Here is a 56,629-nt window from a genome sequence, read left to right on the forward strand (position 1 = left end):
CCGTCCCCGCCGTTGTTCCCCCCGCCGCCCCCACTCCCATTGGCACTCTGGGCTTCAATTCCAGCGGCACCTTGACCAGTCCTGCCGCCGCCCCCCCCTTGCAGTTGGGACAGATCGCCGTTTCCCTGCCCCTCACCAATGGCGCAACCACGCCCCAGAGCATCACACTGGGTTTTGCCACTTCGACTCAGTATGGTTCTCCCTTTGGCGTCAACCAGTTGTCACAAAACGGCTACGCTTCAGGACAGCTGAGTGGATTTACCACCAGTCCCACCGGGATCATTCAGGGTAATTATTCCAACGGACAGTCAAAAAATCTGGGACAGGTCGCGCTTGCTAATTTTGCAGATCCCCAAGGCCTCCAGTCCCTGGGAAATAACCAGTGGCAAGAAAGTTTCAACTCAGGATCCGCCCTGGTGGGCGCACCGGGCAGCGGAAATTTGGGAGCGATTCAATCCGGTGCCGTGGAAGGTTCAAACGTCAATCTCACTTCCGAACTGGTGGACATGATCACGGCTCAACGCAACTATCAAGCCAATGCCCAGACCATCAAGACGGAAGATCAACTCACACAAACCCTGGTCAATCTGAGATAAGCACAGGACATTCGCCATGGACCGTCTCATCTACACTGCCATGACCGGCGCTTCCCATATTCTGGAGCGCCAGGCCACCATTTCAAACAATCTGGCCAACAACAACACGACGGGTTACCGCAGTGCCATCGACAGTTTCCGCGCCATCCCTCTCACGGGAGAAGGATTGCCCACCCGTACCTTCGTCGTCAACGGCTTATCCGGCTATGATCTCACTCCCGCCACGCTCACCCATACCGGCAGGAGCCTCGATGTCGGGATCACCGGCAAGGGCTGGATTGCCGTTCTTTTGCCGGACGGCACGGAGGCTTATACCCGGAACGGAAACCTGCAGGTGTCCACGGACGGAATTCTGCAAACCAATACTGGTTACCCCGTCATCGATGACAATGGCGAATTGGTGGCGCGGGATCAGATCGATATCCCCCCGAACACTCAGGTGACCATCGGACCGGACGGGACCATTTCCACAGTCCCCGGCGGCATTCCGCCCATGCCCAGTACCACCGTGGGCAAGTTGAGACTGGTGGATCCCTCCGAAGACCAGTTATATCGCGGAGAAGACGGACTGTTCCGCACCCGTGACCAAAAGCCGGTTCCACCCAGCACCACCGTCACCCTCACGCCAGAAACCCTGGAAAGCAGCAACGTCAATGCCATTTCCGCCATGGTCGATATTATTTCCATCTCAAAACAATTTGAAATGCACATGCAAATGCTCCAAACCGCGCAATCCAACGACCAACTCGCCACCCAGATCCTGGCCTCACTCCGCTAAGGGAGATACTCAATCATGCAACGTTCTCTATGGATTTCAAAGACCGGACTCGAGGCCCAACAAACCCAGATGGATGTGATTTCCAATAATCTGGCCAACGTGGGAACCAACGGATTCAAAAAATCGCGCGCAGTATTCGAAGACCTGCTCTACCAGACCATCTACCAGCCTGGTGCTCAATCTTCGCAGATCACCATGTACCCTTCCGGCATGCAACTCGGCACCGGGGTGCAACCTCTGGCGGCCGAACGCATCATGACCCAGGGCAATCTCCAGCAAACCGGCAATGCCCTGGATATCGCCGTCAATGGGAACGGCTTCTTTCAGGTCCTGTTACCCAATGGAACCATCGCCTATACCCGGGACGGCTCCTTTCAAACGGACAATCAGGGCAATCTGGTCACTGCCGCAGGCTATCAGGTCCAGCCTGCCGTCACGATTCCCCTCAATTCCACCAGCATCACCATCGGAAGTGATGGAACCGTATCCGTCACCCAGGCCGGGATCGTCAATCCCCTCCAGGTGGGAAGTCTCCAGTTGGCCACCTTCATGAATTCCACTAATCTGCAAAGCATGGGGGGAAACCTGTATCTGGAAACCCAGTCTTCCGGCACGCCCAATTTAAGTGCGCCGGGCTTGAATGGTGCGGGAACCTTGAACCAGGGATATGTGGAAACTTCCAATGTCAGCGTGGTGGAAGAACTGGTCAACATGATAGAAACCCAACGCGCCTACGAAATCAATTCTCAGGCGGTCCAGGCCTCAGGGCAGATGCTGCAAACCTTGGCCACCATGAGATAGGCCATCATGCGCCCCTGTTATCAAAGATGCGTGGTTCTTTTCTTGCTCGTGACCCTGGGTGGCTGCACGGCCACTCCGTCCACCCATATCACTAATCCATTGACAGCGCGTCCCCTTGACTTGTATAAAACCATTCCCCCAGATACGGGCGGAATTTATCAAGTCGGCTATGGCCAGCACCCGCTGTTTGAAGATGTGCGGGCCCGCAATCTGGGCGACACCATTCAGATCCTGCTTCAGGAAAGTTCCAATGCCACGGAAGCCGATGGAAATTCCCTGATCCATGCCGGGTCCATCAGTTCCACTACCCCTGCCATCATCGGGGCAGTGACTGGTCAACACATACTGGACGGAATCACCTCGAACAGTTCCTCCTCCAACAAGTTGACCAACACCAACAACAACAACGGCAATAATTTCCTATCCGGTTCCATCACTGCCACCGTCATCGAGGTACTCCCCAATGGCAACCTGAAGGTCAGTGGAGAGAAATTGGTCTCCGTCAACCAAACCGATCAGTACATCCGAATCTCCGGTGTCATCAACCCGGTTTACGTCCAATACAACAACACCATCCCCTCCACCCAGGTGGCCGATGCCCAAATCGAATACAGAGGAGGAAACACCAACATCGATAATGCTGCGATCAAAAGCATGCTCGGGCATTTTTTCCTGTCCTCCGTACCGTTCTGAGTACGTCATGCGCGCTATCCTGACCTTCTTCCTGATCACCTCCTTGCTGGCATGCTCTCTGGGCGCCGAAGCCCGGCGTATCAAAGACCTCGCCACCATCCAGGGGGTCCGGCATAACCAGTTGATCGGTTATGGGCTGGTGGTCGGTCTGGATGGCACCGGGGACATGACCATCCTGACCCCCTTTACCGTTCAGAGTTTCCTCAACATGCTGACCCGGATGGGGATCAATACCCCTCCCGCCAGTGTTCTCCAGACCATGCTCAAGAATGTGGCGGCGGTGATGGTGACTGCTGACCTGCCGCCTTTTTCCCGTCCTGGACAAACCATCGATGTCACCGTCTCCTCCGTCGGGAATGCCAACAGCCTGCTGGGGGGTACCCTGTTGATGACGCCGCTCAAGGGGGCGGATGGGCAGGTGTACGCCATGGCGCAGGGAAACCTGCTGGTGGGAGGGGTAGGAGGAGGAGCCAAAGGATCCAAGGTTCTGGTCAATCATCAAAGCGTCGGTCTCATTCCCAGCGGAGCCACGGTGGAGCGTCTGGTTAATTCTCCCTTTTCCCAGGGGGACTACATCACGCTCGAATTGAATGAAATGGATTTCACCACCGCCACTCAAATGGCAGATGTCATCAATCAACAACTGGCATTGGGCCAACCCATCGCTGCAGCTCTCGATGGACGAACCCTTCAGGTTCGGGCACCTGGGGGTACGGCCCGAGTTCAGTTCATGTCCCGCCTGGAAAACCTTCAGGTGGATGCAGGAATTCAAGAAGCCAAGGTCATCATCAATGCCCGCAACGGTTCCGTGGTGATGAATCAGAATGTCACATTGGAAGAATGCGCCGTGGCCCACGGTAATCTCACCGTGGTCATCAGCGCGCTCAACCAGGTCAGCCAACCCAATCCGTTATCCAATGGAAGTACCGTGCAAACCGGACAAGCTGCCGTCAACATCAAAGAGGACAAGGGCGCACTCATTTTGCTCAATAAAGGGGTTTCCCTCAATCAGGTCATCCGTGCGCTGAATACCCTGGGTGCCAAACCGGAAGACCTGTTGTCCATCCTTCAATCCATGAAAGCGGCGGGCGCATTGCACGCCGATCTGGAGATCATTTGACATGGCCCACGACTCCCCCCCTCTCTCCGTCGACCCCAACGCCCGCCTGGCCTTTGACAGCCAGGCATTGGGTGCACTGCGTTTGAAAGCGCACCAGGATCCGAACAAATCGCTTCCGCAGGTCGCCAAGCAGTTCGAAACCGTCTTCATGAACATGATGATGAAATCCATGCGCGCCACGGTGCCCCAGGATAGCCTGGGTGACAGTCAACAAACCAAGATGTTCACGGAAATGCTGGACAAACAATTGGCTCAGAATGCGTCCAAGGGACATGGTGGATTGGGATTGGCAGACCTGATCGTTAAACAGTTGTCCCCCCATTCCTCCATTTCACACCCTTCTTCCCCTCTTTCTAAAGTTGTCGTCCCCACGGCCGATAACCTGGTGAAGAAGGGGATTCCCCTCAAACCCTTGGGAGTTCGCCATGACTGATATGATGACCAGCATTGGAATCAGCGCATTGAATGCGGCCCAGGCCGGTTTGCTCACCACCGGAAACAATATTGCCAATGCTTCCACTCCAGGTTATAGCCGCGAGCAAACCATACAGGCGGCCCTGCCCTCGCTGGGCACAGCCAATGGATTCATTGGTCAAGGGGTCAATGTCACCACGGTACAGCGCATCTATAGCAGTTTCATCAATACCCAGTTGCAACAACAGCAATCCACTTCCAGTCAGTTGACGACTTATTACAACCAGATCCAACAAATCAACAACATCATTGCCGATCCTGCGGCCGGGTTGTCTCCTGCGCTGCAAAACTTTTTCAGCGCCGTCAATGGGGTCTCGAACGCACCTGCCTCCATTGCGGCACGTCAAGGTTTGATCAGCAATGCCCAATCATTGACCGGTACCTTTCAAACCCTGAATCAGGTCATGACTGGGTTGGCCACCAGCACCAACCAGCAAATCAGTTCCAGTGTCGTGAATATCAATGCCTATGCCAAACAAATCGCGTCCCTGAACCAGAGCATCCTCACGTCCTCGGCCAGCAGTACATCCCAGCAGCCCAATTCCCTGCTTGACCAGCGCAACCAGTTGATCAGTCAACTGAGTCAGGAGATCAATGCCACCGTACTCAAACAATCCAACGGATCAGACACCGTGTATATTGGCAACGGACAACCCCTGGTGGTCGGCAACCAGGCCATGACGCTGAAAGCCGTTCCCGCTCAGTCCAATCCTGCCCAACTCGATATCGCCTATGTCACACCCAGTGGGAGCACCCTGCGCCTTCCCTCCAACAGTATCCAGGGAGGGAATCTGGGAGGGTTGATGGCCTTTCAGAATCAAAGTCTGGTCCCCACCCAAAGTCAGTTGGGATTGATCGCCACCGGTTTGGGCATGACCATCAATGCCCAGCAGCTCCAGGGTCAGGATCTCAACGGGGCTTTGGGCACCCCCCTGTTTCACATTGCCTCTCCCGTGGTCATTGCCAACCAGGCCAATACGGGGGCCGCCACAGTCAGCGCCACCATCACCCAGGCCAGCGCGTTGACGGGAAGCAATTACACCCTGTCCTATAACGGGAGCCAGTACACCCTGACGCGCCTGTCCGACCAGAGTATCACCACCAGCAGCACGATGCCCATGAACGTTGACGGACTTTCTCTTAATGTGTCAGCCACGCCCAACGCAGGGAACAGTTATCTGATCGAGCCCACCATCAACGGGGCCCAGAATTTGAAGGTCATTCTTACCGATCCCACAAAAATTGCTGCCGCCATTCCTGTTCAGGGCAATGCTTCCTCGACCAATATCGGGACTGGAAGTTTGTCTGCGCCTGCAGTCACCTCGGGCCTCCCCCTCAACCCGAATCTGCAGGACACGGTCACCCTCACCTTCACCAGTCCCACCACCTACAACGTCACGGACAGTACCACAGGAACGACGCTCGCCTCAGGTGCCTCCTATACCCCCGGAGGAACAATCAGTTATAACGGATGGAGTACCACCTTGAACGGGACTCCGCAGACCAACGATGTTTTCACCGTCAGCGCCAATACCGGTGCGAGCACGGACGGCAATAATGCCGTGATCATGGGCGCGCTGCAATCCCAGAATACCTTGCTGGGGGGCACCGCCAATTTCGCCAGTGCCTACGCCCAGTTGGTCAACCAGGTAGGAACGCAAACCAGCCAACTGCAAGTCCAGTCCACTGCTCAAACCAATCTGGTCAATCAGACGACCCAAAATCAGCAGTCCATTTCGGGGGTCAACCTGAATGAAGAAGCCGCCAACCTGATTCAATTTCAACAAGCCTATCAGGCCGCCGGGAAGGCCATTCAAGTGGCCAATACCATGTTTACCACCGTCCTCGGCATGCTCAACTAAAGGAGGTCACCACCATGGTTCGCATCAGTACCGGCACCTTTTACGATAACAGCATCCAGGCCATGAACCAGCAGCAGTCGGCACTGCTCAATACCCAGTTGCAACTGTCTTCCGGTAAACAGATCAACACCCCGGCAGACAATCCTGCCGGAGCCGCCCAGATCATCGATCTGACGCAGGCCGCCGGCATGAATACCCAGTATCAAAACAACATCACGGCGGCCCAGAACCAGATGTCCATGGCCTCCAGTGTCCTGCAAAACATCACCACCCTGGTACAAAACGTCCAATCCACGGTTATCTCGGCCAATAATGCGTCGCTCAACAATTCCAACCGCCAGACTCTGGCCACCACGCTCCAGCAACAACTCACTCAACTGATCGGGCTGGCCAACAGTCAGGACGGAACGGGGAACTATCTGTTTTCAGGCACCAAAGGATCTACCAAACCCTTTATCGTCACCTCCAGCGGGGTACAATATCAAGGCAACAGCGGGCAACAACTGATGCAAGTGGCCAGTGGGCGCAGTATGCCCACCAACGTCAACGGCGCCGACCTGTTCATGAGCATTCCCAATGGGAACGGGTACTTCGTCACCAGCAACTCTGCCAGCAATGCGGGTTCTGGCGCCATCAGTCAAGGCGGTTTGGCCTCCCCACCCCCCACCCCTGCCCAACAGGGCAACCACTACACCCTGACTTTCAGTATCACCGCAGGAGTCACGACCTACACCGTGTCCGGTACCGATGCCAGTGGCGTAGCACTGCCCGCCGCCAGCCTTCCATCGGCCAATCAACCCTACACCAGCGGTCAAACCATCGCCTTCAACGGCATTCAGTTCAACATTCAGGGGCAACCGGCCAACGGAGACAGTTTCAACGTGGCTCCCAGCACCCATGTCCCCATTTTTCAGACGGTACAAAACCTCATCACTCTACTCAACACCCCCTTGCCCGCGGGAAACAGTACCGCATCCAGCAATTTCACCCAACAACTTCAGACCGCCGAAGGAAATCTGAATCAGGGACTCAACGCCATCCTGACCGGCAATGTTGCCTTGGGAACCAACCTCAGCACCCTGACCAACCTGACGGCAACAGAAAACAGTCTGAACATTCAGTACCAGTCGACCATATCCCAAATACAGGATACCAATTACACCTCAACCCTCAGTCTTCTGTCCCAGGAAAAACTCAGTTTGCAAGCCGCCATGCAGTCCTTCACTTCCATCTCCAGTCTGTCATTGTTCAACTATCTGCGCTGATTACATTTGTCCATAGTCAATGCAGCAGTCCAGTGGTCATTCGTAGCCCCATCTCGATACTGGCATGAATCATCCGCTCCGCCAAAACAGGCAAGGCAGGTAGGGAAAAGTCCAGCACGATGAACCCTACCGCCAGGGTCAACGGGAAACCCACCGCAAAAAGATTCAACTGGGGAGCCGCGCGTGTCAATACGCCCAGACCCAGATTGGTAACGAGCAAAGCCGCCAATACGGGCAAGGACAGTCGCAATGCATCCACGAACAATGCCCCCGCCCAGACCAGCCCGATTTGCCACCCCTGAGCATGGAATTGCAAGGCAGGATCCAAAGGAATTTGCTGAAAACTATCTGCCAATGCATCGATGACCAGCAGATGTCCATCCATGGACAGAAAAATCAGCGTAAAAAGAATCGTCAAAAACTGTCCAACCAAGGGTCGAAAAGTTGCATGAGTGGGATCATAGAAACTGGCAAACCCCAACCCCATTTGCAGCCCCATCATATCGCCCGCCATGGTCACCGCCGCAAAAACGATGTTCAAACAAAAACCCAGAATAAGGCCAATCCCTATTTGCTCCAGCAGAAGCATCCCCCCCTCGAGGGTGACCAGGCTCACAGAGGGATGGGTCGGAGGAAGAGCCGGCGCGATGACCAGGGTCAAAGCCAAGCCAAGACCAATCCGCACCTGTACCGGAGCAGGCGATTGTCCGAGCACGGGGGCCGTGGCCAGTACCGACAAAATTCGGGCCAAGGGAAGAAAAAACTGGGCGATCCAGGCATCCCACTGCGTGGAGGTGACCGTCAACAGATCCATGATCAACCCACCATGGCGGGGATTCCTTCATAAAGACGGTGAATGTAGTCCACCATCAAACTGATCATCCAGGGTCCGAGAATGACCAGTACCAACACCAACCCCAACATTTTCGGAATAAAGGACAGGGTCATTTCATTGATCTGGGTAGCAGCTTGAAAAATACTGATGATCAATCCGATGCCCAGCGCCACCAACAGGATGGGGGCCGACACGACCACCGCCAGGGTCAGTGCCTGCTGACCCAGGGTCATGACACTTTCAGGCGTCATCATGGATTGAAACTCTGCACCAGGGAACCGATGAGCAGGTTCCAGCCATCCGCCAGGACGAACAGCATCAACTTGAAAGGCAAAGAAATCACCGATGGTGAGACCATCATCATCCCCATGGACATCAACACACTGGCCACAACCATATCGATGATCAGGAAGGGAATGAAGATGACGAAGCCAATCTGAAAAGCGGTTTTCAACTCGCTTGTCACAAAGGCCGGAACCAACACCTTGAAGGGGACCTGATCCGGTGTTTGCAACGCAGCGCTATTGGATATCTTGACGAACAGCGCCAGGTCACTTTCACGGGTTTGGTGAAGCATGAAGGTTTTCAGGGGAATACTGCCTCGATCCACCGCCTCCTGAAGAGAGATTTTTTCTTCGCTATAGGGGGCCCAAGCCGTGGTATACACTTTATCGTACACCGGGGCCATGACAAAAAATGTCAGAAACAGGGCCAACCCAATCAGAACTTGATTGGGAGGAGAGGTCTGGGTCCCAAGCGCCGAACGCATGAGGGAGAGCACGATGATGATGCGCGTAAACCCCGTCATCATCAACAGCAAGGCTGGCAAGAAACTGAGGGAAGTGAGCAGGATCAGGGTTTGCAGACTGAAAGAGTAGGTTTGCACTCCTCCCGTACCGGGTGTACTGATTACCCCGATACCCGGCAGAGTCGCTCCCCATACCCCTTCCACACACCCCCCCAGTAAAAGCCCCAGGCCCCATTTCACCGAATTTCTCACCCCTCCAACTCCCTGTCCTTTCCACCGGGTCTGGGCAATATGTGCAGGGTCTGGACCTGACCAGGGGCGACGCCCACCACCACCCACGTATCCTGAACTTCCACCACCACTACCCGTTCACGCTGCCCCACGGCCAGGGAACTGACGATACGCAATGACTGCCTGCCTTTCCCTGCGGAGGAAGAGGCCCACTGAAACTTTTTCAAAGCCCAAGCCACCCCCGCCATCAGGGCCAATACCAGCCCCAGACTCAGGACGATCTGTATTCCGGTGGTCCAGGTCAGCACCGTCGGTGGTGCGTAGGTAACGTGTCCACTCCCGGACTCCAGAGCCCAAACCAACTCCGGGCCGACACCCAGCCCCATGACAAAAACAAGAAACTTCATCGATTCAAACGACGCATGCGTTCCGAAGGCGTAATGATGTCCGTCAGACGAATGCCGAATTTCTCATTGACCACCACCACTTCCCCTTGCGCGATCAAAAACCCGTTCACCAACACATCCAGAGGTTCTCCCGCCATACCACTCAATTCCACCACGGATCCTTGAGCCAGCTGCAACAAGTTTTTGATGGGCATCTTGGTACGCCCCAACTCCACGGTAATATTGACCGGAATGTCCATGATCATTTCCAGGTCCTGATGCCCGGACACCGGTGGTTCCTGCCCAAAGGTCTGAAAGACATGGGGTTCTGTCTGAAGGGGCGGAGAGAAAGGGCGCTCCTCGGCCAAGGCATGGGCTTCCGTCAGCGAAGAGGGATCCACCGTGCTGGTGGCCGCCGCCTGTTCCGCCATGGCTGCACCCCAGTCATCTGCGCTAATTTCCTGATCTTCTTCATTCATTGTTTCATTCCTTCTCCGTTGAGCCCCTCCGAAGCAGACAAAAGACGCTCGACTTTCAAGGCATACTGGTTGTTGAAAACGCCATAGTGGCACTCCATGACAGGCACATTGTCCACCTTACCCTGTACCAGTTCATTCATTTTGAGGGGAATCACATCGCCGGGCTTGAGATTCAGGAGTTGTGCCACAGTAACGCGCCCCTCTGCCAATTCCGCCACCAACTCGATCATGGCGGATTGCACCTGAAGCGAGAGCAGTTGCATCCAGCGTCGGTCCAGAGACAGGTGATCTCCCTGCATGGAACTGTAAAGCAGTTCCCGAATGGGTTCGATCATGGAATAAGGCAAACAGATATGTACTCCGCCTCCCCCGCCTCCCCCAAATTCCACATCAAACGTGGTGGCAACCACCACTTCGTTGGGGGTTGCGATGTTGGCAAACTGGGGGTTCATTTCGGAACGAACGAACTGAAATTCCAGGGGGTAAATCCCATCCCAGGACTTGCCATAAGCCAGAAATAAAGCATCCAGCATCTTCTGGATGATGCGGTGTTCCGTCTGGGTAAATTCCCGTCCTTCCACGCGGGTATGAAATCGTCCATCCCCCCCGAACAAATTATCCACCACCAGAAAAATCAAATTAGGATCAAAAACGAAGAGCGCATTTCCCCGTAAAGGCTTGGCTTGAACCAGATTGATATTGGCCGGGACCTGCAGGTTACGTATGAATTCACTGAACTTGAGCACCCGCAACTGCCCCACCGAGACATCCGCTGCACGCCGTACCAAATTGAATAACTCAATTCTGAACAAACGCGTAAAACGTTCATTGATGATCTCCATGGTAGGCATACGCCCACGCACGATTCGTTCCTGCTTTCCCAGATTGTAGAGGCGAGCCCCTTCATGAGATTCCTCTCCGGCTTGGGCAGATTCCTCTCCCCCCTCACCCGTCACACCGCGTAATAGGGAATCGACTTCTTCCTGAGAAAGGAAATCGCTGTTCATGGTCTATTGGATGATGAAATCCGTGAATAAAACATCCACCACGCCATCCCGGCTACCCCCATCTTCGTTGGGTTCGGGCAAAAAATCCTTGACCGATACCGGTTTTTGAGGCGCTGGAACCACGGGATTGACGTCCGCCTGTTGCAAAGCCGCAGATAAACCGCCCGAACTTCCCGAAACAGGGGCAACAGGTGTCTGTGCCACGGGAGCAGCAGGCGGTGAAAGATCGGGGGGAGGGGTTTTCTTGAATCCCAGAATCTTGTTGGTCAAATAGAGAATTTCTGCAGCCAACCGTTTCTTGCCTTGCAGGGTTTGCAATTCCGAAGCCCGTTTACTGGAAAGCAGTTCCAGCAAGCGACTGCGGATCTCCGGCATTTCTTTCTTGATTTTTTCTTCCAGTTCCGGATCGTATGTCTTCAGGGTAATGCCCAGTTGCATCACCTGATCTCCTTGCTCCTGAACCAGATTGACCGTAAATCGATCCAGGGGAACAAACAGGGCGGGAGCCGTAGGTTCGGAGGATTTTTTCTTGTTTTCTTCCGCATGAGCCTTGTTTTTAACCAAAAAGAACCAGGCCGCCCCACCGCCCGCTGCCAGCACCACCAGCACGGCTGCAATGATGAGAATCAGAGTTTTCTTGGACTTGCGAGGAACTTCCTCTACCTCAGCGGATGCTTTTTTATCATCTTTTTTCGTTGACATCTCGTCACTCGTCCCCAAATAAGGTAACCATCACGCAAAGGTATCCACCAACCCAACCCCCTGTCGGATCACTCCCCCCCTTGCGCCCATGGGCACAGAGGATACCTCAAGCGTGCGTTTCGTGGCAGAGAAATTTTCTCGCGCCATCTGTCGCTGCGAAGGAGAACCCTGCGCCCCCTGATCGCTCACGGTCGCTTGCCCAAGAGACAATCCGCTCCCTGCCAACATTTCCCGCAAATGGGGAAGCGCGTGTTGAATTGCCTCACGCACCGCCGCATGAGGCGAACTAAAGAAGGCATCGGCCTGGGCCCCCGACACCTGCACCACGACGCTCATGGGCCCCAGATCCGGGGGATTGAGATGCAATTCGGCACTTTGCTGGGACTGGCCTACCATCCAGGTCACCTTCTGGGAAAATTCCGTTCCCCAACCCATTTGCCCAACGGGAATCATTATGCTCGAAGATGCCGTCTCTGCGCCGACGGTAGCGCCGCTCGAGGACATCAGAAGGCCATTGAGTGCAGAATGTCCCGGTGCCGTATGCGCAGAGGGAGAGGTCAAAGAAACCGCCAAGGAATCAGGGCTCCCCTGACCGCCGGAAGTTCCCACGCCGGAGGATAGGGAAAAAGACCCATTCCCACCCACCGAAAGCGAAAAATTCGGCTCGTTTCCGGAGGTCAAAGACGTTGTTGTTGCCGCATTCTTCTGCACCACCGACCCTTGCCCGGTTCCCCCAGCGGCCCCCGCGGAAGAAGACAGGGCGGCAGCTCCCCCAACGGCTGCCTCCGAAGGCACAGGCGTTTGTTCCGTTTTCGCTGGTGGCATCCACACATGGGGAGGCATCAACGCCGCCACCCCCATTTGTCCTGCCAGAGAACTCTGAGAAGACTTTTTGGTAGTCGGTTGGGATACCACCGTTCCATTGGCCGAAGAAACGTTCGTCCCCAAATTTGCGACCACGGCGGTGGTTGCTCCGCCCTCGATGGCCCCGCCCGCCATTTGAGAGGGATCAAGGGCCTGAAGTTGGCCTTGGATCTGTTGCTTTTTTTCTGCGGAATGCGCAGAAATCGTTTGAACGGCGGGCGTCTGACTTTTGGTCACCCCGGAATTGGCGGTGCCTCCCGACTGAGAACCCTTCGTGGGGGGTGAACGACCCTCAGAAGCATGGGGGGACTGTTCCTCTGGACCATGAACGGAAACTGACGTTCCCGTAACGCTTTGCGGACGTTGAGCCGAGGCCCCATGGTCAGACAAGCGCTGAGACAATAGTGCCGTGAAACTCCCCTCTCCGGTCTGTTGGGCAGTGGAACGGGCAGGCTTGTTGGCTCCGGAAACTGGCGCGTTACGAACCACGGGTACGGGTTGCATCATGACACTCCTTTCACTTGGCTTCCGATAATAGATGCGCGATTTTTTGCCCCACCTGCTCATCCAGTGCTTTTTGTTCGATTCGGGTCGTCCGTTCCTGTTCTTTGGAGCAATGACGTTCGGACAATACCTCCATGGAGCGCACCTGACGATGGGCCTTCTGAACCGTCACCTGCCCCTGGCTCACTTCACTGCCCACTTGCGCCACCACAACCTGCTGCTGCCGGACAGCCTCATCCAACCGTCCCAGAAAGTGCTGGAAATTCATCAGAGTTTCAAAGGCACCGCCCACCTGCATGACCGCCTGGTAACGCCCTTCGTAATCCTCACGAAACCGGATCAACATGTCCAGTTTTTTTTGTTCTTCATTGTGGCGTCGGTTGACCTGACCCAACTTCCTGCTCGCTTGATCGCTCCGTGTTTTGGAGAGCGTTTTCAAGATTTCCAACGGGAAAGGACGAGTCACGATGCAACGCTCCCAAACAGGTTAAGAAATTGTTCATTTCCCGACTCCAGGCCCGCCTGCTCCTGGATCCCTTGTACCAGATAATGTTCCATGTCAGGATACCTCTGTATGGCTTCATCCAGCAAGGGATCCGAACCTGGAACATAGGCACCCACGCTCACCAGATCACGGTTGCGCTGGTAGTGGGCATAGAGTTGCTTGAACCGTTGCACCTGCGTCATCTGGCGCGCAGAAACCAGTTGATTCATCGCCCGACTAATGGAGGCTTCCACATCGATGGCGGGATAATGCCCTTGTTCCGCCAAACGGCGCGACAATACGATATGCCCGTCAAGAATGGCCCGGGCGCTGTCGGCGATGGGGTCCTGTTGGTCATCGCCCTCTGTGAGAACAGTATAAAAGGCAGTGATCGACCCGCCTCCCTCGACTCCATTTCCTGCACGTTCCACCAGTTTGGGCAAACGAGCAAAGACCGAGGGAGGGTAGCCTTTGGTGGCCGGTGGCTCCCCAATCGCCAGGGCAATTTCGCGCTGGGCCATGGCATAGCGCGTCAATGAATCCATGATAAGAAGGACATTCTGCCCCTGATCCCGAAAATATTCCGCAATGGTGGTGGCATAGGCGGCGCCCTGCAATCTCAAAAGCGGACTGGTATCGGCCGGAGCCGCCACGACCACAGCCCTTGCCATCCCTTCCTCGCCCAGAATGTCATCGATGAATTCGCGTACTTCGCGCCCCCGTTCCCCGATCAGGCCCACCACGATCACTTCGGCCTCGGTGAAACGAGCCATCATTCCCAACAAAACACTCTTGCCAACGCCGCTGCCCGCAAACAACCCCATGCGCTGACCCCGGCCAACGGTCAACAATGCATTGATGGCGCGCACACCAACATCCAGAGGCTTGCTGATGGGCGTTCGGTCCAAGGGGTTGATGGGGCGGCTTTGCAACGGAGCAGCCTCCCCCTCCCCTAAAGGACCCAATGCATCCAATGGGCGTCCGGCACCATCCACCACACGGCCCAACAATCTTTCTCCCACAGGCAGATGACGCACCCGGTCACTGAGGCGACGACGGGGAAGCAGACGTTTACCCAAAGGGGTGAACGTGGGCGGAATTTCCGCAGGAACGACGCGCGCTCCGGGAATCAAACCATGCACTTCATTTTCCGGCATGAGAAACAGGCGCTCTCCCGCAAACCCCACTACTTCCGCTTCGATTCGGTGATGGGGCAATTCGATCACGCACGTGCTGCCCACCGGCAGACGTAATCCCACCGCTTCCATCACCAGTCCCGTTGCCTTGACCAACTGTCCGCTCACTTGCAATGGGTTGGTCAAGGCAACGGCATCCCGGGCAGCCGCCAAACTTTCACGCCAACCTTCGTTTCGATCAGAAATCGTCATGGTCCGTTTCCCTCCAACCAATCGAATCCCTGACCCAGGGTGGCCACCACATTCTGCCAGCGGTGCGTCAACGAAGCATCGATCTGACTATGGGCCGTATCCAGCCTGCACCCCCCCCGTTCCAAGGTTGCATCTTCCAGAATTTTCCATCCACTATGAGACAGATGCTCGCCCAAATTCTCCCGTACCAGGACTGCATCGGCCGGATTCAAGGTAAGATGGGCGGCTTGATTGAAATGAGGCAGCATCTGCAAGGCTTCCCGAATCACAGGCAGAATCAATTCGGGACGCACCTGTAACGCCTGACGAACCATCTGACGGGCCACCTCGAGAGACAACGCCAGAAGATCCTCCACCACCTTTTGATCCACCTCATGCAGTTGTTTCGTCAAGGAGTCCAAGGTGGCGGCCAATTGCGCCACCACCTCGGTTACTTTATTCCGCCCTTCTGCGTACCCCGCGTCATAGCCGATTTGATAGCCCTGGCGATGTCCTTCCAGTTCGGCCTGCTGGTGAATGACTTCCAGTTCTGCCGCCGTGGGCAAAACCAGTGGAGAAGGGGCAGACTCGGACAGCGGAGACAAACTGAGGGACGAAGGGCTTACCTTGGAATGCGCCGGGTCAAAACTCGGAAATTCCCAGCGCGTGAATGCGCCCACGGGTATCTGTCCCTTTCCTTCAAACTCAGACAAAAGCGTCATCTCCTTTTCCTCCCAGGGCAATCTGCCCTTCATCGGCCATGCGCCGAATAGTCTTGATGATTTCCTTCTGCTCCGCTTCCACATCGCTGACCCGCACCGGTCCCTTGGCATCCAGATCCTCGCGCATCATTTCAGCTGCACGCTGCGACATATTCTTGAAGATTTTTTCACGCAATTCAGGACTGGCACCCTTGAGCGCCACGATCAACGATTCGGACTGTATTTCGCGCAGGATCAACTGGATACCACGATCATCAATCTCCATTACATTATCGAATACAAACATCTCATCGAGAATCTTCTGGGCCAAATCAGGATCATAGGCGCGCATCGCTTCAATAACCGAGGCTTCCGTCGTTCCCCCCACATAGTTAAGAATTTCGGCCGTTGCCTTGGTTCCCCCCTTGATGCGCTTTTTCGTGGTCGCCGATCCCATCAACAGTTTGGTCAGTACATCATTGAGTTCACGCAATGCCAAGGGCTGCACTCCATCCAGCGTAGCGATACGCAGGATGACATCATTTCGGGTTCGCTCCGTCAACGCATTCAGAACACCCGCGCATTGATCCGGTTCGAGATGGGCCAGAATGGTCGCAATGATCTGCGGGTGTTCATTACTGATCAACTCGGCAATGCTGACGGCATCCATCCATTTCAGGCTTTCAATCCCGCTGGTGTCTCCCCCATGCAAAATCCGCTCGATCAATCCGGCGGCCTTGTCATCCCCCAGTGCCTGATTGAGCATTTTCTTGATGTAATCCGATGAATTACTGCCCACCGACGTTTTTTCTCCTGCCAGTTGATGGAATTCATCAAAGACCGTACTGATCTGTTCCTTGGTCAGAGACTTCATGGATGCCATGGCTGTACTGATTTTCTGGACTTCCTTGGGAGACAACTGCTTCAACACTTCGGCAGCTTCATTTTCTCCCAGGGCCATGAGAAACACCGCGCATTTGTCGACGCCTTCGTCACTCATTCCCGTGCATCCAGTCACGTAACACCGAAGCCACAATCGCCGGTTCCTGCAGGGCAATCGCGCGCGCTTTGGTCAACTTGGCTTCATGTTGAGAAGTTTCGGAAAGCGCCTGTCCATTGGCTCCATACCCGGCACCTTCCAGTGCTTCCTCGCCCTCTCGCTCTCTTCCTTCCTCGAGTACATCCATCACCGAAGCCACCGGTGGTTTGAGCGCCTGATTGAAATTACGCACCGCAGGCCGAATGATCCCCAGCATCAGGTACAACGCCACCCCAAGGATCACCAGGTATTTCAAAGCATTCTTGACCAGAGCCACGTTCTCGGGTTGTTTCCAGAGGGGCATTTCCAGTTCTTTTTCTTTCTGATCGGCAAAGGGACTATTGAAAAGACTGAGCGCATCGCCACGCTTTTCATCAAAACCCACAGCATCCTTGATCAGCAGGGACATCTGGGTTTTTTCCCCCTCACTGAAGGGCCGCACACTCACTTTCCCGGCACTGTCCGTGACCCGGTGATTATTGAGGATGACTGCAACAGACAAACGACGGACCATTCCAACGGGCAGGCGGGTATGGCTGATGGTATGGTCGACGTCATAATTGGTGGTCATTTCCTTGTGCGTATTTTCGGAATTCTGAACCGTTGTTGCGCTGACAGGTCCGGGCGGTTGCCCCAACTTTACGCCGGGGGCCGTGGGATTGGCTCCTGCCACGGGATTGGCCGGATTGGGGGCAGCATTGGGTGCGGTCAAGGGTGCAGTCGCCGGAACCGGCGGTTGGTTGGTCAGGGCGCCGGGAACCCCACCCACGGCGGGTGCATTGATATTGCTGGACTCCGCGGTTTGCTGGCTGACCACGGCAGCTTGATTGGGCGGCTGATTGGGTTTATAGGCCTCGGTGGTTTGTTCAGACTGGGTAAAATCCACATCGGCGGTTACCTGGGCATGCACATTGGCCAAACCCACCAAAGGTGACAGAATATCCTCAATACGCTTGATATCGTCCTGCTCGATCTGGTGCACATATTTCAACTGCTCCGCATCCAGAGCCGAATTTTCTCCAGAAGGGGGGGCACTTAACAGATTGCCACTTTGATCCACCACCGTCACATTGTGCGGTGTCAGCTTGGGGACGCTGCTGGATACCAGATGGACGATGGCGTTCACCTGTCCGGAATCCAACGCTCGGCCCGGATATAAAGCCAGCACCACAGAAGCCGTGGGGAGTTCCTGCTCGCGCACAAAAACCGTTGGCTTGGGAATGGCCAGATGGATGCGTGCCGCTTGCACCGCCGAAAGAGATTGCACCGAACGGGCCAACTCCCCTTCCAGAGCCCGTTTGTAATTGACCTGCTCCAGAAATTCGCTGGTTCCGAATTTTTCGTTCTCCATCAACTCGAAGCCAACGGTACCCCCCTTGGGTAAACCTTGCCCCGCCAAATGCAGCCTCACTTCATGAACCTGGTCGGCGGGAACCATCAAGGCTCCGCCTCCCTCGGCGAACTTGTAGGGCACATTCATCTGTTGCAACGAATCGACAATGGCCCCCCCGTCCCGATCCGAGAGATTGCTGTAGAGAACCCGATAGTCTGGTGTGGCTCCCCACAGCCAAAGACCCGTAATCAAAGCCACCAAAGCCGCCAGGGCTACCCCCAGACCCATTTTCTGGCCCGCCGTCAAACGCCCCCACGCTTGATTGAAAAGCGAAGGAGGCGGTGCGTTTTCTACCAGTTCAGCCATGGTGGTCCAGGGAAATACGGAGTGGTCAACCCGTTCATTATGCGTTCTTTCCGTCCCCTCCGTCCGTCAAACAGAGAGGAAAACCCCAAGGTATTTCATTGATCAAATCCACCGGGACAAACCTACACTGTCCTCAGGATGGGAGAGGAGACCAGATCATGAATGTTTCGGCGGTTGACGGCCTGTTGGCGCAGATGCAGGCGGCAGCCACGGCAGCACAGGGGGGCTCCCGCCCGCTCTCCCGTTCCAGTCCCTCTGCCACAGGTGCGGATTTTTCCACTCTTCTCAAACATTCCGTGGATCAAATCGCCCAATCTCAATCACAGGCGGACTCCCTGACTCAGAAATTCACCTCAGGAAGTTCCAATGTCAGTTTGAGCGATGCCATGATGGCCATGCAAAAAGCCACCATCACCCTTCAAACCGGAATTCAGATCCGTAACAAGGTCGTCACGGCCTATACGGATATCATGAACATGCAAGTCTGATCAGGGCAGTTGTTCTCGCTGCCGGCGGGTGATGTAGCGTTGCAGTTGCATGGCCATGCGGGAGGACAGAGTGATGAAGCGACATCCGATTACAGTCAATTCTTCGCCAGAGGGCATGCGTGTCAGCGCAGAATGACGCACTTGAATGTCAAAAACGATCTCGCTTCCATCTTCAAGAGTCAAACGACAGTCCTGCACCTGGTCAGCGGGTTTGAGCGATGCATTCTCCACCCTTTCACTGTACAAGGCCACTCCACCTTCACTGATATCCCGTACCGTAAAACGCAAGGGTTCCTGTCCAACTTTCGCTTCCACCTGGCATTTCAACAACCCCGGAGGAAGATACAGCCGAAAAAAATCCCGTCGCTGAAGCCGGGTCAGGTACTCGGGATAGGGTAAATAAAATTGATTCGAATCCTCTCGTCGTTGCAGTTCAAGTTGTTTCACCGGAAACTGAATTTTGGCTTGCAGGTGCGCACTCACAAAGAATTTTTCCGAACTGGCCTCGATGCGTTGATTGACCTCGGTGTCGCCTGTTGCATCAAGCCAGAATCCGTCGGTCTCCAAATCCAGAATGACCGTGACGATCACTCCTCCTTCATGGGCTCCGTAGTACAAAGCCACTCTTTCTCCGTGTCGGGCAATGTCGCGCAGGATGCCGCGCACGGCCATGGGCGCATCGATTCGAAAGGCGTGTTCCTCATCCGGCGTAAAAGATTCTATGGTCAGGGCAACATCAGGATTGATCATACCAGGGTGTTCTCACTGTGAATGGGTTGTTTACCTTCCAGACGATACAACCAAGCCAGCAATTCGGCAACTGCCAAATAAAGTTGAGGCGGAATATGACTGTCCAATTCCACCTGCATGAGCAAACCCACCAACTCTGTGGACTCGTGTACGAAGACGCCATGCTCCCGAGCTTTTTCGATGATGGCTTGAGCCAGAAGCCCCCGCCCTTTGGCAACCACCTTGGGTGCGGCGCTACTGTTTTGCCCCAGGTAGGCCAAAGCCACGGCCACCTGCTGGGGCGGTGGATTCCCTGTACTCACTCTCCCACCCCCGGCGAAGAGGCAGAAGTCACAACGGATAAATTCGTGACATTGAGCCCACTGGCCTGCATGGATTTCACCAAATCCGATCCATGTTGGGTCAAAGTGGCACGGGTCGATGCAGAGACGGTCCCCAAGCGCACCGTCACTCCTCGAGAATCCAGGGTCAGATGGGCTGACACAGCACCCAGCACCGGCAAACCCAGATGGACTTCCGTATGCCAGGTGGAGGCGGTCTGATCCTGCGCCGAGGGTGAGGAAGACTCCGGCCAAATCTGCCATTTCAAGGCCTGTTGGGGGGTCAGCATTCCTTGCCAGAGTACCCGCCCCGACTCCAGAATACCCAACTGTTGCTGGACCAACGCCTGCAGATGCGCCGGCACTCCGGGGGTGGCCGCAGAGGAAGATGCCGCTCCTGCAAGACCAATTGCGCTCATCGATCCAAGACTGTCCGGTGGTTGCCGGACCAACGCCTGCAGAGGTGCCGGTACTCCGGAGGTGAGCGCAGAAGAAGGTGTTGCTCCTGCAGTGCCATTTCCGCTCATCGACCCAAGACTGCCCGGCAGAAGCGCAGCCTGTGGCTGATTTTGGGGTTCGGCGCGCAACTGCGCGGTGCTTTGTTGCCCACCCACCCATTGTCCTTGGTGGGATTCATAAAACAAACCGCTGGCGGTGAGTGCCTGCTGAAGTGAGTGGGCCAAGGCCACGGAATCCAGTGCGCCGGAAGAGGTCACCAGGGGGGTACGGGACAAGAGTCCCTGAACCGGGTCTTGTGGTGCCTGCATCAGGTCAGACAACATGCGCGCGGTGGTTCCCAGTTGCGTCGTGGTTCCCGCCTCCGGATTCGAGGGGGTATTCACCACCCCAAAGGTCAGGCGGGGTTGCAAGGTCAATACTTGAAGGGTAACGCCTGTACCCGCAGGCAATGACGTCGGCAAAGGCAACTGGACCACTTGCGTGTTCACACGTACTGAATAGAGACCCGATGAAATCTCCGCCAGAAGGACCCCTTGCACCTGTTGCCCCAATTGCAGCGTACTGGTCAAGGCGGCCTGAGAAGCGGGAGGCGCAGGGGGTGCCCCGGAGGGCAAAGGATCGCGGTTCAGCGCATAAGCCTGCAGTGCGCTCAAGAGGTCAGTGGGCAGCACGATTCCACCTCATCCCCTCAACGGGAGGGCGTATAGGCTTGGCGCACCTTTCTTTCCTGGCGCGTATTACGCAAGGCCCATTGTAACTTTTCCATCCACGGCTGAGTGTTCTGGCGAATACTGGCATCATCTGCCAGAATCTTCAGGATCAGCGCTTTCTTGCGCGCGCGCTCAGACTCCTCCAGGGAACTTCTGGCATCGGCCTGGCGCATGATCTGCACCCGTTCCTGACATTTCTTTTCCAGCGCCACCAACTGATCCCACTGGCCGGAAGCCGCAGCTTCGCGCATCAACCCCATCAACGAAGACAGGGCTTCATAATTCTGAACGGCGGCTGGGAAAGTGAGATCCATGAGGCATTATACCTTTTTTAGATTTGTTGATAGGCATTCAGGGCCTGACGAACCCCGGCAGATACCCCCTCGTTACCACGGGCATTCAGCGTCACCACCTTCTCCCGCGCAGCAGCAGAAGGATGCGGCGCTGTCTCGGTTTCTCCCGGACGAATGGCCTCCCATCCTCCCCTCAGTTCGATCAGAAGTCTGGAGACCTCATCCAGCATGGCCACCTCGTTTCTCAGATTGGCTTCGAGCAGGCGCGCACTCATGTATGCGTACAACGCACTCAGATTTTGCACCAATTCCCCCCCCACCGACAGGTTCAAACTGGCCATCAAACCTTCTTCAATAATGGAAATGGCTTGGGAAATGGATTTTCCCTTGGCACCCACCTCGTTGTTCATCAGATGATTTCGGGCCGCCGCGATGGATAGCAAAGCTCCTTGATAGAGTAACAATACGAGTTTATGCGCATCTGCCGAATGGACACTGGAATCGATCCCCACTTCTTCATACTTGTTGAGTTTCGACAACATACTCATGCTGATTTCTCCTAGCGAAGTTGGGCCAACTGGGTGGACAGATAACTACTGGTTTGACTCATGGTGCCGAGCATGACATTCAAGGCCGTGTATTGGGCGGTCAAGGACTGTTGAATACTGGTGAGACGACCCTGCCAGTTAGTAATCTGGCTCCCGATATTGCTGATGCTACTATTGAGTCCACTGATCTCGGCGGCAATCGGTCCACTGATGGGATCCAGCAGAGAGGTTGCAAGATTGCTCAGACTGACCGCATAGCCTTGCGAAAATGAAACTGTCCCGCGACTGCCCGTACTGCCCCCATTGATGGTCAGGGACAACCCTGAACTGTTTCCCGCCGTGGAGGTCAACAACTGGCCTGACCCGGTTGCCGTTGCTCCATTGATACTGCCCGCCACATCCAGTCCATTAGTTTGGACGGGAGTGCTGCCCAATAGTCCGGAACTGCCATTCCCACCGGTCACCGCCACGGCGGAAGCAGACCCATACACACTACTGGTCAGATTCAAGTCACCGCTGGCATTGACAGTGACGCCCACGGTGACTCCTGCCGCAGACAATGCCGAGTTGCCATTGATGGAGGACTGCAACTGAGCGGCCAGGACGCTGGCACTGGTGTAGGTTCCTGCCGGAACGGTGACCCCCACGGCGGTCCCGTCCACGTTCAAATTAAGCGTATCGTTGGACCCTGCCGTAATGGTCAGGTTGGGGGCAGCCGAACCGGTCAATTGGCCCTGGGTGGCCACCTGGGTGACATTGACGGCGTAGGTCCCAGGCTGCGTACTGGAACTAGACCCCGTATATTGAACCAGACTGTCGGTGGCCTTGCCCACCGTACTGAACAAACTGGTGATATCCGAAGGTTGCTTGGCGATGGCCGCATTCAATTGACTGCTGTTCACCGCCATGGATCCGTCTTGCTGAAAAGTTACACCGATTTCCGCCAAGGTCGAATAAACCGACGTAGTGCCTGAAATGGGCGTATTGAGAATGCTGCGGATCTGATTCTGAATATTATTGACCATGGGGTCTCCGAACAGCGGCCCCGCCGTCTTGCTGGTGCTATCGTAACTGGCTACCCCCTGAATCGCTGTGTTCAGGGCATTGTAAGCAGTAACCAGTTGGTTGACCGCGCTCGACACCGCCCCCGTATTCTGAGCCACCGAAACCGTGGCAGGGGTAGATGTAATCCCGCTCAGGTTGAAGGTGATCCCTTGAACCGCATTACTCACGGTATTGGTGCTTTGCGAAACAGGAATTCCATTGACGGTCATCTGGGCATTCAGCGCTGCGCTCGATTGGGTCAAATCCTGGGTCCCCGCCGGATTTTCGCTCAGGAGCGAAGTCAGGGTGGCATCACCAGAAACCCCGATCTGCATGCTGTTGCTCGACCCCGTGGGCCCGGTCAGCACCAAGCGATAGGGCGTGCTGCTGCCATCATTGACGATGGTGGCATTTATCCCGATATTGGCAGCATTGATGGCAGCCGCAATTCCAGACAAGGAATTGTTGCTGCTGTTGATGGTCACGGTTTTGCTACCACTTCCACTGGGCGTAAAGGTCGCTCCGGTGTAGGTTCCACCGCTCAGGGTCCCGCCGCTGATGGCACCGAAGTTGAAGGTCAGGGTGGTGGATGCCCCACTGCCGATGGGCGCCGTCTCGCTGGTCTGCCCTGCCGCCACCAAACTTTGTGCCTGTGCCAACTGCGAAACCGAAACACTATAATTCCCCGGAGTTGCGGTGGAAGACGCCGTGGCACTGACGGCACTGGAACTGGAGGTCGTCGAATAATTCTGGTACTGCCCGAGGGTCGTCAGGCTCTGAATCGCCGTCTGAAAAGAGGAAACCGCGCCTTGAACCGTATTCAGCGCCGTGATCGTGGACTGAAATCCCGATTGCTCATTCTGCAGCTGAGTCACCGGTTGGCTTTCCACCTGCATCAACTGACCGACGATGCTCGCCACATCGATGGAACTGGAGGTCATCGAACCGCTGGGAATCAATCCCGAAGTAGAAGAAATTGCCATGATACCTCCCCGAGGTCAGGCCTTCTGGTTCAACAATGTCCCTTTCTGGGGCAGGGCATCGATGGCCTGAGCAATGGCCATCGCCTGGCGGGAAGGGATTTGGGCAATTACTGCGCCTGTTTTAGCTTCCACCACTTTGACCACCGGTTCATGGGTGGTTTTATCCACACTGAAGGTCAAACCACGGTTGAGAAAGGACGATTGATTGAGGGTTTGAACAGCCCCGTTCACCTGCGCAGAATTCGCTGTCCGGTTTGGAGTCGCAGGCATGCTGGTCACTGCAGCCGCCCCTGCCGTGACAGGGGCTGAATTCTCCGAAACAGCAGGAATTGCACTCGCACCCACGGGTATTCCTGTTGAATTGACCGCTTGGATAACCATGATTGAACCTCACTCTATAAGGAGGACGAAAAGTCGGACCGAGAAGGTTTCCCCTGTCCGACTTTCATCCTACCGTGTGGCCCTGCTTACTTCAACAGGGTCAGTACCGCATTGGGCATGGCATTGGCTTGCGCCAGCATGGCCGTGCCCGCTTGTTGCAGAATCTGGGTACGGGTCAGCGTCGCCGTAGTGGCTGCAAAGTCGGTACTCTGGATCTGGCTTTGCGCCGCCGTCAGATTCTGCGTACTGGTGGCCAGATTACTCACCACCGAGGTCAGCCGGTTCTGGATGGCCCCCAGCAGCCCCTGAGTCTGCAACACCGTGTTGATTGCGCTGTCGATGGTGGTAATAGCCTGCTGCGCGCTGGTTTGGGTACTGACATTCATGGTCGCGATACTGGTGGGTGTGTTGGTGGCGGCGGTGGTCCCTGAGGCAAGCCCGGCATTGGCCACGCTAGCGCCACCGATCACGATCCCACCGGAACCGGTACTATTCAGGGACAGCGTGCCATCAGTAGTGCCTGAGGCTAAGCCTGTACCTGTTGTCGTACCCGAAACGACGATATCGCGCCCATCCGCTGCCGTCAAGGTCACCGCACCGGTGGTGGCATTGGCTGTGGCGGTCACCCCGGTCTGGGCGGAGATCAGGTTGATGGCCGCCGCCGTATTCGCCCCCTCCCCCATCGTATTCCCCCCTGCGGCAATTGCCCCCACGTTCACCCCATTAATGCTAAAAGCGCCGGCAGCTATCGCAGTGGTTCCTATCGTACCCGAAGCCCCCGTGACACTGGTGGCATTGGCCGTGGCGGTCACCCCGGAACTGCCGGAGATCGCATTGATGGCATTGGCGATGGAATAGGCGCTGTCAGCGGTTTGTCCTGGAGCTGTCCCCGCCACAGAAGCCCCCACTTGAAACCCGTTGAGCGTGAGATCCCCGGCAACCAAGGCTGAAGTGGTCGCCCCTCCGTTGACGGAGGCCTGCAAAGTCCCCGCACTTCCCAAATTACTGGTCTGCATGCTGGTGATACCGGACAACTGGATGACGGAATTGGCGGTGTTGTTGGCCCCTACCTGAAAATTCTGGGCGGTAAAGGTGCCGCTGAGCAAACTCACTCCGTTGAACTGTGTAGACATGGCCACGCGCTGGATTTCTGCCGAGAGTTGCTGGACTTCAGAATTCATGGAGGCGCGGTTGGAACTGGAATAAGTGGAGTTGGCGGATTGCACGGCCAGACTGCGCATGGTCTGCAGGTTATTGATGATGGACTGCATGGCGCCACTGGCGGTTTGAGCCAGAGAGATGGCATCATTGGCGTTACGGGTGGCCTGGGCATACCCGCCCAACTGGCTGCCCATGACGGTGGCAATGGCGTAGCCAGCGGCATTGTCCTTGGCACTGTTGATGGACAAACCGGAGGACAGTTGCTGAATGGCAGTGGCCATTTGGGTCTGGGAGTTGCTCAGGTTTTGCTGCGCCATCATCGAGGTGATGTTGGTATTGAGGTAGATAGCCATGATAAAGCTCCTTATTGGTTGATCCTGGCGCAGGCCTGACTGCCTTGCTCCTGACTCGGTGACCGGTCGAAATGACTGGTCCTTTGATCCAGTTATCGGACAACCCCAGAGAAACTTTAGGAAGATTTCATGATTCCGCCTTGACAACGCGGTTTTTCCCCGCTGCCTTGGCCTGATACATGGCCTGATCAGCGCGCCCAATGGCTTCTTCGGCGGTTTCATTCAGACCCCGTATGGCCACGCCGGCACTGAAAGTGATGATGATTTCTTCCCCGTCGTAGACAAACAACTTCTGGGCCAGCAAACGTTGCAGACGTTGCAGGATATCCGTCGCTTCATTGATATGGGTGGCTGGAAGGACCACCAGAAACTCCTCTCCCCCATAACGAGCCACCGCATCCGTGGGACGCAGGGCGGTCTTGATGGTTTCGGACACATGCATCAGCGCCAGATCTCCGGCCTTATGACCCAGAAGATCGTTGAAAAGTTTGAAATTATCAATATCCAGCAAACTGATGCAAAGCGGCGATTGCGTGCGGTTGGAACGGGTAATCTCCCGCTGCAGTACGTCCTCCATCCCCCGGCGGTTGAGCGCACCGGTCAACTGATCTTCGCGCACCAGTTCACTGACCTGTTCCAGTTCCTGCTCCAGCAGACGAATTTTTTCCTGGGCTTCCACCGCCTGACGGCGCGCCACCATCAGTTCTTCGTGGGAGCGCAGGGTACTGGCCTGAATGACGCGGGTGTCCTGCATCAGGTCTTCCAGAATATGTCCCAGTTCGGTGAGATTGTCAGCCAGTCCAATCTTGAGATTGTAGCCCTCGATCTTGGCCTGATAATCCCCCGTGCTTTCGGTCATTTCCCCCATGCGATCGATAAAACTGGTCATCAAGATCTTGAGGGTGTCCTTGGCATCCGCCAGACTCTGCTTGAGTGAACTCTGTTTGACCAGGGCCTCGCGCAAATTCTTTTCCGCATCGGCAATACTGCACTTGTCGAGGGGTTGTTCCATGATATCGCGCAAGATGGAAATTTGTCCGTGCAACCACTTGTCGTCTGCCACCAATTCCCCGACATTTTCCACCAGCAGTCGCAAGAGACTGAGCAGGCCTTCCTGGATCTTGACCTTGTCCCCCCCCCGCAATTCCATTTTGACCCAGAAATGGCGCAATTTCTTGGCGACATCCGTGACCTGATCCCCATTAACCGCCGCCCTGATCTGCGTCACCAGGATATTGATTTCTTCGCCCAATTCGGGTTGAAGCAATTTATTGCTTTCCAGCGTCTGAGCCAACAAATCACGCAAATGCGCCATGACCACCGGATCAATGGCCGTATCCATGCCACTCGCCACAGCCTGCACCGGACCACTGGACACAACCGGGGAAACAGGGGGGTTGTTTTCGATGGATTCGGGGGCTTCCCCTGAAGAAACCACTCCGCTCCCCCAGGATCGCATCAGCCCCTGCAGTTTTTCATAGAGAAGTTCAGAATCATTGCCGAAGCGCGCTAATACGGTATTTACCCCTTCTTTCTTGCGGGAAAGGGTCATTCCCTTATGGGGCAAATCGATTTGTCGTAACAATTCACGAATCAATCCGCCCCAGGCCAGAGAAGGACGTACCTCTGCGGGTTCCGCAACAGGGCCGGAGGGAGGCACAACGGGCCGAAAGATTTCTTTGCCGCTGATTTCAGCGTAAAGACGGGCGTAATTCTCCGGAGTGGGAGACAGTTTTCGCGCCACCAGGGCTTTCAGGGTTTTACCCGCCAATTCGGCGGGGGTGGGTTCGGAGGCCATGATGTATTCTTGGGGGGGACACGTTTTTAGCAGCAAAGAGAGATTGTACTCCTGCTCAGTGCAGCCCGAAAAGGGTTTTGAATCCAACATAAACATTTCCTCCACAGAATTGCCCGTACCCGAGAACCCCGATGAGGCCCACGATTCCCGAGATAACCCAAAGGATACGGTTTCTGCGTTGCACCTGACGCAGCCTCGTTTCCATTCCCAGCACCCGTTGGGCCCATTGAACCTCGTTGATCTCAGCCGTGATGGTGGTGTGCAACCGTGCTTCCAGGGTTTGCTTCTCCCTGGCCCGGTTCAGAAGTTCCTGTTCTGCTTCGATGCGTTGTTCCGTTTCATCCAGAGCACTCTGCTCCTGTTTCTGGCGCGCCCGGATCTGAAGCATCAGAATAGATTCCTCCTCCTGTCTCGCCCGCGCCATACTCATGGCCTCCCGTGCTGCGCGCAAACGCTCCGTGGCCAAAATCGTGGCCCGTTCTTCTTCTAAAATCCGCGCATTATCGGCCTCGATGGCACGCAGGGCAATTTCCATTCGCCCTTCGATGGCTTCAATGGCCCGTCGTTCTGCCTGCTGTCGTTCTCCCTCCAGTCGCTTCAAATCCTCGTTGCGCGACTGTACCAACTGATCCACGGGAACCGCCCGCAAAACGGCTTCTGCACGCAGTTTGGCCTGTTCTTCCAGAAAAGCATGGGTTTCTGCCTCCACTTGAGATCGGGCTGCTCGTATGGTCGCCAACCCCTCTTCCAGGTCTGGTGACGCTTCATCCTGAAGCCAATGCCGCTGAAGTGCCATGCTCATGATCATCCCCCCTTTTATTTTTCTTGCTTACTTTCGACCCACCTGTAAAAACCCCGCCTCTGACAATTCTTTTGCCAACGCAGCATAATCTGCCGCTCCCCCACTATGGGGGGCATAACGAAATACATCCTGACTGACGGAAGGACTGGTGGCCAATGCGACGTTTTCTGCAATTCTGGTTTTACAGACAGTCTCTCCATAGCGTTCACGCAACTGGCGATCCACCTCAAATGCCAATTTGCGGCGCGGATTGAATCGGGTTACCACGATTCGTCGCGGGTAGATCCGTTTGAGACGTTTTTCCAGCACGTCTAGAGCGGTAGCAAGCCGAAAGACTCCCTGCAGTGACAAATAGTCGGCGGCCACCGGGATCAGGACGTAATCCGCCGCCAACAACGCATTCAAGGTCAACACCCCCAGATTGGGACAACAATCCATCAGAATGGGTGAACGTTCACGCACCACGGCATTCATGCCTTTACTCAAAAGCGCGGCTGCCTTGGGGTCCCCCCCCCTGAGCGCATCGATCTTGGAAAGATCCGGGGAAGCAGGAATCAAGTCCCAGCCTGAGCGCGTCCTTTCGAGCAAATGCAGGAGGGGCGTTTGGTGTTGGAAAAACGCAGCCATCCCTGCTCCCGGTGAAGCCACCACCCCACTGGCCAAACTGAGGTGGCCTTGAGGATCGAGATCGAGCAACAACGGATTCGCTCCATCGCGCACCCAGGCAGCCGCCAGGTTGAGGCAAGTCGTGGTTTTTCCTACTCCTCCCTTCTGATTGAATACCGCAATGACACTCATGCCGCTCCCTTCTCGCTTCTGAAAACCCAATCCTCTGCATCACTCTGCATCACTGTAGTATGCAACTTGCCAGTCCACTCCGAAGGGGCGAAATGAAGCAGTTTTTCCGCTCAATCCGTTGAAAAGTTGTGTAGAATCCATAAAAAGTTGGTTCGGGCATCAGAATTCGCCTAAAGTTTTGCTCTGGGTTGCCGATAACCCAGCCATGAACAGTCTTATTGGGAGACTCCCGTGAAAATAGACAAACCCGTCAAATCTGCCCCCCCCACCCCGATCCAGGGCGGTTCAGGTCGAACTTCTTCTGCTTCAGCCCCGTCTTCCTCATCAGCGCAGGGAGCGCGTACAACCGGTGAAGCAAGCACCGCCGCTTCAGGAGCGGCATCCGGGACCACCGTTCATATCGGCGGAACCGCCACTCAATTGAAGGCAACCATTGCCGCAACCTCCAGCGTCGACCTCAGCAAAGTTGCAGCGGTACGCCAGGCCATCAGTGAAGGACGCTTTCAGGTTAACGCCCACGCCGTGGCCTCGGGCCTCATTGCTTCGGTCAAGAGTTTGATTCAAGCAAGCGGACACTGAGGCATTGATGTCAAGTTCTTCCATCTCGGTTTGGGAAGCGGCTCTGGATGAAGAAATTTCAGCACTGACACAATTTCAGGTACTTTTGGACGAAGAACAGGGATTGTTGATGTCCGGGGAAACCCTTCCACTCATTCCCCTTGCCGAAAAGAAAAGCCGGCTTGCCCAAAGGTTGATCGACCTGACCACCTATCGCCGTGAGTTGGGGAACCCGCCTGTGGGTCACAGTTCAGATCGCTTGAACGACCTCCTGACCAAAACCCAAAAAGCCGAAACAACCAATCGAACCAATGGGGAATTGATTCAGATTCGCCTGCGTCACAACCAGCAAGCCCTGAAAATTCTTCAGCAAGCCGCCCAGAAAGCCACACTTTACGGCCCAGACGGCCAAACTTTGGCGCCCACCCCAGGATCGGGGCGGCCCTTGGCTTCAGGTTGATCACTTTTCCCAATAGTCGCTCTGTTCCACGGGTTTGAGCGTAGGTGTCAAGACAGTGACGGTGACGCGACGATTGCGGGCCCGATCCTCTGGAGAATCATTGGGCACGAGGGGATCGTTCTCCGCATCCCCTGCGGCAGTCAAACGCTGACTGACCACGCCATCATTGATGAAGAAACGCACGACCCGGCTGGCACGGGCAGTGGACAGTTCCCAATTGGAAGGATAACGGGCGGTACTGATGGGAATGTTATCCGTATGTCCCTTGACCTCCACCGCCAGCCCCGTGGTATTCAACACCTTGGCCACCTCGTCCAGAGGGGGGTAGGCATTGGCCTGCAGATCCGCATCCCCTTCCTGAAACAGCACTTGCGCATTCAAGTCGATGACAATGCCCCGTCCGGTTTGCAGAACCCGCACCATACCTTGTTTTACCAAGGGCGCCAACACGCTATCCAGTTGATGAAGCATGGCGCGGATACTGTCCTGCTGGCGGCGCTGAAGTTCGACAAATCTTGAATTCCGTTCATCGATCAATGACTTGATCACCGAGTCCTGCTCAATGACCAACCCCCCGGATGACCCTTGGCGAACACTTTCCTTGAATGCCGAATTGATGGCACTGTGGAAACGCGCATATTTCGACTCGTTCACCGCAGAAATGGCGTACATCACCACAAAGAAGGCAAAAAGCAACGTAATGAAATCCGAATAGGACACCAGCCAGCGGTGATCGCTATGATCCCGTTCGGCGCGACGGGAATGTCGCGCCAAATCAGGATAGATATCCCTCGAGTTTACCTTGGACAAAATGTGGATTCTCTCCGCTCGAAATCAACAACAAACCATCCACCACCATTTCGTAGGTGGCGATTTGCTGCTGAACCAGAAATTTCAGTTTATTGGCCACGGGGAAAAAAAGCAGGTTGGCAAAGCCCACCCCGTAGATCGTGGAGACAAAGGCCACCGCAATCCCTGAACCCAACTGGGCAGGGTCCCCCAACCGTTCCATGACTTGCACCAACCCCAACACTGCGCCCAGCATGCCGATGGTGGGCGCATAACCGGCCGCCTGTTCCCACATCCGCGCAGCGGGCCAACTCAGGCGTTCGTACCCCTGAATATCCACCTGCAGGGCCGCATGGATATGCCGCGCATCCAACCCATCCACCACCATCTGCAACCCCTTGCTGATCAGTGGGTCGGTTTGCCGCGCCACATGGGGTTCCAGCGCCAACAACCCATCTCGCCGCGCAATTTTGCTCCATTCCACCACCTGGCTGTGCAGTTCTACCGTATGAAACAGGGGTTTCCACCAAACCCAAGGCAGCATCCGCATCCCCAAAGAAAAAACATTCCAGGGGGTTTGCAGAAGAATTGCCCCCAGCGTCCCGCCCATCACGATCACAAACGCAGTCAACTGAAACAGGCTGGACAGGGCCCCCCCCTCCAGGGATTGGCCGACCAGCACCGCCATCACCCCAAAAATAAGCCCGAAAACACTCAGAATATCCATGCTCAGTGATGGCTCTTGAGACGGCTGCGCAGACGTGTTACTGCCTGGGTATGAATCTGACTGACGCGCGACTCACTAACCCCCAGCACTTCGCCAATTTCCTTCAAGTTCATCTCCTGTTCGTAATGCAACCCCATCATCAACCGTTCACGTTCCGGCAATTCTTCGATGGCCTCCACCAGAGCCATCTGAAAACGTTGATTCCCCAGTAAAGCCATGGGTTCGAGATCATGTCCAAACTCATGGCGATCGAAGAAAGATTCTTCCCCGTCCTGTTCGCGAAAATCTTCGTAGTACAGTAACTGCGCGCCCCGCGCTTCAAACAACAATGCCTGATATTCGATCAGACTCATCTCCAGTTCACGGGCCACCTCGGATTCACTGGGAGTCTTGCCTTGCCGTTGCTGAAGGCGGCTGATGGCCTGTTCCACACGTTTGGTATCACGCCGCAAATTACGCGGCATCCAGTCCGACTGGCGCAACTCGTCCAGCATGGCCCCCCGAATCCGTTGTCCGGCATAGGTCTCGAACTGCGCACCACGCAATTCGTCGTAACGCGTCGAAGCTTCCAGCAGACCCATCATTCCCGCCTGAATCAGGTCATCCACCTCCACGCTTCCAGGCAACCGGGTCATCAGATGGTGGGCAATCCGCTTGACCAGAGGCGCAAAGGTTTTCAGACAATCTTCCTTGTCTTCCAGACCTGCGGATGTGTACATCCTCACCTCCCTCTCCAGGCCACCCGCGTGTACCTCTCCCCCCATGAAAATCCGTCACTTTCATTCCCTTGAGCGGTGTTCTGGATTCGCACCGCCGGGTTCCAGGACAATATCTGAGCCCTGAGACGCATCAAGGATTGGGACAGGGATACCGAGGGCAACCCTCCCATCGTGTTAAAACGCCATTGTGTGTCATGAGTGGGTCTTTGGGCAAGGGGCAGGAAACCAAAATCACGATATTCCAGTCCGGCGGACTGGACCAGGGCGCGACAGCGTCCTTGCCATTCGAGCACTCGATCCCCATTCGTCGCCCGGTTGATGACTCCCCCCACCGCCGTGGGCGAATGACGCAACAATTGCCCCAGGTGTTTTTGACAGGCCGACCATGAATCAGCTTCATCCACCACCCATAGAACAGAAGCACGGATGTTTTCGTGAGGTCCCCGGATTCGTTGGGCCAGTTCCAGTGAGGCACCGTCCACCAGCACATGGGTACGCTGGTGTGCCAAGGCAACCAACCCCGACCAGGGCACGGCTGCAGGCGTTGCCTTGACCCGCCCCAAGTTGAGATAATCCACCTGCGGACCAATCGACACCAGGGCTCGAACCCAGTCGAGATGCCCCGCCAAAACCTGTCGTGCATCGTAGCGCAAGCGGAGGTTAAGGATCCGACCCAGATGACGGGGTCCCAGATGTTCATCCAGCACCAACATGGACGAAGCGTGATCGCCAATACACGCCAATCCTGCCACCACCAAAGAAGCGCCCGCCCCCGGACGACTGCCCAGAACAGTGAGAATTCGACAGTGCAGAGGTGAAATCAGGCGGCGCAGTCCGCTGGCCTGGTCGCGCGCTCCGTGGTCAGGCATGGCTCATGCCCCCATTCTCCAGGGAAAATTCCAAGGGTAACGTAATGTTATATCCCACCATTTCAAGGCTATTGAAGGTTGCCTGCAAAAGGGCCATGAGATTCGCCTCGCGCAGGTCTTCCGGAACCCGCTGTCCATTGGCAACATAGCACAGCGGCAGGCGATGGCGAATCGCCACATCCAGTACCCCTCCCATGGCCAATGCTTCATCCAGTTTGGTGGGGATACACCCCAGCACATTGGGCGTACGGTAGACCCGAACCACATCTTCCAGAGTATGCAGGTTACAGGTTGCATTGAGTAACAACAAGCGTCGCACGCCCAAGGTATCCAGTTGATCGTTCTGTTCCTGAACACGGCCATCCCGCTGCCCCATGCCCATGGTATCCACCAGTACCAGATGTTTGTCACGCAATCCATTCAACGTTGTTTTGAGATCCGCCCCATCCTTGACCGTATGCACCGGAACCCCAAGAATGCGTCCGTAGACGCGCAATTGTTCATGGGCCCCCACGCGATAACTGTCCGTGGTCACGAGCCCCACCCGATTTGCCCCGTAACGGACCACGGCCCGAGCCGCCAATTTGGCGATGGTGGTGGTCTTTCCCACCCCCGTCGGGCCCACCAAAGCAAAAACCCCACCCCCCCCCACGATCACCTCATCGCCACGCAAGGAGCGTAAATTTCGCTCCAATACCTGCGTCACCCAACTCAGTCCGGCCTGTTCAGGCATCTGGTCGAGAATTTGCTCGGTCAAAGCCGAACTGAACCCCATCCGCACCATGCTGCGCTGAATCTTGCCTTTTTTGGTGGCGTGAACAGTGGGCGTTGCCATGGAAACCAGTTTGCCCTGTAAATCCGACTGCAACCGTCGGATCTCCTTCACCAATTGAGAGACATTCTCTTTTTCATCATTTTTTCCTCCTTGCTCCAATTGGGCAAGGGCAGCGGGCGCGGCGGCCACGATTTCCACATGATCGCCCACCCGTCGGTTGGACAGAATGACGGCATCCTCTCCCATTTCCACCCGTACCTGACGTAACGCATCCCGCGCGGTCAGAGCCCTGATGGTTCTTGTTTGTGCATTCATACTCGTCCTCCTACCAAAGATGTCACTTTCACGGTTCTAAACCCCGGTACTTCATCCTGAGCAACCACTTTCAATTGGGGTAAAGTCCGCTTGAGAAAGCGCGCCAACAAATCACGCAATTGCCCCGGCACCAACAGGACCGTCGGAAATCCCATCATTTCCTGGCGTTCCGCCGCCAGTCGCGTCTCCCGTAACAGCGTATCCGCCAGACCCGGTTCGATGGCTTGCTGTAACCCCCCGGCTTGCATGGCCTGAGCCAGGAGATGTTCCAGTTCCTTGTCCATGGCAATCACCTGTAATTCCTGAGAGGCGGGGTAGAGTTGTTGAATGATTGCCGGGCCCAGAGCCACTCTCACCTGAGCCGTGAGGTAAATGGGGTCTTGGGACATAGGCACATATTTGGAAAGTGTTTCCAGGATGCTGCGCATATCGCGAATGGGCACTCCTTCATCCAGCAGATTCTGAAGAACTTTTTGCAATACGGCATGGGAAAGGACCTTGGGAATCAACTCCTCGGTCAATTTGGGAGCCGACTTAGCCACATGTTCCAGCAACTGGTGCAATTCCTGTATCCCTAACAGGGAAGCCGCCTGAAGGTGAATGAGGTGGCTCAGATGAGTGGCCACCACCGTACTGACATCCACCACCGTGTAACCCAGCGCTTGAGCGTGATCCTTGAGGGCTGCTTCCACCCAGATGGCAGGCAACCCGAAGGCAGGGTCCTGGGTGGGCGTTCCCTGCAATGTCCCCGTAACCTGCCCGGGGTTGATGGCCAGAAATTGCCCCGGCAATGCTTCTCCACTTCCGATTTCAGCACCTTTCAGGGTAATCCGATAGGCATTGGGGCGTAATTCCAGGTTATCGCGAATATGAATGGCGGGGGGCAAAAACCCCACTTCCTGAGCAAACTTGCGCCGCAACCCCTTGATCCGCCGTAACAGATCTCCATCCCGTTCCTTATCCACCAAGGAAATCAAACGGTAGCCAACTTCCAGACCCAATACATCGATGGGGGTCACATCCTCCCAGGTGGCTTCCGGTGCCTCCAGGGAAACCGGAGTCGGAGCCGGCGGCAAGGCAGCCTGTACCGCCTCAAGACGCTGGCGTTTCCACAGCGTGGTGCCCCACCCGCCCAGAATGGCAGCAAAAAGCAGAAAAGCAAAGTGCGGCATGCCCGGCACCAACCCCAGGGCTCCCACGATAAGTCCGGTCAGCATGAGGACCAGAGGCTGGGTGAAGACCTGCCCCATCAGTTGCTGACCGATGTTTTCATCGGTGGATACGCGGCTGACCACCACACCGGCTGCAGTGGATATCACCAGCGAGGGGATCTGCGCCACCAGTCCATCGCCAATGGTCAGCAAGGTATAGTTCTTGGCAGCTGTAGCCACATCCAGATTATGCTGCAGGACCCCGACAATGAACCCACCAATGATATTGATGAGCAAAATCATGATACCCGCCACAGCATCCCCACGCACAAACTTGCTGGCCCCATCCATGGACCCATAAAAATCTGCTTCCTGGGAAATGGTAAGGCGACGCTTACGGGCTTCTTCCTCGCCGATCAATCCCGCATTGAGATCGGCGTCGATGGCCATTTGTTTGCCGGGCATGGCATCCAGGGTAAAACGGGCACCTACTTCTGCGATTCGGCCGGCTCCCTTGGTGATCACGACAAAGTTGATCACCACCAGGATCAGAAAAACCACAATCCCCACCGCAAAATTCCCCCCCACCAAAAAGTGCCCAAAGGACTCGATGACCTTCCCTGCAGCATCGGGCCCGGTATGCCCCTCCAGCAAAACAATCCGTGTGGAGGCCACATTCAGGGACAGGCGCAGCAGGGTGGTCATCAGCAACACCGTCGGAAAAGCGGAAAATTCCAGAGGTTTCAGCGTATTCATGCTAACCAGCAACACCATGATCGAAACAGCGATGTTGAAGGTAAAAAAGATATCCAGCAAAAAAGCGGGCAAGGGCAACACCATCATGCTCAATACCAGAATGATGAGGACGGGACCTGCCAATCCCTTGCTGCCCGCGCCTTTAAACAACCCCTGAACCGTCATCAATGCATTATTCATGAGGGACTCACCCGGCTTTCAGGATCAAGTTCCACGGGAACCGGAAGATTCTGAGGAGGGGGAGGAACCTCTCCCCCTTCCTTGCGCTGCCGTTGTAACTGGTAGGCATAGGCCAGTATCTCGGCAACTGCAAGATAGAGCGCTTCAGGAACGGGGTGCTCCATCTCGGTATGGGCATACAAGGCTCGTGCCAACGCAGGTGCCTCCACCACGGGGATGCGATGCGTGGCAGCCGCCGCACGTATGCGTTCTGCCACCAGATGAACCCCTTTTGCCACCACGATGGGCGCACGCATGACGCCCTCCTGATAGCGCAGAGCCACCGCATAGTGGGTAGGATTAGTCACCACCACATCCGCACTCGGGATCTGGCTCATCATGCGCCGACGGGCCCTTTCACGCTGCAGATTCCGGATCTTGCTCTTGATCTGGGGATCCCCTTCGGTCTCCTTGGACTCTTGTCGAATCTCTTCCTTGGTCATACGAAGTTTACGATTGTGCTCCCACAATTGAAAGGGCACATCCACCGCTGCCACCAGCATCATTCCTGCCAACATGGCCAAAAAGGATTGGCCCACCAAGGTCCCCATCTGAAGGGTGGCGGAAGGAATGGATAACGCGGGAAGCATCAGGGTCTGGTCCAGATAGTGCCACACAGCCCAGATCCCTGCCCCACCCACCACCACTGCCTTGGCAATGCTTTTAACCAATTCCACTCCCCCCTGGGCAGAAAACATGCGCCCAATACCAGCCAGAGGGTCCAGGCGGGAAAAGTTTGGTTGCAACGGTTTGAAACTGAATAACCATCCATTCAGCAGCAGGGGAGAGAAAATTGCCGTGATCAGAAGCAAACCCAAAAAGGGCAAAAACACTTCCACGGTTTCCAGTGACAACCGTGAAAACCGCTCCATCATGCGAACGGGATCCGTGGCCACCCCCGCATCGAAACTCAAACCCTGGCGTACCAACTTCAGCAAGGATTGACGCATGTGTTCGCCCATGAACCACAATCCCCCTCCTCCTGCCAACAACGCCATGAAAGTGGACAGTTCGCGGGAACGGGCAACCTGACCTTCCTCCCGTGCCTGATCGAGGCGTCGTTGCGAAGGTTGTTCGGTTTTTTCGAGGTCGCTCTCGCTGTCCATGGAAACTCTCTGAAATTAGAAGGGCCTATTCAACGCACCATTATCCAGAGGGGAAGTTACTCTCAAAGGCAGGAACAACCGGGGATTTACCCTGTCATTTCTCCAGACGGTGCAAAAGCGAGACACTTTCCCTCTTGAAAAAAATTTTTATTTTTTTTCAAAAAAACCCTAAAGTTTTCCAAAAGCCTGCCGATAACCTATTCATGGACGATGCAGAACATCGCAATCCGTTGAAAATATTTGATTTTTTATTTTACCCGCTTTTTTGCTCCTGACAGCAAAGCGGGCGTCTTTGTCGCCCATAGGTTTTATTCCTACGGCAAATTCATCAAATTGCTGATTTATTCTCCTTTTCGCGCTCGGCACAATGGGTCCCATCGTGACCCGTGGTCACCGGTGCACCCCAACCTAAGGAGAAGTTCCATGAACCCTACCCAATTACATGAAGAAATCAAGGACACCAACCTTTCCTATCTGATGCTGGCCCAGAATATGATCAACCAGGATATGGCTGCTGCGCTCTTCCGGTTGGGAATCAACGCAGAAATGGCGGATTTGATCGCCAGTTTGACGCCTGCCCAGTTGATTAAAATGGCTGCTTCGAATATGCTGGTGTGTCGCTTGCGTTTCGATGAGAATCTGCTCCTCAATATGATCACCGACCACACTAAAGACCGTCTCATGGCTCTGCCCCATGCAGCCATCCTCATGGCCGGCCAACCGGCTGAACAACTGGTCTTTTGATCTCTTGACCGCTCCGCGCAGCATCGTTGCCGAAGCCCAGGAAGTACAATGGGCCATCGAATTGATCGAGTTGGGCGCTCGCCTTCAGTTGCTGCAGGAAGAAACCCATCTGAGCCGCGAGCGGCTGTTACGACTGTATCGGGAAGTTGCCGGACACTCTCCTTCCAAGGGCATGCTGCCCTATTCCACCGATTGGTTCATCACCTGGCAGCCGAATATCCACGCCTCCCTGTTTCTTGGAATTTACCGCTACCTCGAAAAGAATATCGAACTCCCCTCTCTTGAATTGCTCATCAAGAGTTATCGGCTCTATCTCGAGCAAAATGTCATCAGCAAGGAAGAAAACGTTCTCAGCATCACCCGCGCCTGGTTTCTACTTCGTTTCTGCGCTGCCGGCATGTTGACAACGGCTCCCTGCATCCGTTGCAACGGGGAGTTCGTGGTCCATACCCACGATCTGACCGCTGATTTTATCTGCGGCATCTGCGCCCCTCCTTCCCGCGCAGGGAAAACCAAAAAACTCCTCCCAAAACCGGTTTCTTCCGAACCTTCCCTGTAAAGTTCAAAAAAATTAGTGGAAAATCCCGCAGACAGGATGCGCTCGCGCTCAATTCATGGTTGAATGGCGCCTTGTAACCCTCCAAGAATTTATAACGTATCTGGAGCCTTTCCATGTTTGTCATCATCGGCTATGTCGTCGTTCTGGGTGCCGTGTTCGGAGGTTTTGCCATGGGGGGGGGGCATTTGGGCGCCCTCTTCCAACCCATTGAATTGCTCATGATCGGGGGAGGCGCCCTCGGTGCGTTTTTTGTGGGCAATACGGGAAAGGCGGTCAAAGCCACGTCCAAAGCCCTTCCCTCCGTATTCAAAGGGGCAAAATACAGCAAAGAAACCTACATGGAGTTGATGGCCCTGCTCTATGAGATCCTGGGAAAAATCCGCAAGGAAGGGCTGATGGCCGTGGAGGGTGATGTGGAAAACCCCGAGCAAAGCGCCCTGTTTTCCAAGTATCCGAAAATCCTGGGCGATCACCACGTGATTGAATTCACCACAGATTATCTGCGCATCATGGTCAGCGGAAACCTGAATGCCATGGAGATCGAAAATTTGATGGATGTGGAAATCGAAACCCATCACCATGAGGCGCTGGTACCTGCCCACGTCATCTCCAAACTCGGTGATGGGTTACCCGCTTTCGGGATCGTGGCCGCCGTGATGGGCGTGGTGCATACCATGGAATCCGTGGGAGCCCCTCCTGCCGAGTTGGGCATGCTCATTGCACATGCACTGGTGGGAACCTTTCTGGGGATCCTGCTGGCCTATGGGTTTGTGGGACCTCTGGGGGGCCTGCTGGAACAAAAGGCCGAAGAATCCACCAAGATGTTTCAAACCATCAAGGTGACCTTGCTGGCCAGTCTCAACGGTTATGCCCCCGCCATGGCGGTGGAATTCGGACGCAAAGTACTCAATTCTCCTGAGCGTCCGGGTTTTACCGAGTTGGAAACCCACGTCAAACAGAAACGCTGATCCTGAGGAACCGGGTCGATGACCGCCGAAGATAAACGCCCCATTGTCGTCAAACGCATCAAGAAGGTTGCGGGAGGCGGCCACCATGGGGGAGCCTGGAAAATCGCCTATGCGGATTTTGTAACGGCCATGATGGCGTTCTTCCTTCTGATGTGGTTACTGGGTTCCACCACCAAGGGAGATTTGCAGGGGATCCAGGATTACTTCAAAACCCCCCTGAAAGTTGCCCTTGCCGGAGGCTCAAGCAGCGGGGACAGTTCCAGCATTGTGACGGGCGGAGGGAAAGACCTGACCCGGAGTGAAGGACAGGTCAAGCGAGGCGACCATCCCTCCACGAAAAAAATCATCACTGTCAAAGCCACCGATGCTGACTTCAAACGCAAGGAGCAAGCCGAGGAACTGGCCAAACTCAAGGAATTGAAAACCAGAATCGAAGGGGTCATCGCCCACAATCCCAATCTGGAGAAATTCAAGAACCAGATCCTTCTGGACATCACCAGCGAGGGATTACGCATTCAAATCGTGGACCGCCAGAACCGCCCCATGTTCCGTGTGGGGAGCGCCCAACTGGAACCTTACACCCGCGATATCCTCCGGGAAATCGGTAAAAGTCTCAATGATGTCCCCAATTTCATCAGTTTGTCCGGTCATACGGACGCGCGTCCCTATTCGGTGGACATGAAGGGAGCCAAGGGCGGATACAACAATTGGGATCTCTCTGCCGACCGGGCCAACGCATCCCGCCGTGAACTGATTGCGGGGGGCATGGATCCCGACAAGGTCCTGCGTGTCGTCGGACTGGCATCGGCCGTCTTACTAAATAAAGACGATCCCAATGACCCGACCAATCGGCGCATCAGCATCATCGTCATGAACAAACGGGCGGAGGATACGGCACGCCATGACGGAGGAGTCATCCAGGTAGAAAATGGCGTTCCTCCGGCACCGCCAGTCGTTCCCCCTTCTCCGGCAGTGCCGGCCCCCTCCATTCCTGTCAGCCCGGCACGCTGATTAAAGTTTTCTGCAAAGAAGTCGTTATCCCTTATCATGAGGCACAACCCTGCTCAAAGACAGTGAACCAAGGATGATCCATGTCTGAACTACTTTCCAAAATCGATGCCCGAACCAAGTTGGCGGGAAACAATAAGCTGGAAATTCTGATGTTCACGTTGGGGATCAATCCCCGAACCGAACGCCGCGAAACTTATGGCATCAATGTCTTCAAGGTACGCGAGGTACTGCGTACCCCACCCATCACCCGCGCCCCGGAAATGCCCGAGACAGTGGAAGGAATGGTCAGTTTGCGTGGCCGGCTGATCCCCGTCATCGGTTTGGCCAAGTACATCGGCATTCCGCTCGAAACCATTCCGGACATCATGATCATCACGGAATACAATGGCCACACCCAAGGGTTTCTGGTGGAATCGGTGGATACCATTCTGCGTCTCGACTGGTCGGCCATGCGGGTTCCCCCGGAAATGGTGAATACCCCATTGGGGGGTCTGGTCACCGCCGTCACAGAACTGCCAGACGGACGACTGGTCATGATGCTGGATGTGGAACGGGTACTGGCTGAAACCGCGCAGCTGGGTGAAGACGAATCCATCTACCGCAATGTACAACCCCTCGGTTTGAACAATCATCGTGTGTTCTATGCCGATGATTCCTCCGTTGCCCGCAAACAGATTGCCCGTACCCTGGAAGCCATGGGAGTAAAGGGCATCTCGGCAGTCAATGGTCGTCAAGCCTGGGACGAGTTGCGCCACATGGCTGACCAGGCAGAAAGTTCCCACACGCCTCTGAAGGATTTGCTTCACCTCATTCTGACCGATGTGGAAATGCCCGAAATGGATGGCTACATGCTGACACGCAAGATCAAGGAAGATAAGCGCTTCACTGGCATCCCGGTTCTCATGCATTCCTCCTTGTCCGGCAGTTCCAACCAGCAACTGGGCAAAACCGTGGGGGTGGACGAATATATTTCAAAATTTGAACCCAATCGTTTGGCGAGCACCCTGACTCGCCTGCTGAAAGGCGCGGAGGCCCCATGACTTTTCAGAATCAGCCCCAAACATTTTCTCCGCTGGGGGATGAACTACTGGATACCGTAGATGCGCGGACCAATCTGGCAGGATCCAATAAAATGGAGATCCTGCTGTTTTCCCTGGGTACAGAAGAAAAGTTTGGCATCAATGTGTTCAAGGTGCGCGAAGTCACCCACGCCATGAAGGTCACCCGTACGCCCAACATGCCCGCAGGCGTTTCTGGCATCGTCAGTCTGCGCGGACATATCATCCCCGTTCTGGATCTGGTCAGTTTCATGAAGTTGGAAAATGCTCGTGCGCACGAGCGCAGCACCATGCTGGTCACCGAATACAGTCGTCACACGCTGGGGTTTTTGGTCGCCAACGTGGACCGCATCATCCGCGTCGACTGGAGTACCGTCCGCGCACCAGAAAATGATTTCTCCGGCAGCGGCGACAACCTCATCAATGCCATTACCGAACTCCCCACGGGAGAACTGATCTCCATCGTGGACGTGGAACAGGTACTGGCCTCTGCTTTTGGGGAAAATGTAGTGGGAAATGTCCCTAAAATAGAAAGTGGCCATGAAAAGTGCGTCTTTTTTGCGGATGATTCATCTGTTGCACGCAAGACAATAGCGGAATTGCTGGATAAAATGGGAGTCAAACATTTGCGTGCCAATAACGGACGGGAAGCGTGGGAGCGCTTATGTGGCTTGGCGGACAGTGCTTCCCATGGGAAATACCCCTTGCGCAATCAGATCCAGGTAATTCTGGTGGATGCGGAAATGCCTGAAATGGACGGGTATGTGTTGACGCAACATGTGAAAGCGGACAAACGCTTTGACGAAATCCCCGTTGTCATGCATTCATCGCTTTCGTCACAAGCCAATCGAGCCATGGGAAGCCGGGTCGGAGTAGACTATTACGTTGCAAAGTTTGACACGGCCATGCTGTCGGAAACCTTGCGTCCCTTGCTGAGTTGAATGATGGAGAATAAGCGTGGTTGATGCGAACCTGAAATTTCTGGTGGTGGACGATTTTTCCACCATGCGACGAATCGTACGCAATCTTTTGAAAGAATTGGGCTTTACAAATGTGATCGAGGCAGAAGATGGGGTAGATGCCCTCAACAAGTTGCGCGCCGGAGATATCGAATTTGTGGTGTCGGACTGGAATATGCCCAATATGACAGGGATCGAATTGTTGCGTGCCATCCGCAAGGACCCTTCCCTCAAACATCTGCCTGTACTCATGGTCACGGCTGAAGCCAAAAAGGAAAATATCATAGAAGCTGCCCAGGCAGGTGCCAGTGGCTATATCGTCAAGCCTTTCACCGCGGCCACAATGGATGAAAAGTTGAAGAAAATCTTTCAGAACATGAAGAAGTGAGAATGCCATGAGCATCCAAGACAACGATGACCTGGAATCCCTTTTCGACAGCATCGTCGCTGCCCAAAACGGCATGAATGGGGAAACCAAAGAAGATGAGAACGGTTGCCCTACCTGTGACAATACCGAAAAAGTGTTCAATGAAATTGGTCAGTTGACCCGGACGCTCCATGACAGTTTGCGCGAATTAGGATTGGATAAAAGTTTGGAAACCGTGGCCTCAGCCATTCCCGATGCGCGCGATCGTCTCGGCTATGTGGCTGCCATGACCCAACAGGCGGCAGAACGAGTGCTCAATGCCACAGATGCTGCCCAACCCATCGTAGAGAAAATACAGTTGGATTGCAACCAATTGGCCAATGAATGGCAGTCACTTTTCGAGGGTAAGGTATCGGTGGAACAATTCAAGGCTCTGGTCACCCGAACCCATGCTCAACTGTTTGAAATTCCAAAACAAACCAAGGCAATCCAAACCTTTCTCATGGAAATCGTCATGGCTCAGGACTTTCAGGACTTGACGGGTCAGGTCATCAAAAAAACCCTGGAAGTCACTCAAAACATGGAAAAACAACTCATCGCCCTACTGGTGGAGAATGCCCCTGCCATGTCCCGTGTGGATGAAGGATTACTCAATGGCCCCGTTGTGGGAACGACATCCGGACGCAGTGACGTGGTCACGAGTCAGGATCAGGTAGACGAATTGCTGGAAAGCCTGGGATTTTGACATCATGAGCGACTTTTCCGGAATGGAAGAACTGCTGCAAGATTTTCTTCAGGAATCTTCAGAACTGCTGGACGATGTGGACAGCAAACTCCTGATGCTTGAACGGTCCCCTAACAACCACGGTTTGCTTAACGATATCTTCCGAGGATTTCATACCATCAAGGGGGGTGCAGGTTTTCTCAATGCCACGGAATTGGTCACGCTGTGCCACCTGACGGAAAACCTTTTCGATCGCCTGCGTAACGATCAACTCACCCTTGATGCCAGCATCATGGATGCCATCCTGTCCGCCACCAGCGAAGTGCGTCACATGTTTGGCGCACTCTCTCAAAATACCCAGCCGTCCTCGGCACCGCTTTCCATCACCCAGGCGCTGGAAGCCATTCTGGAAGGGAAAAATTTAGCGAAGGCCTCACCACCACCTGCCGCCCCATCCGCAGCCCCACCCGGCCCAGACTGGAATGCCTTGTTTGCGGCTCTGACTGCCTCCGGAACTTCCCCGGAACCGTCCTCACCCATGGTTCACCCGGCTCAGGACAAACCCACCGTAAACGTTCTTCCTGCTCCGAACATCGACCCGCCCCTCGATGCTCCTCAGGAAATCAAAAGTTACGGACGACGCGCCACCGACTCCCTCACCAGTGCCAGCCCCAGTGGACGAAGGGAGGCAGAGAACGTCAAGGAAAACACCATCCGGGTCGATACGGAACGCCTGGATCAAGTACTCAATTTATCCGGAGAAATCGGTCTGACCAAAAACCGTTTAAATCAACTGCGCTCCGATATTCTATTGGGCAAACAGGATCCCAACACCCTGCGCGCACTTGATGAAGCCGTCAATCAGTTGGATATGCTGGTGGTCAGTTTGCAAAATTCGGTCATGAAAACACGCATGCAACCCATCGGCCGCTTGTTCAAAAAATTTCCCCGTTTGGCGCGGGATCTGGCACGGCAGTTGAACAAGGAAGTGGAATTGGTTTTAGTCGGGGAAGAAACAGAAATTGACAAAACCATGATCGAAGACTTGAATGATCCACTGGTTCACTTGATTCGTAATGCGGTGGATCATGGCGTGGAATTACCCACTGAACGCACCAGTTCAGGCAAGCCCGCCAAAAGTCTCATCCACCTGCAAGCACGTCAGATTGGCGACCACATCAATATCGTCATCGCTGATGATGGCAAGGGTATGGACCCCGAAGCCATTCGTGCCAAGGCCATTTCCAAGGGCCTGATCAGCCCGGAAGTCGCCAGCAGTCTGGATGAAACTCAGTGCCTGGAACTCATATTCCTGCCTGGATTCTCCACTAAAGATCAGATTTCCAGTGTTTCCGGACGAGGGGTGGGGATGGATGTGGTCAAAACCAACATCAAGAAATTGAATGGCAATGTCACCATTCGTTCTGAGGTAGGCAAGGGATCGGAACTGACTATTTCTCTACCACTGACCCTGGCCATTCTGCCCGTTCTCATGGTACGCATCGGTACCCAGTCCTTTGCCGTTCCGTTGTCTCTGGTACGCGAAATCATTGCCCTTGAACACAACCAAATCCAGCATGTAGGTGGAAAGAGCACCTTGGTCGTGCGGGGAGAAATCCTGCCCATGGTGTCCCTGGCTCAACTCCTCCATTGGGAAGAATCAAACCAGGCCCATACAGGTGTTCTGATGCAGGTGGATAATCAAAGTTTCATTCTGTCGGTGGATGGATTTGATGGTCACGATGATGTCGTCATCAAATCCCTTGATACCTTCCGCCCCAACGGAGTGGCGGGCGTAACCATGTCCAGCGATGGAGAAATCGTGTTGATCCTCGACATCAAGGAACTTTTTGGTTTGACGGGGGGGATAGTTTCCCACTGAGGCGTTCTCGTAGCGCCACACAGGGGTCCACACGGGGCTGCAAGGGGACCTCGAAAGTATCATCGTATACGCCCACCAGTTTGGGATCGTGCATCTGTTCGGGTTCCAGTACCGCCACGCTCACCACCCGTGCACCCGGATCCAGTTGCTGCAACCACTGCGGAACCGCCGTATCCTTGCGCAGATGCCCGTTCCCCGCCAGCAAGATCACGGGCTTGCCCGTTTGATGGTGCCAGGCCACCAGGCTTTCGGCCATGCTGCGATCACGGGCCAGTTGCGCGGCCACCATGCCGGGCAACAGAGTTTCCGGCAACAAGTGGCAATGTCCTTCACGTATTTCAGCGGTTAAAATTTCCTGCTGGTGGGCACTCCAGTGCAAGGGTACGGAAGGCAGAGGATCCTTGCCTGTCATGAGTTTCATCAGGGACTGACGATCCAGGTTGGTCGCTCCCAGCGGCCAGTGTTGATTTACCGCCAGAGCCAGGGCAGGGGCATAAAAATCCCAGTGCCAGCCCTTGAAGTCAAATCCTCCGGCTTCTGCCATAGAACGCAGTGCCGGATCACTCTGGACCACGGGCCCCTGAACTTTGTCGTCGGCCTCCGTGAGTGCGGCTTGGCGCGCACGATTCAACTGTTCCATGGCCAGAACGAAATCCCCGTGCTTGGCCAGAGATTCCAGCCAATGCTGTCGCAGTGCATGCCCGGCCTGATTGTCATGCACCTCGCCCAGCAGCAGGTAATCCGCCACTCCGACGGAATCCGGCAGTTCAGAGGACTTTTCCGCAGTGAATACCTCGTCACAATGAAAGCCAACGGGAGTCTGGTTCAGCGTCAACAAACAAAGGCGGCGTGTCTGACCCTGTACATTCTTTTCTGTCAGACGCCATTGCCCCTCCTCCGTCCGTTCCATGAGCAAATAGCCATAATGCTGGTCGTTGTAGGACTGTGCCACCCGCACCCCCGGTGCCACTTCGTTGTGGCCAGGCACCCAACCCGGGAAAGGGGGTTCAAGCATGGATCCACCGAAACCGGCAATCAAACCAAGGGTTGAGATTCCCTCGAACCGGGATAATTCAAAGGTATGAATATGCCCCTGCACCACCAATTGAACCCCAGGGGGGGTCCAGTCGGGATAATGATGTTCGGCCAAAGCCTCACTGAGTTGATAATTAGCCGGTTCGTACCCCACCAAAGGCAAGTAACCATACCCCAGAACCGGATGGTGAAGCGTGAGCCAGTTCTGGGTTGAACGTGCCGTCAATCGGGCAACCTGAGCAAATTGACGGAAGTAGGTTTCCACTGCAGCATTGCCTGAGCGTGGTTTCTTTTCTGAAACGGCGGTGGAGTCCATCACGACCCACTGCAATCCATCCCCCAACAAAACCCCATAGGGAGGATCCGGTGCTTCCTTGGTTCCGCCTGACACAGAACAGGAATGAAGGGGATCATAGGGAAAAGGGTCAAGATAACGGAACCATCCTTGTCCCGCCCGGGCACAGGTCTCATGATTGCCCCGCACCACCACCCAAGGGGCGGCTTCCAGCAAGGGAGCCATGGGTTCGAAAAAATCGGCCTGCCACACATCTTCCCCATAACCATGGGGCGTCCCGGCACAGCCACTGGCCAAACAGGGACTTTCGCGATAAGCATAGTCGCCCACGTGCAATACCAGATCAGGATGTTCCGCCGCCGCACTGTGCGCCACCTGAGCCAGCGGCCATTGAAGAGGGTCATTGCAAGACTGGTAAAAACCGGGCCATTTGATCCGACACCCCGTATCCCCCAATACCACGATCTTGCGCGGAGAATGATTCAGTGCGGGTAAAATCCGCCCCTGCCACTGCACGGAGGCTGCCGCCGGTATGTGGGTGACCTCGCAAACGCGCTCGGGGAAGATCGATCCCGGATGATCGTCACGGGGCTCCAAACGGGGGCCGACACGCAAATCCATGAGACGGGGCCGTCCATCCACCACGAGCGTTGGGCAGGTGGCGGCGGTGGTCAGGATCCGGATGGTACTCTGTCCTTCCGGTCCCAACTCACGAAAAATCCGGTCCACCGATACCGCCCCTTCTTCCGCTGCCCACCCCAACCCAGGGCAAACCAAAAGAAAAACTCCCGCCCAAAAATACGGTCCCATCCCGCCGCACTTTCCAGCCCCATCCCAATTCACGCGCCGCCTCCCAAAAACAGTTGATACGCAGGATTACGGGTTTCATCCACCCAAGGGTAACCCAGGATATTCAGGAAGTTCTGAAAAGCTTCCTGATCCGAGGGAGGAACCTGCAACCCCACCAATACCCTCCCGTAGTCGGCACCATGATTACGGTAGTGAAAGAGGCTGATATTCCAGTGAGCACTCAGGCGGTCAAGAAAGCAGGCCAAGGCGCCGGGACGTTCGGGAAACTCGAAGCGGTACAGTATTTCATGCTCGGCCTGGGGGGCATGACCACCCACCAAATGACGAATATGAAGTTTGGCCATTTCGTTATGAGTCAGGTCAAGGGTGCGAATACCCTGGGCTTGCAAACGATTCAGCAATTCCGGCAACTCATCGGGCTGAGCCAAAGAAACCCCCACAAATACATGGGCCTGCTGATGATCCGCATAGCGATAGTTGAATTCCGTCACCGCCCTTGATCCCAACAAAGTGCAGAACTGACGAAAACTACCGGGACGTTCGGGAATAGTGGCAGCAAACAAGGCTTCCCGTTGTTCACCCAACTCGGCCCGTTCCGCCACAAAACGTAGCCGATCAAAATTAAGATTGGCACCACTGGCAATGGCCACCACGGATTTGCCCTGCCATCCCGCCCGTTGCACAACCTGCTTGAGTCCAGCCACTGCCAAGGCTCCCGCGGGTTCAAGTACAGCGCGGGTATCGTCAAAGACATCCTTGACTGCGGCACAAAGTGCATCCGTATTCACTGTCACCACTTCATCCACATACTTCTGGCACAAACGAAAAGTTTCCTGTCCCACCTGGCGAACCGCCACCCCATCGGCAAATAATCCTACCTGATCCAGCATTACCCGTCGACCTGCCGCCAAAGACTGACGCATGGCATCGGAATCCTGGGGTTGTACTCCGATGATACGAATCTCGGGACGCAGTTGCTTGACCAGAGTTGCCACCCCCGCAATCAACCCTCCTCCTCCAATGGGGACAAAAATCGCCTCCAGTGGCGCTGAATGCTGGCGCAGGATTTCCTGTCCGATGGTACCCTGTCCGGCAATGACCTCGGGGTCATCATAGGGATGCACAAAAGTCAGTCCTTCCTTTTCCACCAGAGTCAGTGCGTGTTCGTAAGCCTCCGAGTAAGATACCCCTTCCAGTACCACCTCGCCTCCCAGGGCCTGCACCGCTTCCACCTTGATCCGCGGTGCAGTGACGGGCATGACGATGAGGGCGCGCACGCCCATGCGCTGCGCAGCCAGAGCCACGCCCTGGGCATGATTTCCGGCACTGGCGGCAATTACCCCCCGCGCCAATATCTCCGGCGCAAGACTGGCCATCTTGTTGTAGGCCCCACGCAATTTGAAGGAAAACACTGGCTGCAGATCTTCGCGCTTGAGCCAAAGCACATTGCCCAACCGGGCGGAGAGACGCGGCAAACGCTGCAAAGGGCTTTCCGTGGCCACGTCATACACTCGACTGGCGCGCAGGATGCGTTCCAGATAACGATCCGTCATGAAATTTTCCTCACTCAATACCCGAAGATTAACAAACTTTACGGCACTCCCCCACTCTAACCGGGAATAAAATGGAGAAACACGGTTGAGTCTGTCACAAGTTGCAGTTATGCTGGGGGTTTTCAGGGAGTATTCATGAATCAGGACGAACTCAAGAAAGCGGCTGCCCAGGCCGCCCTCGACCACCTTCCCGACGATGCGGTCATCGGTGTGGGCACCGGTTCCACCGTCAATTTCTTCATCGATGCCTTGGCCGCACGCAAGCATCGCATCGCAGGGGCAGTCTCCAGTTCAGAAGCATCCACGGCACGCCTCAAGGCAGCCGGCATTCAGGTTTTCGACCTCAACAGCGTCAACGATCTCCCCGTCTATGTGGACGGAGCTGACGAAATCACTGCAGGTCTGGCCATGATCAAAGGCGGAGGGGGTGCGCTCACGCGGGAAAAAATCGTGGCCGCCGTCGCCAGAAAATTCGTCTGTATTGCGGATGAGAAGAAGCAGGTAGCACTTCTGGGCAAATTTCCTCTCCCCCTTGAAGTGATTCCCATGGCACGCAGTTATGTGGCGCGCGAAGTGGTCCGTCTGGGCGGACAGCCGATCCTGCGCGAGGGATTTACCACCGATAATGGCAATATCATCCTGGACATTCACAATCTGCAGATCCTCGATCCTGTGGAAATGGAAACACGGCTGTCTGCCCTCACCGGAGTCGTGATGTGCGGCCTCTTTGCACGCCGCCCGGCGGATGTACTGATTTTGGCCACGACCTCGGGAATCCGCACTTCAACACGTTAATTTTGCGGAGGTTTACCTTGCATCAAGAACACATTGCCAAACAGTTTGATGTAGAACTCGAGAATGTCCGCGCCAAAGTCCTGCGCATGGGCGGTTTGATCGAAGAACAGATTGAATCGGCGGTCAATGCATTACAGGACGGCAATGTCTCCCTGGCCCGCCAGGTCATTGAAACTGACCGTCGGATCAATGGACTGGAGGTGAGCATCGATGAAGACTGTACCCACATCATCGCCCGACGGCAGCCTGCAGCGGGCGACCTGCGCCTGATTCTGGCCATCATCAAAACCATCACCGATCTGGAACGCATCGGTGATGAGGCAAAAAAAATGGCGCGTATGGCCATCCTGCTCCATGACAGCGACCGTCTACTCCAACCTCATCTCCCCGTGGATCTTCGTCATGCGGCTCATTTGGCTGTGCAGATGCTGGGACATTCTCTCGATGCTTTTGCCCGTCTGGATGCCACCACCGCTGCCCAGGTATTGCGCGATGACCGCGACGTGGATGAGTCCTTCCGGGGCATTCTGCGTCAACTCATTACCTTCATGATGGAGGATCCACGGACCATTTCCAATGCCATCGATATCCTGTTTGCAGCCAAAGCCGTGGAACGTATTGGAGATCATGCCAAAAATATGGCGGAATACGTGATCTATCTGGTTAAGGGCAAGGACGTGCGTCACACCTCCATGGAGGAGGTGGAACGCACCGTCATCAGCGATTACTGAGGAGGGGGCACATAGCCGGAGGCCTGCTCTGCCCCTTCCCCGAAAAAATGAGCTTCCATTTGCTGGGCCAGATACTTGCGGGCTTCCGGATCGGCTAGATTGAGACGATTTTCATTGATCAGCATGGTCTGATGACCCAGCCACTGTTGCCATGCTTCTTCCGAAACCTCTTGATAGATTCGTGCCCCCAAGGCCCCTGGGTAGGGCGGTAAATCCAATCCCTTGGCTTCTTTTTTCAACTTGATGCACTGCACGGTTCGGCTCATGATTTACCTTCCTGATCGAATGAAAAGAGCATGATACCGGAAACCCGTTCAACCCAGAGGCTTGACGAATACTTTGGAACGGCGCCGGTAGTTGTACATCTGCTGCCGCTGAGGCGGGAGGTCATGCACGCCGGTTTCCACAAAGCCCCGTTCCGCAAACCATTGCCCGGCCCGTGCGCTCAGCAGAAAGAGGTGCTTCACGCCCAGAGCACGAGCCCGTTCTGCCACATGGCTCAGCAATACGTCACCCCGTCCCTGACTGCGAAACTCGGGCATCACTGCAAGACAAGCCAGTTCTGCACATTCTTCCTCGGGGTAAGGGTACAGCGCCACACAACCGATCACCCGCCCATCGTGCAACAATACCGTGAAACGGTCGATTTCGGTTTCCAGCAATACTCGATCGCGCTTGACCAGAGCACCTTCCGCCTCCAGCGGTTCGATCACACTCAGCAGTCCCGGCACGTCTTCCAATGTCGCAGAACGCAACACATCCTTGATGTCCGGTGTGACCAGAGTCCCGATCCCCTGCGACGTGAACAGTTCCAGCAATAGTGCACCATCCCGGTGACGATCCAGCAGATGGACGCGCGCCACGCCCTGACGACATGCCCGCACCGCGCAGGGCAGGTAATACCCCACATCCTCGCCCTGCGTACCGGGATGCCGAAGAATTTCTTCGGCTTGTTGGGCCGACAACGTCCCGATCAACTCGCCGGAGCCATTGACCACCCCGGCGGCATCTGTCAAAAAAATCAGTTTGGCGGCCTTCAGAGCCACTGCGGCGGCGGTAGCCACTTCTTCCACGGTCAAGTTGTAAATCTCGCCCGTTGGGGAATAGCCCAGAGGAGGCAGCAACACAAACTCTTCGTCCTCCAGACGGCGCTGAATCCCCAGCGCATCGATCTTGCGTACGCGACCGGTATACTGAAAATCCACCCCCTCCACCACGCCCACCGGACGAGCCGTGACAAAATTTCCCGTGGCCACCCGCAGGGCAGCGCCTGCCATGGGGGATTCGGCCACACCCACCGAAAGCAAGGCACTGATTTCCACACTCAGCGTCCCGGAAGCCTCGATCAGACACTCCAGCGCCACGGCATCGGTAACCCGAATACCTTCCACATAATGGGGCACATGACCCCGTTGCGAGAGTCGTCCTTCCGTCTGTGGACGGGCTCCATATACCAACACCAGGCGTACGCCCAAACTATGAAGAAGGTTGAGGTCATGGGTAAGTGCCACGAATTTACCATCGCTGACCACCTCCCCACCAAAAGCCACCACGAAAGTATGACCCCGAAACCCATGGATATAGGGGGCAGCAGCCCGAAACCAGGCCACGAAGTCCTGACTGTTCTTCATCGATAATCCCCTAGTTGCCCAAGCGTGATTCTATCAACGCGCTTCCTCGACGGAAAGGCACCGCCCGTACTGCAGAGGCGCACCGATCCCATACTTTCCTTGGTCAGATCACAACGTCCAGTCCTCGTAACGGGACTGAAGAGTTGCCAGTACGGCCAATGCAGCGGTTTCCGTACGCAGGATGCGGGGGCCAATGCGCCCATCCACGAACCCTGCCTGATGGGCCTGGCCTATTTCTGCCGCACTCAATCCCCCCTCAGGCCCCACCAGCAGAATCACGGTTCCATCCGACAAGGCAGGATCCGCCCTCCTCCCTGGCTGTCCCTCCGGATTCAGCAGGAGGCGAAGCCCCAGTGCGGGAAGTTTGGCCCAACAGTCATGCAGCGCTCCAAAAAAGCGCAGTTCTGGCACCCGATTGCGCCCACATTGAGCACACGCCGAAAGGATGACCTTGTGCCAATGTTCAAGACGCCGTGCCTCGCGCTCTCCCTTCAGGCGAATCACGCTACGTTCCGTCGGGGCCACCCACAGGGCAGTGGCCCCCAACTCCACGGCTTTCTGAAAGATCCAGTCCATTTTTTCAGTGGCACAGAGTCCCTGAATCAAAATCGTCTGGAGGGGTGACTCCCGTTCCACAGAGTCGAAAACTCCCGCTGTCACCTCCACGCGGGGACCTTCAATGGTCAGGATCCGGGTACGGAACTCTCCCCCCTGACCATCGAACAGTATCAATTCCTCTCCCTCTTCCCTTCGAAGTACCCGCACCGCATGGTGTGCCACTTCACGGGGCAACGCTCCTCCTTGCATCAAAAGGATACGGTCAGGACAATAGAAACGCGGGAGGCTCATCCTCCAGGACCCCTTTGATCAAGACAAAACACGGTCATGCTATCATGCCCCGTTCACCCACCACCGGCAGCATATGCGGTGCCTGCTCCAGCAAAAACGCCTTGAAAGCCCGCGCCACCGGGGACAGGCGTTTGTCCCGATGATGAACCAGATTCCAGTCGCGGATAATGGGCAATCCAACCACCGGTAATATTTTGAGTCGTTTGGTTTCCAGTTCCAACGTAACCGAATGTTCGGATAAAAAGGCAATCCCCATGCCAGCAATCGTGGCCTGCTTGATGGTTTCGTTGCTACTCATCTCCATGCGCGGATGTATTTCAACTCCATGGGCCAGCAGGAATCTCTCCAGCAACTGACGCGTACCCGACCCTTTCTCGCGCAGTAAAAAATCTTCCCCGGCCAGGTCCGCCACTTCCACGGTTTTTTCCGCAGCCAAGGGGTGCGTGGGTGGAGCCACGATAATATGGGCATTGCGGGCAAAGGGCTCCATCACCACGCCCATCTCTTGCGGCGGCTGTCCCATGATGACCAGATCCACTTCGTTATGGTGCAACTGCCGAACGATTCCCGCCCGATTCGATACCGACAATTTCAATTGGACCGCCGGATACAAGACACAGAAGCGAGACAGAAGCGTAGGGGCAAAATATTTGGCCGTGCTGATGATGGCAATGTCGAGACGACCACTGATTCCCTCGCGCAAACTTTCCAGGGCTTCCCGGGCATCCTTCAGTTGACGCGCAATCACCCGCGCATGCTGGTAGAGTTCTTCTCCCGCATGGGTCAGAAAAATTCGCTTGCCCATCTGTTCAAACAGAGGCATCCCCACAAAATCTTCCAACTGTTTGATTTGCATGGATACCGCAGGCTGAGTCAAATGTAACTCTTCGCTCGCCCGTGAAAAACTGAGCAATCTGGCCACCGCCTCGAAGATTTGTAATTGCCGAAAGGTAAAATGCATGCCCGCCCCTGATGACAAACCCATCATAAAGCCTTCATAATATCAGTGCAATTTATCTATAATAGGGGGAAAGAATCACCGTATTCCCCCACCATTGTCAACCCTGAGGAGAAATCACATGGCTGTTCGCGTCGGTATCAACGGTTATGGTCGCATCGGTCGCAATGTATTGCGTGCCCTGTACGAGACCGGTAACAAGCAAGGCATTCAGATCGTAGCGATCAACGATTTGGGCAATTCTGAAACCAATGCTCATCTGACCCGCTTTGATACCGCCCACGGTCGGTTCAATGGAGAAATCTCGGTGGAAGGCAACGCCATGGTCATCAATGGCGATCGCATCCCGGTTTTTTCTCAACGCAACCCCGCTGAAATTCCCTGGGGTAGCGTGGGCGTGGATGTGGTTCTGGAATGCACCGGTTTGTTTACTTCCAAGGAAAAGGCTTCGGCCCACCTGAAAGGCGGCGCCAAAAAAGTCGTCATTTCCGCACCAGGCGGGAACGATGTGGATGCCACCGTAGTATATGGGGTCAATCATCATGTTCTGCGTTCCGACATGACCGTCATTTCCAATGCTTCCTGTACCACCAACTGTTTGGCCCCCCTGGTAAAACCGCTGCATGAAAAAATCGGCGTGGTCAAAGGCTTGATGACGACCGTTCATTCCTACACCAACGACCAGGTGCTGACCGATGTGTACCATTCCGACCTGCGTCGGGCCCGTTCCGCCACCATGTCCATGATTCCCACCAAAACCGGGGCGGCAGCGGCCGTGGGTCTGGTTCTGCCCGAATTGAACGGAAAACTGGATGGTTTTGCCGTCCGAGTCCCCACCATCAATGTCTCGTTGGTGGACCTGACGTTTGAAGCCGCACGGGCCACCACCGTGGAAGAAATCAACAGCATCATGAAGGAAGCTGCGGGTTCAGCCGCCTTGAAGGGCATCCTGAACTACAACGAAGGACCCCTGGTTTCCGTGGATTTCAACCACGATTCTGCTTCCAGTACCTTTGATGCCACCCTCACCAAAGTTTCCGGCGGAACCTTGGTCAAGGTTCTGTCCTGGTATGACAACGAATGGGGCTTCAGCAACCGTATGCTGGACGTCACCGCTGCCTGGATGGCAGCATCCTGACTTGTCCATGTTTGATGCATCAGCCCTGTTTCCCTGAAATTTTGGGCTGATTTTTTGAATTTTTTGAATCACCACAGGAAATTGTCATGAGTATCCTTCGCATGCAGGACATGGATCTTGCCAAAAAACGTGTATTGGTGCGCGTTGATCTCAACGTACCCCTCAAGGAAGGCCGTATCTCTGATGACACGCGCATCCGTGCCAGTCTGCCCGGGATCCAACACGCCTTGAAGGCAGGAGCACGCCTCATGTTGATGTCCCACTTGGGCCGTCCCGCAGAAGGCTCTTTTGATGAAGCCCATTCCCTGGCGCCTGTGGCTCAGCGCCTGTCCGAACTTCTGAGGCAACCGGTGCCTCTGGTCCGGCACTGGCTCGATCACCCCCTGAATGTCGAACCGGGTCAGGTGGTCCTGCTGGAAAATGTGCGCTTCAACGTGGGCGAAAAAAAGGACGATGACACGCTGTCCAAAAAAATGGCCGCCTTGTGCGATGTATTCGTGATGGATGCCTTCGGTACCGCTCACCGCGCCGAAGCTTCCACCCATGGCGTGGCCAAATTCGCTCCGATCGCGTGTGCCGGCCCTCTGCTGGCAGC

General features: G+C 55.3%; 62 protein-coding genes (1 of these 62 cut by a window edge). 24 read left to right on the forward strand and 38 right to left on the reverse strand.

The window, feature by feature from the left end; translation table 11 throughout:
* The 8 genes from IV91_RS0102650 to flgL all read left to right on the forward strand — a co-directional run.
* The coding region (locus IV91_RS0102650) for a flagellar hook-basal body complex protein (RefSeq protein ID WP_031595796.1) at positions 1-596 on the forward strand (596 nt) is incomplete at its 5' end.
* Between the two features lie 16 nt (positions 597-612).
* Positions 613-1,374, forward strand: coding sequence for a flagellar basal body rod protein FlgF (locus IV91_RS0102655; RefSeq protein WP_031595797.1), 762 nt, complete (start codon positions 613-615; stop codon positions 1,372-1,374).
* A gap of 15 nt (positions 1,375-1,389) precedes the next feature.
* Positions 1,390-2,175: a flagellar basal-body rod protein FlgG gene (flgG, locus tag IV91_RS0102660; protein WP_031595798.1), complete on the forward strand. Its 786-nt coding sequence runs from the start codon at positions 1,390-1,392 to the stop codon at positions 2,173-2,175.
* Positions 2,176-2,181: 6 nt separating this feature from the next.
* Entirely contained in the window at positions 2,182-2,868 is a 687-nt protein-coding gene (locus IV91_RS0102665) for a flagellar basal body L-ring protein FlgH (protein ID WP_031595799.1), read from the forward strand.
* Between the two features lie 7 nt (positions 2,869-2,875).
* Positions 2,876-3,988 carry a flagellar basal body P-ring protein FlgI gene (locus IV91_RS0102670; protein WP_031595800.1) on the forward strand — a complete coding sequence of 371 codons (1,113 nt, stop codon included), beginning with the start codon at positions 2,876-2,878 and terminating at the stop codon, positions 3,986-3,988.
* Between the two features lies 1 nt (position 3,989).
* Positions 3,990-4,421: a rod-binding protein gene (locus IV91_RS0102675; protein WP_031595801.1), complete on the forward strand. Its 432-nt coding sequence runs from the start codon at positions 3,990-3,992 to the stop codon at positions 4,419-4,421.
* On the forward strand, positions 4,414-6,324 hold the full coding sequence (gene flgK / locus IV91_RS0102680; protein ID WP_031595802.1) for a flagellar hook-associated protein FlgK: 1,911 nt from the start codon (positions 4,414-4,416) through the stop codon (positions 6,322-6,324). The genes IV91_RS0102675 and flgK overlap by 8 nt, the downstream gene beginning before the upstream one ends.
* 14 nt (positions 6,325-6,338) lie before the next feature.
* Positions 6,339-7,589, forward strand: coding sequence for a flagellar hook-associated protein FlgL (gene flgL / locus IV91_RS0102685; protein WP_031595803.1), 1,251 nt, complete (start codon positions 6,339-6,341; stop codon positions 7,587-7,589).
* A gap of 16 nt (positions 7,590-7,605) precedes the next feature.
* Here flgL and fliR read toward each other — a convergent pair whose 3' ends face one another.
* The 13 genes from fliR to fliF are packed head-to-tail and all read right to left on the reverse strand — an operon-like array spanning position 7,606 to position 18,635.
* The gene (fliR, locus tag IV91_RS0102690; RefSeq protein WP_200874307.1) at positions 7,606-8,403 is read right to left on the reverse strand and encodes a flagellar biosynthetic protein FliR; all 798 of its coding nucleotides are present in this window, start codon (positions 8,401-8,403) and stop codon (positions 7,606-7,608) included.
* A gap of 2 nt (positions 8,404-8,405) precedes the next feature.
* Positions 8,406-8,675 carry a flagellar biosynthesis protein FliQ gene (gene fliQ, locus IV91_RS0102695; protein WP_031595806.1) on the reverse strand — a complete coding sequence of 90 codons (270 nt, stop codon included), beginning with the start codon at positions 8,673-8,675 and terminating at the stop codon, positions 8,406-8,408.
* On the reverse strand, positions 8,675-9,388 hold the full coding sequence (fliP, locus tag IV91_RS0102700; protein WP_411463740.1) for a flagellar type III secretion system pore protein FliP: 714 nt from the start codon (positions 9,386-9,388) through the stop codon (positions 8,675-8,677). The genes fliQ and fliP overlap by 1 nt, the downstream gene beginning before the upstream one ends.
* Before the next feature lie 32 nt (positions 9,389-9,420).
* On the reverse strand, positions 9,421-9,810 hold the full coding sequence (fliO, locus tag IV91_RS15595; RefSeq protein ID WP_051861911.1) for a flagellar biosynthetic protein FliO: 390 nt from the start codon (positions 9,808-9,810) through the stop codon (positions 9,421-9,423).
* Positions 9,807-10,268, reverse strand: coding sequence for a flagellar motor switch protein FliN (fliN, locus tag IV91_RS19640; RefSeq protein ID WP_031595809.1), 462 nt, complete (start codon positions 10,266-10,268; stop codon positions 9,807-9,809). Before fliN ends, fliO begins: the two co-directional genes overlap by 4 nt.
* Positions 10,265-11,275 carry a flagellar motor switch protein FliM gene (fliM, locus tag IV91_RS0102715; RefSeq protein ID WP_031595810.1) on the reverse strand — a complete coding sequence of 337 codons (1,011 nt, stop codon included), beginning with the start codon at positions 11,273-11,275 and terminating at the stop codon, positions 10,265-10,267. The genes fliN and fliM overlap by 4 nt, the downstream gene beginning before the upstream one ends.
* A 3-nt stretch (positions 11,276-11,278) precedes the next feature.
* On the reverse strand, positions 11,279-11,977 hold the full coding sequence (gene fliL, locus IV91_RS16615; protein ID WP_051861913.1) for a flagellar basal body-associated protein FliL: 699 nt from the start codon (positions 11,975-11,977) through the stop codon (positions 11,279-11,281).
* A gap of 30 nt (positions 11,978-12,007) precedes the next feature.
* The gene (locus tag IV91_RS0102725; protein WP_160171516.1) at positions 12,008-13,348 is read right to left on the reverse strand and encodes a flagellar hook-length control protein FliK; all 1,341 of its coding nucleotides are present in this window, start codon (positions 13,346-13,348) and stop codon (positions 12,008-12,010) included.
* Between the two features lie 10 nt (positions 13,349-13,358).
* Positions 13,359-13,811 (reverse strand): flagellar export protein FliJ, encoded by a 453-nt coding sequence (gene fliJ / locus IV91_RS0102730; RefSeq protein ID WP_031595813.1) that lies wholly within the window; start codon positions 13,809-13,811, stop codon positions 13,359-13,361.
* Positions 13,808-15,217: a flagellar protein export ATPase FliI gene (gene fliI, locus IV91_RS0102735; protein ID WP_035417027.1), complete on the reverse strand. Its 1,410-nt coding sequence runs from the start codon at positions 15,215-15,217 to the stop codon at positions 13,808-13,810. Before fliI ends, fliJ begins: the two co-directional genes overlap by 4 nt.
* Positions 15,214-15,918, reverse strand: a complete 705-nt coding sequence (locus IV91_RS0102740; RefSeq protein WP_051861914.1) for a flagellar assembly protein FliH — start codon at positions 15,916-15,918, stop codon at positions 15,214-15,216. Before IV91_RS0102740 ends, fliI begins: the two co-directional genes overlap by 4 nt.
* Positions 15,902-16,897: a flagellar motor switch protein FliG gene (gene fliG, locus IV91_RS0102745; protein ID WP_031595817.1), complete on the reverse strand. Its 996-nt coding sequence runs from the start codon at positions 16,895-16,897 to the stop codon at positions 15,902-15,904. The genes IV91_RS0102740 and fliG overlap by 17 nt, the downstream gene beginning before the upstream one ends.
* Positions 16,890-18,635: a flagellar basal-body MS-ring/collar protein FliF gene (gene fliF / locus IV91_RS0102750; protein WP_031595818.1), complete on the reverse strand. Its 1,746-nt coding sequence runs from the start codon at positions 18,633-18,635 to the stop codon at positions 16,890-16,892. The genes fliG and fliF overlap by 8 nt, the downstream gene beginning before the upstream one ends.
* Before the next feature lie 158 nt (positions 18,636-18,793).
* Between fliF and fliE the strand changes: the two genes are divergently transcribed.
* Complete coding sequence (gene fliE, locus IV91_RS0102755; protein WP_031595820.1) at positions 18,794-19,123, forward strand: flagellar hook-basal body complex protein FliE; 330 nt, start codon at positions 18,794-18,796, stop codon at positions 19,121-19,123.
* Here the strand turns inward: fliE and IV91_RS0102760 are convergent, their stop codons facing one another.
* The 11 genes from IV91_RS0102760 to IV91_RS0102810 form a co-directional block, all read right to left on the reverse strand.
* Positions 19,124-19,873, reverse strand: coding sequence for a flagellar brake protein (locus tag IV91_RS0102760; protein ID WP_031595822.1), 750 nt, complete (start codon positions 19,871-19,873; stop codon positions 19,124-19,126).
* A complete protein-coding gene (locus IV91_RS0102765; RefSeq protein WP_031595823.1) occupies positions 19,870-20,175 on the reverse strand; it encodes an EscU/YscU/HrcU family type III secretion system export apparatus switch protein in 306 nt (101 codons plus the stop codon). The genes IV91_RS0102760 and IV91_RS0102765 overlap by 4 nt, the downstream gene beginning before the upstream one ends.
* The gene (gene fliK / locus IV91_RS0102770; RefSeq protein WP_031595825.1) at positions 20,172-21,323 is read right to left on the reverse strand and encodes a flagellar hook-length control protein FliK; all 1,152 of its coding nucleotides are present in this window, start codon (positions 21,321-21,323) and stop codon (positions 20,172-20,174) included. The genes IV91_RS0102765 and fliK overlap by 4 nt, the downstream gene beginning before the upstream one ends.
* A 17-nt stretch (positions 21,324-21,340) precedes the next feature.
* Positions 21,341-21,676, reverse strand: coding sequence for a flagellar protein FliT (locus tag IV91_RS0102775; RefSeq protein ID WP_031595826.1), 336 nt, complete (start codon positions 21,674-21,676; stop codon positions 21,341-21,343).
* 17 nt (positions 21,677-21,693) lie between these two features.
* Entirely contained in the window at positions 21,694-22,203 is a 510-nt protein-coding gene (gene fliS / locus IV91_RS0102780) for a flagellar export chaperone FliS (RefSeq protein ID WP_084189873.1), read from the reverse strand.
* An 11-nt stretch (positions 22,204-22,214) separates the two neighbouring features.
* Complete coding sequence (gene fliD, locus IV91_RS0102785; RefSeq protein ID WP_031595830.1) at positions 22,215-24,230, reverse strand: flagellar filament capping protein FliD; 2,016 nt, start codon at positions 24,228-24,230, stop codon at positions 22,215-22,217.
* A 15-nt stretch (positions 24,231-24,245) separates the two neighbouring features.
* The gene (locus tag IV91_RS16620; RefSeq protein ID WP_051861919.1) at positions 24,246-24,575 is read right to left on the reverse strand and encodes a flagellar protein FlaG; all 330 of its coding nucleotides are present in this window, start codon (positions 24,573-24,575) and stop codon (positions 24,246-24,248) included.
* A 122-nt stretch (positions 24,576-24,697) separates the two neighbouring features.
* Positions 24,698-26,125, reverse strand: a complete 1,428-nt coding sequence (locus IV91_RS0102795) for a flagellin N-terminal helical domain-containing protein (RefSeq protein WP_031595833.1) — start codon at positions 26,123-26,125, stop codon at positions 24,698-24,700.
* 127 nt (positions 26,126-26,252) lie between these two features.
* Positions 26,253-27,923, reverse strand: coding sequence for a GGDEF domain-containing protein (locus IV91_RS0102800; protein ID WP_031595834.1), 1,671 nt, complete (start codon positions 27,921-27,923; stop codon positions 26,253-26,255).
* Positions 27,924-27,978: 55 nt separating this feature from the next.
* On the reverse strand, positions 27,979-28,725 hold the full coding sequence (locus IV91_RS0102805; RefSeq protein WP_150112356.1) for a hypothetical protein: 747 nt from the start codon (positions 28,723-28,725) through the stop codon (positions 27,979-27,981).
* 27 nt (positions 28,726-28,752) lie between these two features.
* The gene (locus tag IV91_RS0102810) at positions 28,753-29,523 is read right to left on the reverse strand and encodes a ParA family protein (RefSeq protein ID WP_031595837.1); all 771 of its coding nucleotides are present in this window, start codon (positions 29,521-29,523) and stop codon (positions 28,753-28,755) included.
* Between the two features lie 231 nt (positions 29,524-29,754).
* On the opposite strand from IV91_RS0102810, the gene flgM reads away from it, so the two are divergent.
* Both flgM and IV91_RS16625 read left to right on the forward strand, forming a co-directional pair.
* On the forward strand, positions 29,755-30,102 hold the full coding sequence (gene flgM / locus IV91_RS15600) for a flagellar biosynthesis anti-sigma factor FlgM (RefSeq protein WP_035417028.1): 348 nt from the start codon (positions 29,755-29,757) through the stop codon (positions 30,100-30,102).
* Between the two features lie 7 nt (positions 30,103-30,109).
* Positions 30,110-30,541, forward strand: a complete 432-nt coding sequence (locus IV91_RS16625) for a flagella synthesis protein FlgN (protein ID WP_031595841.1) — start codon at positions 30,110-30,112, stop codon at positions 30,539-30,541.
* Here IV91_RS16625 and IV91_RS0102825 read toward each other — a convergent pair whose 3' ends face one another.
* The 8 genes from IV91_RS0102825 to IV91_RS18340 all read right to left on the reverse strand — a co-directional run bounded on the left by IV91_RS0102825 (position 30,542) and on the right by IV91_RS18340 (position 38,345).
* Positions 30,542-31,315, reverse strand: coding sequence for an OmpA family protein (locus IV91_RS0102825; RefSeq protein WP_035417030.1), 774 nt, complete (start codon positions 31,313-31,315; stop codon positions 30,542-30,544).
* A 1-nt stretch (position 31,316) separates the two neighbouring features.
* Positions 31,317-32,057: a flagellar motor protein gene (locus IV91_RS0102830; protein ID WP_031595845.1), complete on the reverse strand. Its 741-nt coding sequence runs from the start codon at positions 32,055-32,057 to the stop codon at positions 31,317-31,319.
* 2 nt (positions 32,058-32,059) lie between these two features.
* A complete protein-coding gene (locus IV91_RS0102835; protein WP_031595846.1) occupies positions 32,060-32,776 on the reverse strand; it encodes an RNA polymerase sigma factor FliA in 717 nt (238 codons plus the stop codon).
* 2 nt (positions 32,777-32,778) lie between these two features.
* Positions 32,779-33,645: a hypothetical protein gene (locus IV91_RS0102840; RefSeq protein WP_031595847.1), complete on the reverse strand. Its 867-nt coding sequence runs from the start codon at positions 33,643-33,645 to the stop codon at positions 32,779-32,781.
* The gene (flhF, locus tag IV91_RS0102845) at positions 33,638-34,735 is read right to left on the reverse strand and encodes a flagellar biosynthesis protein FlhF (RefSeq protein ID WP_051861921.1); all 1,098 of its coding nucleotides are present in this window, start codon (positions 34,733-34,735) and stop codon (positions 33,638-33,640) included. Before flhF ends, IV91_RS0102840 begins: the two co-directional genes overlap by 8 nt.
* On the reverse strand, positions 34,732-36,822 hold the full coding sequence (gene flhA / locus IV91_RS0102850) for a flagellar biosynthesis protein FlhA (protein ID WP_031595852.1): 2,091 nt from the start codon (positions 36,820-36,822) through the stop codon (positions 34,732-34,734). Before flhA ends, flhF begins: the two co-directional genes overlap by 4 nt.
* Complete coding sequence (gene flhB, locus IV91_RS0102855; protein WP_031595855.1) at positions 36,819-37,967, reverse strand: flagellar biosynthesis protein FlhB; 1,149 nt, start codon at positions 37,965-37,967, stop codon at positions 36,819-36,821. The genes flhA and flhB overlap by 4 nt, the downstream gene beginning before the upstream one ends.
* 201 nt (positions 37,968-38,168) lie before the next feature.
* Positions 38,169-38,345, reverse strand: coding sequence for a hypothetical protein (locus tag IV91_RS18340; protein ID WP_156472641.1), 177 nt, complete (start codon positions 38,343-38,345; stop codon positions 38,169-38,171).
* A 45-nt stretch (positions 38,346-38,390) separates the two neighbouring features.
* Between IV91_RS18340 and flhD the strand changes: the two genes are divergently transcribed.
* The 9 genes from flhD to IV91_RS0102900 all read left to right on the forward strand — a co-directional run bounded on the left by flhD (position 38,391) and on the right by IV91_RS0102900 (position 46,239).
* The gene (gene flhD / locus IV91_RS0102860; protein ID WP_031595858.1) at positions 38,391-38,711 is read left to right on the forward strand and encodes a flagellar transcriptional regulator FlhD; all 321 of its coding nucleotides are present in this window, start codon (positions 38,391-38,393) and stop codon (positions 38,709-38,711) included.
* A complete protein-coding gene (flhC, locus tag IV91_RS0102865; protein WP_051861923.1) occupies positions 38,662-39,270 on the forward strand; it encodes a flagellar transcriptional regulator FlhC in 609 nt (202 codons plus the stop codon). The genes flhD and flhC overlap by 50 nt, the downstream gene beginning before the upstream one ends.
* A 113-nt stretch (positions 39,271-39,383) precedes the next feature.
* Positions 39,384-40,238 carry a flagellar motor stator protein MotA gene (gene motA, locus IV91_RS0102870; RefSeq protein ID WP_031595860.1) on the forward strand — a complete coding sequence of 285 codons (855 nt, stop codon included), beginning with the start codon at positions 39,384-39,386 and terminating at the stop codon, positions 40,236-40,238.
* Between the two features lie 18 nt (positions 40,239-40,256).
* On the forward strand, positions 40,257-41,249 hold the full coding sequence (gene motB / locus IV91_RS0102875; protein WP_084189877.1) for a flagellar motor protein MotB: 993 nt from the start codon (positions 40,257-40,259) through the stop codon (positions 41,247-41,249).
* 80 nt (positions 41,250-41,329) lie between these two features.
* Complete coding sequence (locus IV91_RS0102880) at positions 41,330-42,289, forward strand: chemotaxis protein (protein WP_031595862.1); 960 nt, start codon at positions 41,330-41,332, stop codon at positions 42,287-42,289.
* Positions 42,286-43,248: a chemotaxis protein gene (locus tag IV91_RS0102885; RefSeq protein ID WP_051861924.1), complete on the forward strand. Its 963-nt coding sequence runs from the start codon at positions 42,286-42,288 to the stop codon at positions 43,246-43,248. Before IV91_RS0102880 ends, IV91_RS0102885 begins: the two co-directional genes overlap by 4 nt.
* Positions 43,249-43,264: 16 nt before the next feature.
* Positions 43,265-43,654 carry a chemotaxis response regulator CheY gene (gene cheY / locus IV91_RS0102890; RefSeq protein ID WP_031595864.1) on the forward strand — a complete coding sequence of 130 codons (390 nt, stop codon included), beginning with the start codon at positions 43,265-43,267 and terminating at the stop codon, positions 43,652-43,654.
* A 7-nt stretch (positions 43,655-43,661) separates the two neighbouring features.
* Positions 43,662-44,378, forward strand: coding sequence for a protein phosphatase CheZ (cheZ, locus tag IV91_RS0102895; RefSeq protein ID WP_031595865.1), 717 nt, complete (start codon positions 43,662-43,664; stop codon positions 44,376-44,378).
* Positions 44,379-44,382: 4 nt separating this feature from the next.
* Positions 44,383-46,239 (forward strand): chemotaxis protein CheA, encoded by a 1,857-nt coding sequence (locus IV91_RS0102900; RefSeq protein ID WP_031595866.1) that lies wholly within the window; start codon positions 44,383-44,385, stop codon positions 46,237-46,239.
* On the opposite strand, the gene IV91_RS16630 is transcribed toward IV91_RS0102900, so the two are convergent.
* On the reverse strand, positions 46,196-48,379 hold the full coding sequence (locus IV91_RS16630; protein WP_051861925.1) for a ChaN family lipoprotein: 2,184 nt from the start codon (positions 48,377-48,379) through the stop codon (positions 46,196-46,198). The two genes, IV91_RS0102900 and IV91_RS16630, sit on opposite strands and share 44 nt — an antisense overlap.
* A gap of 29 nt (positions 48,380-48,408) precedes the next feature.
* A complete protein-coding gene (ilvA, locus tag IV91_RS0102910) occupies positions 48,409-50,118 on the reverse strand; it encodes a threonine ammonia-lyase, biosynthetic (RefSeq protein WP_264753745.1) in 1,710 nt (569 codons plus the stop codon).
* Here ilvA and rpiA point away from each other — a divergent pair.
* Positions 50,068-50,727, forward strand: a complete 660-nt coding sequence (gene rpiA, locus IV91_RS0102915) for a ribose-5-phosphate isomerase RpiA (protein ID WP_031595869.1) — start codon at positions 50,068-50,070, stop codon at positions 50,725-50,727. The two genes, ilvA and rpiA, sit on opposite strands and share 51 nt — an antisense overlap.
* 17 nt (positions 50,728-50,744) lie before the next feature.
* Positions 50,745-51,458, forward strand: coding sequence for a phosphate signaling complex protein PhoU (gene phoU / locus IV91_RS0102920; RefSeq protein WP_031595870.1), 714 nt, complete (start codon positions 50,745-50,747; stop codon positions 51,456-51,458).
* Here the strand turns inward: phoU and IV91_RS0102925 are convergent.
* The 4 genes from IV91_RS0102925 to IV91_RS0102940 form a co-directional block, all read right to left on the reverse strand.
* Positions 51,452-51,724, reverse strand: a complete 273-nt coding sequence (locus IV91_RS0102925; protein ID WP_031595871.1) for an oxidative damage protection protein — start codon at positions 51,722-51,724, stop codon at positions 51,452-51,454. The genes phoU and IV91_RS0102925 overlap by 7 nt on opposite strands.
* A gap of 48 nt (positions 51,725-51,772) precedes the next feature.
* The gene (argA, locus tag IV91_RS0102930) at positions 51,773-53,089 is read right to left on the reverse strand and encodes an amino-acid N-acetyltransferase (RefSeq protein ID WP_031595873.1); all 1,317 of its coding nucleotides are present in this window, start codon (positions 53,087-53,089) and stop codon (positions 51,773-51,775) included.
* A 108-nt stretch (positions 53,090-53,197) separates the two neighbouring features.
* The gene (locus tag IV91_RS0102935; protein WP_031595875.1) at positions 53,198-53,938 is read right to left on the reverse strand and encodes a 16S rRNA (uracil(1498)-N(3))-methyltransferase; all 741 of its coding nucleotides are present in this window, start codon (positions 53,936-53,938) and stop codon (positions 53,198-53,200) included.
* Positions 53,939-53,972: 34 nt separating this feature from the next.
* Positions 53,973-54,899: a LysR family transcriptional regulator gene (locus IV91_RS0102940; protein WP_031595877.1), complete on the reverse strand. Its 927-nt coding sequence runs from the start codon at positions 54,897-54,899 to the stop codon at positions 53,973-53,975.
* Positions 54,900-55,017: 118 nt separating this feature from the next.
* Here IV91_RS0102940 and gap point away from each other — a divergent pair, with 118 nt between their 5' ends.
* On the forward strand, positions 55,018-56,034 hold the full coding sequence (gap, locus tag IV91_RS0102945) for a type I glyceraldehyde-3-phosphate dehydrogenase (protein ID WP_031595882.1): 1,017 nt from the start codon (positions 55,018-55,020) through the stop codon (positions 56,032-56,034).
* An 86-nt stretch (positions 56,035-56,120) separates the two neighbouring features.
* Positions 56,121-56,629: the beginning of a phosphoglycerate kinase gene (locus tag IV91_RS0102950; protein WP_031595883.1), read on the forward strand. The gene runs 670 nt beyond the window's last position; 509 of the gene's 1,179 nt are visible here — the first part of the coding sequence; its start codon is at positions 56,121-56,123; its stop codon lies beyond the right edge, outside the window.

Origin of the sequence: Ferrovum myxofaciens (genome assembly GCF_000735045.1) — a bacterium.
Taxonomy (GTDB): domain Bacteria; phylum Pseudomonadota; class Gammaproteobacteria; order Burkholderiales; family Ferrovaceae; genus Ferrovum; species Ferrovum myxofaciens.

Coding starts and splice junctions, on each gene's coding strand:
- IV91_RS0102655 (WP_031595797.1), top strand. CDS start 613: ATGGACCGTCTCATCTACACTGCCATGACCGGCGCTTCCCATATTCTG.
- flgG (WP_031595798.1), top strand. CDS start 1,390: ATGCAACGTTCTCTATGGATTTCAAAGACCGGACTCGAGGCCCAACAA.
- IV91_RS0102665 (WP_031595799.1), top strand. CDS start 2,182: ATGCGCCCCTGTTATCAAAGATGCGTGGTTCTTTTCTTGCTCGTGACC.
- IV91_RS0102670 (WP_031595800.1), top strand. CDS start 2,876: ATGCGCGCTATCCTGACCTTCTTCCTGATCACCTCCTTGCTGGCATGC.
- IV91_RS0102675 (WP_031595801.1), top strand. CDS start 3,990: ATGGCCCACGACTCCCCCCCTCTCTCCGTCGACCCCAACGCCCGCCTG.
- flgK (WP_031595802.1), top strand. CDS start 4,414: ATGACTGATATGATGACCAGCATTGGAATCAGCGCATTGAATGCGGCC.
- flgL (WP_031595803.1), top strand. CDS start 6,339: ATGGTTCGCATCAGTACCGGCACCTTTTACGATAACAGCATCCAGGCC.
- fliR (WP_200874307.1), bottom strand. CDS start 8,403: ATGGATCTGTTGACGGTCACCTCCACGCAGTGGGATGCCTGGATCGCC.
- fliQ (WP_031595806.1), bottom strand. CDS start 8,675: ATGACGCCTGAAAGTGTCATGACCCTGGGTCAGCAGGCACTGACCCTG.
- fliO (WP_051861911.1), bottom strand. CDS start 9,810: ATGAAGTTTCTTGTTTTTGTCATGGGGCTGGGTGTCGGCCCGGAGTTG.
- fliN (WP_031595809.1), bottom strand. CDS start 10,268: ATGAATGAAGAAGATCAGGAAATTAGCGCAGATGACTGGGGTGCAGCC.
- fliM (WP_031595810.1), bottom strand. CDS start 11,275: ATGAACAGCGATTTCCTTTCTCAGGAAGAAGTCGATTCCCTATTACGC.
- fliL (WP_051861913.1), bottom strand. CDS start 11,977: ATGTCAACGAAAAAAGATGATAAAAAAGCATCCGCTGAGGTAGAGGAA.
- IV91_RS0102725 (WP_160171516.1), bottom strand. CDS start 13,348: ATGATGCAACCCGTACCCGTGGTTCGTAACGCGCCAGTTTCCGGAGCC.
- fliI (WP_035417027.1), bottom strand. CDS start 15,217: ATGACGATTTCTGATCGAAACGAAGGTTGGCGTGAAAGTTTGGCGGCT.
- IV91_RS0102740 (WP_051861914.1), bottom strand. CDS start 15,918: ATGACGCTTTTGTCTGAGTTTGAAGGAAAGGGACAGATACCCGTGGGC.
- fliG (WP_031595817.1), bottom strand. CDS start 16,897: ATGAGTGACGAAGGCGTCGACAAATGCGCGGTGTTTCTCATGGCCCTG.
- fliF (WP_031595818.1), bottom strand. CDS start 18,635: ATGGCTGAACTGGTAGAAAACGCACCGCCTCCTTCGCTTTTCAATCAA.
- fliE (WP_031595820.1), top strand. CDS start 18,794: ATGAATGTTTCGGCGGTTGACGGCCTGTTGGCGCAGATGCAGGCGGCA.
- IV91_RS0102760 (WP_031595822.1), bottom strand. CDS start 19,873: ATGATCAATCCTGATGTTGCCCTGACCATAGAATCTTTTACGCCGGAT.
- IV91_RS0102775 (WP_031595826.1), bottom strand. CDS start 21,676: ATGGATCTCACTTTCCCAGCCGCCGTTCAGAATTATGAAGCCCTGTCT.
- fliS (WP_084189873.1), bottom strand. CDS start 22,203: ATGAGTATGTTGTCGAAACTCAACAAGTATGAAGAAGTGGGGATCGAT.
- fliD (WP_031595830.1), bottom strand. CDS start 24,230: ATGGCAATTTCTTCTACTTCGGGATTGATTCCCAGCGGTTCGATGACC.
- IV91_RS0102795 (WP_031595833.1), bottom strand. CDS start 26,125: ATGGCTATCTACCTCAATACCAACATCACCTCGATGATGGCGCAGCAA.
- IV91_RS0102800 (WP_031595834.1), bottom strand. CDS start 27,923: ATGGCCTCCGAACCCACCCCCGCCGAATTGGCGGGTAAAACCCTGAAA.
- IV91_RS0102805 (WP_150112356.1), bottom strand. CDS start 28,725: ATGAGCATGGCACTTCAGCGGCATTGGCTTCAGGATGAAGCGTCACCA.
- IV91_RS0102810 (WP_031595837.1), bottom strand. CDS start 29,523: ATGAGTGTCATTGCGGTATTCAATCAGAAGGGAGGAGTAGGAAAAACC.
- IV91_RS16625 (WP_031595841.1), top strand. CDS start 30,110: ATGTCAAGTTCTTCCATCTCGGTTTGGGAAGCGGCTCTGGATGAAGAA.
- IV91_RS0102830 (WP_031595845.1), bottom strand. CDS start 32,057: ATGGATATTCTGAGTGTTTTCGGGCTTATTTTTGGGGTGATGGCGGTG.
- IV91_RS0102835 (WP_031595846.1), bottom strand. CDS start 32,776: ATGTACACATCCGCAGGTCTGGAAGACAAGGAAGATTGTCTGAAAACC.
- IV91_RS0102840 (WP_031595847.1), bottom strand. CDS start 33,645: ATGCCTGACCACGGAGCGCGCGACCAGGCCAGCGGACTGCGCCGCCTG.
- flhF (WP_051861921.1), bottom strand. CDS start 34,735: ATGAATGCACAAACAAGAACCATCAGGGCTCTGACCGCGCGGGATGCG.
- flhA (WP_031595852.1), bottom strand. CDS start 36,822: ATGAATAATGCATTGATGACGGTTCAGGGGTTGTTTAAAGGCGCGGGC.
- flhB (WP_031595855.1), bottom strand. CDS start 37,967: ATGGACAGCGAGAGCGACCTCGAAAAAACCGAACAACCTTCGCAACGA.
- IV91_RS18340 (WP_156472641.1), bottom strand. CDS start 38,345: ATGGGACCCATTGTGCCGAGCGCGAAAAGGAGAATAAATCAGCAATTT.
- flhD (WP_031595858.1), top strand. CDS start 38,391: ATGAACCCTACCCAATTACATGAAGAAATCAAGGACACCAACCTTTCC.
- flhC (WP_051861923.1), top strand. CDS start 38,662: ATGCAGCCATCCTCATGGCCGGCCAACCGGCTGAACAACTGGTCTTTT.
- motA (WP_031595860.1), top strand. CDS start 39,384: ATGTTTGTCATCATCGGCTATGTCGTCGTTCTGGGTGCCGTGTTCGGA.
- motB (WP_084189877.1), top strand. CDS start 40,257: ATGACCGCCGAAGATAAACGCCCCATTGTCGTCAAACGCATCAAGAAG.
- IV91_RS0102880 (WP_031595862.1), top strand. CDS start 41,330: ATGTCTGAACTACTTTCCAAAATCGATGCCCGAACCAAGTTGGCGGGA.
- IV91_RS0102885 (WP_051861924.1), top strand. CDS start 42,286: ATGACTTTTCAGAATCAGCCCCAAACATTTTCTCCGCTGGGGGATGAA.
- cheZ (WP_031595865.1), top strand. CDS start 43,662: ATGAGCATCCAAGACAACGATGACCTGGAATCCCTTTTCGACAGCATC.
- IV91_RS0102900 (WP_031595866.1), top strand. CDS start 44,383: ATGAGCGACTTTTCCGGAATGGAAGAACTGCTGCAAGATTTTCTTCAG.
- IV91_RS16630 (WP_051861925.1), bottom strand. CDS start 48,379: ATGGGACCGTATTTTTGGGCGGGAGTTTTTCTTTTGGTTTGCCCTGGG.
- rpiA (WP_031595869.1), top strand. CDS start 50,068: ATGAATCAGGACGAACTCAAGAAAGCGGCTGCCCAGGCCGCCCTCGAC.
- IV91_RS0102925 (WP_031595871.1), bottom strand. CDS start 51,724: ATGAGCCGAACCGTGCAGTGCATCAAGTTGAAAAAAGAAGCCAAGGGA.
- argA (WP_031595873.1), bottom strand. CDS start 53,089: ATGAAGAACAGTCAGGACTTCGTGGCCTGGTTTCGGGCTGCTGCCCCC.
- IV91_RS0102935 (WP_031595875.1), bottom strand. CDS start 53,938: ATGAGCCTCCCGCGTTTCTATTGTCCTGACCGTATCCTTTTGATGCAA.
- IV91_RS0102940 (WP_031595877.1), bottom strand. CDS start 54,899: ATGCATTTTACCTTTCGGCAATTACAAATCTTCGAGGCGGTGGCCAGA.
- gap (WP_031595882.1), top strand. CDS start 55,018: ATGGCTGTTCGCGTCGGTATCAACGGTTATGGTCGCATCGGTCGCAAT.